The organism is Flavobacterium rhizophilum (assembly GCF_046000485.1).
Lineage (GTDB): Bacteria > Bacteroidota > Bacteroidia > Flavobacteriales > Flavobacteriaceae > Flavobacterium > Flavobacterium rhizophilum.
In genome coordinates this window covers 346,029-403,699 of record NZ_JBELQB010000002.1, presented here as the reverse complement: position 1 = coordinate 403,699, position 57,671 = coordinate 346,029, and the positions used below count along the sequence as shown (strand labels likewise).

Sequence of the window (57,671 nt, the reverse complement as noted above, 5' to 3'; positions counted from 1 at the left end):
TTGCTTAGAGCACCCATTGCAGCTTTGGTCATTCCATACGGAATCATATTGTCAGGTACATTTAAGCCCGATTCACTACTTATAAAAATTATCCTTCCCCAATTCTTTTTAAGCATTGTAGGCAATAGGGCTCGGGAAAGGCGCATCCCACTCATAACATTTATTTCAAAATAATTGTACCAATCTTCATCAGATGTTGTTTGAAAATCATCAATACCAAAAACTCCTACATTATTGATAAGTATATCAATATCTTCCAAATCATTTAACAACGCGGAAACCTCCGTTGAATTAGCAAAATTTGCCGGAATGCCAAATATTTCTGAATCAGGAAATTGTTTTTGTAATTTTTCACAAGCATGCTTTGTTTTTTCTGCATTTCTTCCATTGATTATAACGGCAGCACCTTCTTTTAGCAAATGTTCGGCTATTGAAAAACCTATGCCTTGCGTTGATCCACTAATAAATGCTTTTTTTCCTTTAAGTTGTAAATCCATCTTTTATTTTTGTAATGATTATTAAAAAAATGACTAAAATTTTTTAATCCAGTATTTTCAGGTGAAGTTCAATTTGCTCTTTTAAAATCTTTTTATCTGGATAAATTCTACGCAATGAGTTGATGCCACACCAAAACGTAATTAAATTTTTAGCTATAATATCGGCTGATAGTTTAGATGTAATCAACCCTTTATTCTGTTCTGCAGTAATGACTAAGGTATAAAGTTGTTCAGTTTCTTTAAGTATTTGAATAGCATCCCTCTGTAATTCATCATCAACTAATGCCATCTCTACAATTGTATTCGCTATAATGCAGCCCTTAAAATGATTTCTCATATCAGTATCAGCTAGACTCATAAAGAATTCTTTAATCAATATTATGGGACTGTCACAATTTTCAAGTGATTTCTTAAATGCATCCAAATCTTCTTTTCGCTGATGAAGTGCTTTCTTAAAAAGTTCCTTTTTTCCACCTTTGAATGTATTATAGAGACTGCCGGCACCTGCACCGGTTGCATTAGTTAAGTCTGTTAATGACGTTGCATTATATCCTTTTTCCCAGAAAACTTGTTGAGCTTTTAATACAAGTTGTTTGTCCAGATGAATGTTAGGTCTTCCTTTCATTTATTATTGTAATGATTGATACAAAAATAAATAAAATAAGGAAATAAGCTATAAATTATTTAATTAAATGTCTACCTGAATTCCAATGAAGTTTGATTAGTGTCTTTCAAATAATTTTGAAAATCGCATTAAGTGTTCGATTTTAATCCCTGATAGTCCATAACAAGTCGAAAACCTTCAGTGAAAACTGGAGTTTTTTTGTTTTAAGCTAATTCTTTTAACTTTACGCAAACACCAAAACCTATTATAGTGCTAAAGGGAATAAGTAAAATAATAAATCAGCGTTATCCAATATCCGAATCAAGAAAGGAAATATTCCTGTCATCATTTTTTATTGCGATAATGGGGTATCTTTTCCTTATAGTGTTTCAGCCTTTCGGAGCGCATACTTTTACTAATAACTATAAGTATCTGTTACTGGCTCCTTACCCTATTATTGCCTTTGTGGTATATAGTGGTGTAAATCTCTTCTTCCTGAAAAAGTCGTACAGATGGAACCTTAATAAAGAACTGATTAAGCTGCTTTTTGTACTTCTTATTTGTTCGGGATTCAATTATGTTTATAACATCTATTTTATAAACCATGTTTCATTTAGCATCAGTCATTTGCTGTTTATGTGTCTATACACTTTTGCAATAGCTGTGCCAATAAGTATGGTTTACGTGCTTGCACGTTACCTGTATCTAACTCAATCGTGGAATACATTTGAGGACTCAGTTGTTGAGCAGGTAGAAAAAGTAGAATCAACAAATCTGTTGCTAAGTATTATACCCGATTCCGGCCAAGAAGAATTAACTTTTAGAGAAGATGATTTTCTGTATGCTGAGTCAGACGGGAATTATGTAACGGTACATTATCTTGAAGGCGATGTTGTGGCCAATCAGCTATTAAGACTTTCATTAAAAAACCTTGAGACCCAAATTCAAAACAATACTGTTATTAGATGTCATAGGTCATTCATGGTTAATACAGGTAAGGTTATGAGGGTAAAAGGAAATGCTCAGGGTTATAAATTGTTTATTGATAAAGTAAATGATTTTGTTCCTGTTTCCAGAAATTACATCCCCAAAGTAAAAGTACTGGTTAAGGGGCTTTGATGTTCGTCACATTTTCTTGACAAACATAACATTTGCCAAGTGTTACAAAGGTTTTTTTGGATTTTTGCTTCAATGCTAAAATCAAATAACATGCTAACAAACCACCAAAAAAATCAAAATCCTTCTACTGCTCAACGTATCTTCAGGCAAAGAATCCTGTTAATTATTCTGGCTATAATTTTTAATATTGCTAATTCCAGGGCACAACTACAAGCCGATGTTTTATCAGGTAAATGGCACCTTGAAATGCAACACAATGACTTGGGGCTTTCCCAAATTATTATGGAGTTTAATGTAGCGGGTGAAAATAATTTTGAGGGCCATACCCGTAAAGATGCCTTAAAGGATATTCTTGGCGGTGCAAAATCTATGCTTGCAAAATCATTTAATAGCGGGCTAAAGGGAGGGAGTATATTACGAATTGAAAACGGAACCTATTCTTTAGTTTCTGATTCTTTGAAGTTCACAGGAATACTTACATCCCTCGTTGGTAATTATAATATTAAAGGATACGTTTTTCAGGGAAAACTTTCGGCAACACTAAGTGATATGAATAATAACTACAAAGGTATTATAGAAGGTAAGCGAAATACCCGTTTGTTGCCTTTGAGAGATTATCATGCACTTTATAAGGAAACAGTTAGCCTAACCTACAATAAAATATTTAACAGGGATATAATGCAGACTAAGGAATGGAAAAGGTTTGACAGGAAAATGAATGATGTTTCTGCAAAGGTTCAGGATGATCTCGAAATGGTATTTGCCTTTTTCTATTATGCAGGTAAATTACCCATATCCCACTATATGCTTATGAGGCCTTTTGGGGATGACGAGACTGAACAAAGTAATGATGCTGAGGTTGCAACAGAAGTATCTGAAAATTATAAGCAGAGGGTATTTCTGGAAGAAAAAGGCGCTGGTGTAGGCTATCTCAAAATCACCTCTTTTGATGGTAATGCTGCCGAAATGGATAGTGTTTTTAAAGTTATAGCTAAAAAGGATTATAAGAATCTTATAGTGGATTTGCGTAACAACCCGGGGGGTAGTGTAGATGCGGGTATGTCGTTTGCTACACACGTGGCCGATACTACTTTTTACGGCGGGGTATTTCTTACACAAAAATATTTTAATAACCATGATGAATTGCCTACGGTTGCGGAATATGAATCATTTCCGCACTTTACCGAATCCAATTATGATATGCTTATGCATGGTATTCATACTACCGAAGGATTGTGTTTAAAAGTTATTCCGCAGGAACCGGTTTTCGACGGAAAACTTTACATATTAACCAATGGTAAAACAGGAAGCACATGTGAACCTTTGGTGTATGGTTTTAAACAAAAGAAACGTGCGGTAATTGTAGGCAAGCCTACAGCTGGTGCAATGTTAGCGGCAGAGATGTTTGAACTGTCTGACGGATTCAGGATGTTTTTGCCAACAGCTGATTATTATTCTTTTGACGGACAAAGATTAGATAAAATAGGCGTTAAGCCCGATGTTGAGGTGGAAGGTGATGCATTAGAATATGTTATGAGGCTTATAGCCGAATAAAATAAAAGCCCTCATTCGAGGGCTTTTATTAAAAATAATTTTTACTCAAATCTTCCAGTAAACCTATTTGTTCAGGTTTCCAGCCAAGTATATTTTGGGTTTTTTCGCTGGAAGCATAAGCATCCATGCCGGCAAAATGTGTGAACCAGGTAAAGTGGGCTTCTGCTTCTGCTTCAGTTAGGCTTTTTAAAGGGAGTGCAGTGTTTTCGCTAATAACATGGGCAATTTCCTTAAAAGGTACACCTTCTTCCGCTATAGGGTGAAAAACGACTTGTTCCGGTTGTTTCTCTACAATCAATCGATATAAGCTGGCTGCATCTTCTCGGTGTACTGCTGGCCATCTGTTAAGTCCGTCACCTATATAGCCCGACTGTCCGTTTTCTTTATTCATTCCTATAACGATTGGAATAAAGCCATAGTCATCCTTGCCGTGTACAATAGGTAGGCGTACTATATAAGCATTAACTCCTTTTGACCTTGCTTTGAGTGCAGCTTCTTCCGATACAGCTCTGGATACCGATATCGAGCTGGCTGGTTGGTCATCTTCGATAATAGCCTTTTCACTTCGCAGTATCCCAATGGCCGATGTTATTACCAGTGGTTTTTGGGTTCCTATAAGGGCATCGGTAAAAATTTCAATGACTTTCCTGTCATCTTCACAACTCTCCTTGTATCTGGAAAAATCGTGATTAAAGGCAGTGTGGATTACAGCATCGCACGAAGTGGCTCCTTTACGGATAATTTCCGGGTCATTAATATCACCCATTAGTATTTCGGCACCTGAATTTTCTAATTTTTCTGCCGAAGCCTGAGATCGTACCAGTCCAAGTGCCTGTATGCCGGAGGCTATTAAATCGTTTACTACTGCTGAGCCTACAAATCCCGAGGCTCCTGTTACAAATACACGCATAATATTAAGTTTTTAACTGTAACAAATCACGTTAAAAACAAACTTAAAAATATGGTCATTTGACCATATTTTGGATTATCGCTGTAACTGGTTGTGGCGTATTCTTGTAAGTGTTTTAATGGAAATGCCAAGGTATGAGGCTATCATTCGTAAAGGCAATCTTGATAGTAGGTTTGGGAAACACTGTATAAAATCGTCATATTTTTCCTCGGGTGTACCGCTAAGTGTTGTTAGTATACGTTGCTTGCTGTAGTATATATTACGTGATATTACCTGTTGGGATAGTTTGGTAAGCTCTGGGACTTCGCTTAACAGTCTGTTGAAATCGTCTTTCGTCCACAGTAATACTTCGGTGGGTTCAGTGGCTCCTATGTTTGTTTCGGCTGGTATTTCTTTATCATAACTCTCTACGTCCAGAGTCCATGAATGTTCTGGTGTAAATTGCAGTATGTGCTCATTACCTTTTGCGTCAATGCTATAGGTGCGAAGCAATCCTTTAGCAATAAATACTTTGTGCCTGCAAATATCCCCTGCCTGTAACAAAAGTTCATTGCGGCGCAATGTTTTATCGAAAGCCTTGCTACTTATGTGATGTATGGCACCTTCGGTAAGACCGGTGTTTTCTTTCAGGTATTTCTCAAATTCGGGATGCATAGTATAAAGGTAAGGAATATCTTGTTTTGTTTGTTGTGTGAAAAAGCCCCATATAAACGGGGCTTTTTAAACTGTATATTTTGATTGATGTTTATACTTTTACCGGAGCAGGTACAGGTGTTTCTGTTTTTGGGTTTATTAAAATATCCACTCTTAGTATAAGCAGTATTGATAGTAGTGTTATTATACTAATCACGTACCCTAATACATCATAATTTATAAGCGGACTCATTTTGGTTTCCTGATGTACTATATACCCGGCACATACAGCGGCTATACCACCTGCAATTTGCTGCAATGATGAGGTTATTGCCATATATGCCCCGCGGTCCTGTGTTTGTGGCACGGCAGTATTTAATGTCGTTGCAGGCACCATTCGGCTCATTATGCCCATAAACAGTATCATGTTTATTACTATAATTTGCCATACCGGGATAGGAGGTAGGTTAGTGTATATTAATATCATGATTATAGATATTAGAGATCCTATTGTAAATAGTTTCAGTTTACTCATCCTGTCACTTAGTTTGCCTACCATTGGCATTATGAACAATACTGCAAGTCCTGTGAAAAAGAATATTATGGGTAATTCTTCATGGCTTACCTTTATATTGTTTACCAGATAGGCAGTGCCAAATGGCTGAAGCATAAATCCACCTACCGATAGTATGGCAATTGCAGTAAAACCTGTTTGATACCTTTTGTTAGTTAGTGTGTGTAATAAATGTATAAACGGGTTCTTATCGGATTTAATTTCAAGATGTTTGTTTACAGGTTCCAGTTTAATGATAATTAGGGCAAGTATTGCTACCGCCAGTACTACTATCATAAGGAATGACGAATGCCATCCCCAATTATTGGCAAAATATAATCCTAATGGTATGCCTAAAATTTGACTTGTGGCAAAAGCCATTTGTATAAATCCCATAACACGGCCTCGTTGTTCCAGTAGAAACAAATCTGTTACTATTGCCAGTGATACCGACCCGATAACGCCACCAAAAAGACCGGTTACAATTCTTGCTGCAACCAGGGTTAAATAACTGTTTGCCATTGCACAGCAAAATGTTCCTAATATGAACCCTGTGTAAAAGAAAATAAGGAGTTTTTTACGGTCAAACTTATCGGCAAATCCTGCTGCAAGCAGTCCTGCTATCCCTGCACTAAAGGCATAGGCCGATACGGCAAAACCAAAGTTTGCTGTAGTCATGTCCAGACTTTTCATAAGGATATCTCCCAGTGGAGATATGACCATAAAGTCGAGTATTACGGTAAACTGAGTTAGTGCTAGCATGGCAATAACCAGTTTTTGATGTGAGGTGAATTTTGCAATTCCTTTTTTAACGTCCATTTTTTTGATTGATGATTTATATTGATGATTTGTTTATAGTTCACTGCAGTAGTGCCCAGACTCTGTAACCAGTTGTACTATCTGTTGTGGTACAATGTTAGTAGTTACTACTCTTAAAACCTTATCTTTATCTTCAGTGTCTATAGACCATTCGTTGATTAATGGGTGCATGTTAAGTTTTTTGGCAACTTCGCAGTTGCCGCATAATTCTGATATGTCGGTTTTAAATACTAATATTTGGAGATTTGTTTGTTTCATTTTATCAGGGTTTTAGACCTTTTATCATTAGGTCAAAAGTTTGTTTCATTACATCTTCGGTTAGGGTGAAGGGTCTGCCTCCTATGCTTTTCCCTTCCCTGTGGAAACCAAGTAGTGTATACAGTGGTCCGTAAGCAATACTCCAAAAAACATCAAGGCATATTGGGTTAAGCTCTTTATTCTTTATTGCATGCTCAAAAAACTCTGTCATATATTGTTTAAACATGCTTAACTCTCCTGTTTTTAATATCTCATCTGCATAGGGAGAATGTTTCATAATCTCAAAGCAGGATACCTCCATGGGGTTCTCTAAAGCAAAAGCAGACCTGTTTCTCCATTGCACCCACATACCTTCTTCAAAAGGCATTTTCGGGTTAAAATCATTAATGACCACATTAAAGAATTTTTTGGCAATTTTGCTCACTATTTTTTTTATAAGGTCATCTTTGTCTTTATAATAAATGTATAGGGTGGCTACAGATATGTTACATGCCTTGGCTAGTTTATTCATGCTAAAGGTGTTGAAGCCTTTGTTTACAATCTGTTCTACAGCTTTTGTGTAAACCAGTTTTTCCTTATCTGTATCCCTTGTTCTCATGTGGTAGAATTTTGAGTGAACAAAGTTATATAAATAAATGAATATTCATTCATTTATGAATAAAATATTTTAGAATAAAAAAAACGCTTTCATTTTGAAAGCGTTGTGTTTTTAGATAATATCGAGGGTTTTTTCGAGTGCCATGCCTCGTGAGCCTTTTATTAGTATTATTTTTTCTATTGGTCTGACTTTTTCTATATGTTTTTTAAAGTCATCAAAACTCTCGTAGAAGTTTAAATGATTGCTGCTAATTTTATTAGCAAAGAAATCTTTCCCTATAAAATAGGTGGTTACAGATGGGGTGTGGGATAGTTTCTCTACCAGCTTTTTGTGTTCTTCAAGGCTTTCTTCTCCCAGTTCAAACATATCTCCCAGTATTGCTATTTTAGAATTGCCTTCAAGTTGTATCAGGTTGTTTAATGCTGCTTCCATGCTGCTAGGGTTGGCATTGTAGGCGTCCATTATTATATGATTGCCGTTTTTTTCTATAAGCTGAGATCTGTTATTATTTGGAGTATAATTTTCAATAGCATCCTTAATTTTATGGTCGCTTATTTTAAAGTTGATCCCTATGGTTATAGCAGCATTTATGTTGTTTGCATTGTAAATACCTATGAGGTTTGAATGTATTTCCAGTCCGTTATATTTTATCTTAACCATTGGGTTGGCTTCAACTTGGTCAATACGCACATCGCAGTTATATTCATCAACAGCAAAAGTAATGCGTGACATATCTTCTGTTTTCTTATTCTGAATGGGGTCGTCCAGATTCACAAAAGCAGTTTTTGTATGAGTTTTGAGGTAAGTGTATAATTCGCTTTTTCCTTCTATTACGCCCTTTACTCCTCCAAAGCCTTCCAGGTGTGCTTTGCCGAAATTGGTTATATAACCAAAGTTAGGTTCGGCTATTTCACATAGTTGCTCTATTTCTTTTTTATGGTTGGCACCCATTTCAACAATGCCTATTTCGGTATCTTTTGTAAATGAGAGTAGGGTAAGCGGTACACCTATATGGTTGTTGAGGTTGCCTATAGTTGCTGTAGTGTTATATTTTTTAGAAAGTACAGCATTTATAAGTTCTTTCGTTGTGGTTTTACCATTGCTGCCGGTTAGTGCAATGACAGGTAGGCCCAAATAATGTCTATGGTATTTTGCCAGTTGCTGTAGAGCGGTAAGCCCGTTTTCTACAAGTAGTATTTTATCGTTTGTTTTGTATTGCGGATTGTCAACTACGGCATAAGCTGCCCCTTTTTTTAAGGCTTCTTCAGCAAAAGTATTGGCATCAAACCTTTCACCTTTTAGGGCTATGAAAAGAGATCCTTTTTCTATTTTTCGGGTATCTGTAGTAACAGTTCCGCATGATAGGAAGTACTTGTGTAGTTCTTCGGTAGTTGTCATATGTGTATAAAAAAATAAAGCCCTAAGATAGGGCTTTATTTTTTTATTTATAAGATTTTAGTCTTTGATTAACCGCGGTGTCTAGCAGATTTTTTAGTAGACTTAGGACCAACTTTAGACATTGCACATCTGAATCCGATGAAGTCTGTAGCCATATCCTGTGGGTAGTATCTTCTTTGAGCAGGGTCTAACCAATAAGCTCTGTCTCTCCATGAACCACCTTTGTAAACTCTTACATTATCGTTGATAAGTGTAGTTCTCTTGTTAGATTTATCCCACTCTCTTACCATGTTGCCTAAGCTGTCAGTTTCAACTTTGTGTTGAGGTGAATCATACATTTCACCTGTAGTACTAACACCTTCTTCAGAAGAACCTCCGTAGTCATAGAAACGTGTAGACTGTCTGTCACCATCTCTAAAGTTACGGTTGTCACTTTTTGTATAGTTTTGTCTTAGGTATACATCCTCTTCAGTAATCGGAGTTCTTGCGATTTGACCAGGAAGGTTTCTGTACTGGATTCTACCGTTACTTAAAGTATCATACTCTATAGTTTCAGAAGTTACAATCTCAGCTCTACCGTCTTCGCCAATTTGGTTTTTCATGTAAACGTTACCTCTGTAGTAGTTAAAGTCGCTAGCTTCATCGTCTATAATAGGACGGTAAACGTCAGCAACCCACTCGGCTACGTTACCAGCCATGTCATAAAGACCAAAGTCGTTTGGTGGGTAAGTTTTTACAGGAGCAGTAATATCTGCATTGTCATCAGACCATCCTGCAATTCCTCCGTAGTCACCTTTACCTTGTTTAAAGTTAGCTAACTGGTCACCTCTTTTTTGTCTTTTACCAGAACGTGTGTATTGACCTTTCCACGGGTATTTTTTACTACCACGGTAAATGTTGTACTCACGGTTACCTACAAGGGCTACTGCAGCATATTCCCACTCAGCCTCTGTTGGTAGTCTGTATTCAGGTGAAATTAATCCTGAAGTTCTTTGAGCATAAACGTTTGTAGCTTCGTCGTCACCTGCTAATTTATTGTTACGACCTCTAAGAACAACTTCTTCGTTACCTCCGTAAGCTTTTGTAGGGCTTTCAAGGTAAGTTTCTGTATCAAAGTTGTTTTCGGCTGTTACATCAAGAATCTTGGCGTCTCTTTTAAGGTAGCCTTCTTTCTCAAGTATAGACTCATTTACACGGTTTGTTCTCCAGTCACAAAACTCAACTGCCTGAATCCAGTTAACTCCTACTACCGGATAATCTGCATAGGCAGGGTGTCTCAGGTAGTTGTTAGTCATAGTTTCGTTGTAACCAAGAGCGCTTCTCCATACTAATGTATCAGGAAGTGCACCTACATAAATGTTTCTGTAATTCTCTTCTGTTGGAGGGTATACTCTTTTTAACCAGTCAAGGTATTCCATGTACATAACATTGGTAACCTCGGTTTCATCCATGTAGAAAGATTGAACGTGCTGTTGGTTTGGAGTGTTATTCCAATCGTGCATTACGTCATCCTGAACTCTACCCATGGTAAAAGTTCCACCTTCTACTTCTACAAGTCCCGGAGCTGGCTCCTGTTGTTTGTAGTTAGAGTTGTGCTGGAAACCGCCCTTCTTGTCATTGATTTTCCATCCGGTTGCAGAGGAAGTGTTACCACTGCCTTTTTTGCTACAACTGGTGTAACCAACTGCTACCGTAACTGCTAATAGCAGTTTAAAAGCTGTAATCTTGTTAATTTTCATACTTTCTGCAGGTAATTAATTTCGTGGCGCAATATAATAATTAACCATTAAACCGCAACACGTTTTTAAAATTTTTAATAAAATTCCAAAATTATGTTAATAGTGTCTTTAAATAACGCGCTATTTGAAGTAATATTGCAATCGTTTATTAGAAAAAAAAGTTTTTCTGTATCGTAATATATTTTTACTATTTGCGTTGTCACAATTGATGAAAAAGAATTTACTCCTTATTATATTACTATTTTCTTTACTTTCCTTTGGTCAGCAAAGTACTGTTAGTATTAACTGGAAAGACGGTGAAAAGTATACGGTTACCGATAGGGTAGTCGTATCGATTCCTCAGTTTGACTATGTTAATATGGATTACAGGTATTTAACTAAGGAATTGTTTTTCAGGCTTAATATTCCGGTTAGCGGTTATGTTAATGCTTCTTCATTGCAGATTACGAATGTGGTATATGAGAGTGTTGCTTTAGAAAAACTGGGTGTGCTTGACTTGCAAAAAATACCTATATCCTTAAAGCCTAATATTGTATCGTCTCATGCCCGTCATGACTGGTATGCTGATTTGTATCTGTCTCCTATTATTAAAGATGGTTCAGGGTATAAAAGAGTAAAATCGTTTTCCTATTCCTTTACTACAGGAGCGCGTAGGTTTAATACTAAAGATGTTCAGGTTGTAACTAACTCGGTTTTATCTTCGGGTGAATGGCATAGGTTTTATGTGGAGCGATCTGGGGTTTATAAAATATCCAAAAGTTTTTTGCAGCAGCTTGGTGTTAATGTTAATGTTGATCCGAGACGGATTAAGATATACGGTAACGGAGGGCGAATGCTTCCGTTGCGAAACAGTATTCCTTATCCTGATGATCTGGCTGAAAATGCTATTGCTTTTATAGGGGAGGAAGATGGTAATTTTGGAGATTCTGATTATATACTTTTCTATGCTGAGGGTGTTGATAACTGGAATGCCGAAAGTCAAACCCATTCAAACCTGTTTGCTGACAGATCGTATTATTATGTTACTTCGCAGGGAGGTGAAGGGAAGCGTATAACTACTCAAATTCAGCCAACAGATCCCGTTACTACAACAGTGACTTCTTTTGATGATTACTATTATCATGAAGAGGATTTGGTCAATATAGGTAGAATAGGCAGGAAATGGCATGGTGAGCAATTTAATGTTAATAATAGTCAGGATTTTGAATTTTCTGTTCCTGATATAGACTTAAGTACGCCGGTTTCGATAACTGTTAATGCAGCGGCCTATTCAGTGGTGCCAACCTCAATGACAGTTATGGCTAATGCTCAAAATTTGGGTGTAATATCTTTTGCTGCTGCTCAGGAACATGATGCGGCAGAAGATGGTACAGGAGGGAATAACGGTTATACGGCTACATTTACTCCTGCCGGGGGTACAATAACTGTTAATCTTTCTTATAGCAATGGTGGGGTGCCGGGGTCTAATGCCTGGTTAGACTATATTATTCTAAAAGCAAAACGTTTTTTAAAAGGTAATGGTTCTCAATTTAGGTTTAGGTATAATGCAGCTTCGGGTAATCTTGGGGTTTTAGAGTATCAAATGTCTAATGCTTCCGGGATAAGTGAGGTTTGGGATATTACCGATATATATAATGTAAGTAAATATGTGAATGAAGGAGGGCAAAGTCAGTTTTCATTCAAGGCAGAGTCAGGAGAGGTGAGGCAGTATGTTACTGTGGTGTCTTCAAATTTTTATACTCCTTTAAGGGAGAGTCAGGCCAGGGTGGCCAACCAAAATATAAAAGGGACTATATTTAATGGTGGTCAGGGGCAGTTTGAGGATATAGATTATCTTATCGTTACTCCTGCATCATTGAATTCTGAAGCTGAAAGGTTGGCTAATATTCATAGGTCGCGAAATGGTCTTAATGTTAAGGTGGTTAATCTTGAAAATATCTATCAGGAATTCTCTTCAGGTAAGCAGGATGTGGCTGCGATAAGAAACCTAGTGAAATATATTTATTATAACGCATCTGGCGATGCAAATAAAATAAAATATGTTTGCCTGTTTGGTGATGCGTCGTTCGATTTTAAAAATCGCATTCCTAATAATACTAATATAGTGCCTACGCTTCACGGGTATGATCCTTCCGGTTCTATACCAAATTATAATTCAACTAATACATTTGTTTCAGATGACTTCTTTGCTCTTATGGATCCGGAGGAAGGCGCTGTGCTTTTTAATGACCCTATAGGTGCGGATGTGGCTGTTGGGCGTATGGCGGTAAGTAGTATGTCTCAGGCAAGGGAAATGGTTGATAAGGTGGAGCAGTATCTTAATGAGGAGTCTTATGGGCGATGGAGGAATGAATATGTTCTTATGTCTGATGATTTGGATGATGGTGGTGATAATTTTGTTCCTATAATGGAAGGAGCTTATGCTGATATCATCGAGCATAGGCCTTTTATTAATATTAGAAAAATATATACTGATTCTTATGTTCAGGAGTCGTCATCGGGAGGGTTTAGGTATCCGCAGGCTAAAGAACAGATAATAAGAACGGTTAATAACGGTGCTCTTGTGGTTAATTATTTGGGGCATGGCGGCGAAGATGGTATGGCTGCTGAAAGGATTTTTGAAAAATCAGATGCTCAAAATCTAAACAATCAATACAAGTATCCTTTGTTTGTTACTGTTACCTGCGAACTCACGCGTTTTGATAATCCTTACAGGCCTACCTGTGGTGAGTATTTGTATTGGAACAGTGCGGGTGGGGCTATAGGTCTTATTACTACAACACGTTCTATATTTGTAAGTGTGGCTTTTAATTTTAACGGATTGCTGCCTGAAAAGTTGTTTGCGTTTGATGGGGGTGATTATCCTTCTATGGCAGAGGCTATGAGGAGGACTAAAGTTCAGTTGGGAAATAAGAATTTAAGGGTTATCTCTTATATAGGTGATCCGGCTCTTATGTTGGCAATTCCTAAGCCTAAGGTAGTGTTAACGGCTGTTAACGATATTCCTGTTGGTCAGGCGGGAGAGGTTTTGGAGGCGCTTTCTTTTGTGAAAATGACAGGGCATGTTACTGATGAGGCGGGTAATTCATTAAATACCTATAACGGAGAGTTAGGGGTTACGGTGTTTGATAAGGAGATACAAAGGCAAACACTGGCTAATGATGAGCCTACAAATGAGAGTTTAAAATATGATTTTAATACACTGGGAGAGGCGATTTTTAGGGGAAATGCTTCGGTAACAGGAGGTCAGTTTGAATTTAATTTCGTTGTTCCCCGCGATATACGTATACCTGTTGGTAACGGCAGGGTGAGTTTTTATTCCAAAAGAGGTAATGTGCTTGAAGATCAAACCGGGTATGATAACTCCATACAGGTAGGAGGTATAAATGAAAATGCGGAGGAAGATATTACAGGTCCTACTGTTAGGTTGTATATGAATGATGAGTCGTTTATATCGGGAGGAATTACTAATGATTCGCCAATATTTCTTGCTTTTCTTGAAGATGAGCACGGTGTAAACACGGCGAGTGGTATAGGTCACGATATAATAGCTGTACTCGACGGAGATGAAACAAATCCGTTTATATTAAATGATTATTATGAAACGAATGTTGATAGTTATACTAATGGTAGTTTAAGATATCCGTTTAGTGGTTTAGAGCCCGGACTCCATACTTTAACTTTTAAAGCCTGGGATGTGTACAATAATCCTGTTACGGCAGAGTTACAGTTTGTAGTGGTGGGCGATGAAGAGTTACGATTGGAAAAGGTGCTTAATTATCCTAACCCTTTTGTAAGTTATACAGAGTTTTGGTTTACCCATAACAGACCATACGAGCCGCTTGATGTGCAGGTTCAGATTTTCACCGTAAGTGGAAAAGTGGTTAAAACCATTAATCAGTCGGTTACTACCGAAGGTTTCCTTTGCAGGGATATAAAATGGGATGGGCGCGATGATTTTGGCGATCGCATTGGTAAAGGAGTTTATGTTTATAAGCTCACTGTACGCTCGGCTTCAACAAATAAGAAAGCCGAAAAGTATGAGAAACTTGTATTGCTATAAGAAAATACTATATTTGTTACCTTAAAATTTTCAAAATAAAAAATGAAGAAAATAGTTTTATTTGCTCTTGTACTTCTAGGAGTGCAAATTGCAAAGGCTCAAACACAAACAGAGAGAGTAATTACTACAGGTGTTCCTTTTTTACTGATTGCTGCAGATGCCAGAGCAGCGGGTATGGCAGACCAGGGGGTTGCTACTTCTGCAGATGTTTATTCGCAGCAGTGGAACCCGGCAAAATATGCTTTTGCGCTTAAAGAGTATGGAGGGTCTGCGAGTTATACTCCTTATCTTACTGATATTGCAAACGATATTTCATTAGCCCAGCTAACATTTTATAACAGATTTAACGATAGGAGTGCTTTTGGTGCCAGTCTTCGTTATTTTGGATTAGGGGATATTGAGCTTAGGCAAAATCCTGATGATGTGCCTGTTGTAAGAAGTCCTAACGAACTGGCTTTAGATTTATCATATTCACTAAAGCTTAGTGAGCGATTCTCTATGGCGGTTGCAGGTCGTTTTATTAGTTCTAATTTAAGAATTCCTGAAACAGCAGGAGGTGGTGATGCCAGTGCGGCAACAACATTTGCTTTTGATGTAGCAGGTTACTACCAGTCTGAAGAGATTCCTTATTCTGATTTTGACGGTAGATGGAGAGCTGGTTTTAACTTCCAGAATATGGGGCCTAAAATCAATTATAATAATGATGATAGCGAAGAGAATGCAAACTTCCTTCCGGCTAACTTAAGGTTAGGTGGTGGATTTGACTTTATCTTTGACGAGTACAATAAAATCGGAGTGAATGTAGAGTTAACTAAACTTTTGGTTCCTACACCTCCTGCAGTGGTTGAGCCGGTAGACTCTAACGGTGACGGAGAAATTACTCAGGATGAAACTGCGGCTGCTAATGCTCAGTATGCTTCAGATCTTCAGGATTACAGAAACACAGGTTGGGTTTCGGGTATGTTTAAGTCGTTTGGAGATGCTCCCGATGGTTTTAGCGAAGAACTTAAAGAGGTTACTTACTCTATAGGTGCTGAATATAGCTATCAGGATGCCTTTATGTTTAGAGTAGGTTATTTTAATGAAAGCGAAATGAAAGGTGCGCGTAAGTTTTTATCGCTTGGTGCAGGTTTCAGGTATAATGTAGTTAAGGTAGATGTTTCTTATTTATTCTCTGCTTCGCAGGTAAGAAACCCGCTTGAGAATACACTTCGTTTTTCACTGTCATTTAACTTTGGAGACGACTACGACGAATATTAGTAGTTAATCATAACAGTAAATAAAAAAGGGATTTATTGCAAATCCCTTTTTTATTTTGTAGTGCAAAAAAAAGCCTAAAATACTTTGATTTATTTTTTTAGTTATTAACGGGATGTGTTATTTTTGCAATTCGCAAATTTGTGTGAGGAAACTTTTTGCGTCACAATCAAATTTTTTAAAGAACACATTTAGCAACATCTATTAGGAAATGAAAGAAATTACAAAAGAAGTTTATCTGAAATGGTATGAAGACATGCAGTTTTGGAGAAAGTTTGAAGACAAACTTGCTGCTTTATACATACAGCAGAAAGTTAGAGGTTTCCTTCACTTATATAATGGCCAGGAGGCAGTACTTGCCGGAGCCCTTCATGCAATGGACCTTTCAAAGGATAAAATGATTACTGCTTACCGTAACCACGTTCAGCCAATAGGTATGGGTGTAGACCCAAGAAGAGTAATGGCAGAACTTTTAGGTAAAGGTACAGGTACATCAAAAGGTCTTGGAGGATCTATGCATATCTTCTCAAAGGAGCATGGGTTTTATGGAGGTCATGGTATTGTAGGAGCTCAAATTCCTGTTGGAGCAGGTATCGCTTTTGCCGATAAATATTTTGAAACAGGAGGTGTTACCCTTACTTATTTTGGTGATGGTGCTGCACGCCAGGGATCACTTCACGAAGCTTTCAACATGGCAATGCTATGGAAACTTCCTGTAGTGTTTATTGTAGAGAATAACGGTTATGCAATGGGTACTTCTGTAGAGAGGACTGCTAACCATACAGATATCTGGAAACTTGGTCTTGGCTATGAAATGCCATGTGGGCCGGTAGACGGTATGAATCCTGTTAAAGTGGCTGAGGCAATGCATGAGGCTATGGAAAGAGCAAGAAGAGGAGAAGGGCCAACTTTCCTTGAAATGAAAACGTATCGTTACAGAGGTCACTCAATGAGTGATGCTCAACATTACAGAACTAAAGAAGAGGTAGAGGAGTACAAAAAAATTGACCCTATTACTCAGGTTCTTGATATTATCAAAGAAAACAACTACGCTACAGAAGAAGAGATTGAAACAATCGACCTGAGAGTGAAAGATCTTGTTGCTGAATGCGAGAAATTTGCAGAAGATTCTCCGTACCCGGATCTAAGCGTTATGTATGACGTTGTTTACGATCAGGAAAACTATCCTTTTATACCACATAAATTACAATAAAAATGGCAGAAATTATTACAATGCCACGATTAAGTGATACCATGACCGAAGGGGTTGTGGCTACGTGGCTAAAAAAAGTTGGAGATAAAATAGAAGAAGGAGATATACTGGCAGAGATCGAAACAGATAAAGCGACTATGGAATTTGAGTCGTTTCATGCCGGTACATTACTTCATATAGGAATACAGGAAGGGGAGTCGGCTCCGGTTGATTCACTTCTTGCAATCATCGGTAAAGAAGGTGAAGATATTTCAGGTCTTCTAAACGGTGGAAGTGCTTCTGCTGCACCTGCTGCAGAGGAGAAAAAAGAAGAAGCTGCACCAAAAGCTGAAGAGAAAAAGGCTCCTGCGGCAGAATTACCTAAAGATGTTAAGGTGGTTACTATGCCTCGTCTTAGTGATACCATGACCGAAGGTACTGTTGCTACATGGCTTAAAAAAGTGGGTGATAAAGTAGAGGAAGGTGATATCCTTGCTGAAATTGAAACCGATAAAGCTACAATGGAGTTTGAATCTTTCAATGAAGGTACACTTTTATATGTTGGAATTCAGGAAGGTAAGTCTGCTCCGGTAGACAGTGTTCTTGCAATAATAGGTCCGGAAGGTACTGATGTTAGCGGTATTGCCGAAAACTTTCAGACCGGTGGTTCTACTGAAGCAAAAGAAGAAGAAAAACCAGCTGAGTCTAAAACAGAAACTACTGAAGCTCCTAAAGCTGAGGCTTCTGCTGTAACTAATGATGGTGGTAGAATTTTTGCTTCTCCGTTAGCCCGTAAAATTGCTGAAGAAAAAGGTATAAACCTTGGTCAGGTAAAAGGTACAGGTGAAAACGGAAGAATCGTTAAGAAAGACATTGAAAACTTTACTCCTGCTGCTGCGCTGGCTGCGCCTGCTACTCAGACCACTGCTGCTCAAGCTCCTACTGCACCAGCTGCAAAACCATTTGTTCCTGCAGGTGAGGTTAGCAGAGAGGAAGTTAAAAATAACCAGATGCGTAAAACTATTGCGCGTCGTCTTGCAGAGTCTAAATTCACTGCACCTGAATACAGTCTTACTATAGAGCTTGATATGGATAATGCTATCGCAAGCCGTGCTTTAATCAATGCTGTACCAGATACTAAAGTGTCGTTTAACGATATGGTAATCAAAGCAAGTGCAATGGCACTTCGCAAACATCCACAGGTAAATACACAGTGGAAAGATGATGTTACTATATATAATAAACACATTAGTATTGGTGTTGCTGTAGCTGTAGAAGACGGACTTGTAGTTCCTGTACTTCCGTTTACAGACTTAATGAGTCTTTCTCAAATAGGTGGTAACGTGAAAGATCTTGCAGGAAAAGCAAGAAGCAAAAAACTTACGCCGGCAGAGATGGATGGTAGTACGTTTACCGTTTCTAACTTAGGTATGTTTGGTATTCAGGAGTTTACTTCTATTATTAACCAACCTAACTCGGCAATCCTTTCTGTAGGTGCTATTGTACAGAAACCGGTTGTTAAGGACGGTCAAATTGTAGTAGGTAATACTATGACAGTAACGCTTACTTGTGATCACCGTACTATTGATGGTGCTACAGGTGCTCAGTTCCTGCAAACACTTAAACAATATATTGAGAATCCTGTAACTATGCTTGCATAAATTACAGGTCATTTATTATATAAAATCCGTTCTGGTTATCAGGACGGATTTTTTTTGGCAACATAGTCAAGTATAAAAAACCCTTTAGGTATAGCAGTTGTTTTTTAGTATTTTAGCAAAACAAAACAAAAGATAATGAAAAAAGCCGTTTTTTTAAGCGCATCGTTAATAGCGCTCTTAACATCTTGTGCTGTAAAAAAAAGCAATCCTGAAAACTATCAGGTTAGTGAGGAAAGTGTAATAACTACACTTAAGTTTTTAACTTCAGATGAGCTTGAGGGGCGTGACAGTGGTAGTGAAGGTATTGAAAAAGCTGCATTGTATCTTGAAGATGTTTTTGCTAAAAACAGTATAAAACCTTACTTTGCCACATATAGGGATACATTGTCTAACTTTCCTAAACCGGCTTACAATATAGTAGGGTATCTTGAAGGGAATGATCCTAAACTTAAAAATGAGGTTGTGGTAATTGGTGCTCATTATGATCATGTGGGTATAGGGATGGCAGTAGCGGGTGACAGTATTTATAATGGTGCCGATGATAATGCATCGGGTACTACTGCGGTAGCCGAACTGGTAAACTACTATGCTAAAGAGAAAACCAATAAACGAAGTATTTTATTTTGTTTCTTTTCGGCAGAAGAGAAAGGCCTGTTAGGGTCAAAACATCTTTCGGCAAAATTAAAGCAGGCTAATATGGATGTTTATCTTATGCTTAATTATGAGATGATAGGTGTACCAATGCCTGCCGGAAAAGACATGGTTGCCTTTATGACAGGGTATGGTAAATCTAACCTTGCCAGTAAAATAAACGAGTACACTGGAAAAACTTTTATAGGCTATTATGATTTTGCAATAAAGTATCAGCTTTTCAGGGCATCAGATAACTATCCGTTTTATTCGGAGTTTAATATTCCGGCTCATACATTCAGTACTACTGATATGGAAAGTTTCCATTATTACCACCAGCCGGGTGATGAATTTGATGAAATGGATACAGCACACATGACCGATTTTATTCAGCAAATGATTCCGGTTACTGAGAAACTGATTAATGCAGATACCAGAGAAATTGTTTTAAAGAACTAAATGAAAAATATAATAATAACAGGAACAAGTAGAGGGATAGGTTATGAGCTGGCACTGCAGTTTGCAAATGCAGGTCATAAGGTATTGGCAATTTCCAGAAAAGTTCCGCAGGCTTTTATAGAGAACCAGAATATTTCCTGCCTTGCAGTTGATATTTCTGAAGAAGATAATCTGCAAAAAGTACAAGATTTTATAGCCAGCACTTGGCATAGCGTAGATGTTTTGATACACAATGCCGGTGCACTTATCAATAAGCCGTTTACACAAATTACCGCTCATGAGTTTGAATATGTATACAAAGTAAACGTGTTTGGTGTAGCTGCCTTAAACAGGGTAGTGCTTCCTTTTATGAAAAAAGGAGCCCATGTGGTTACTATAAGCAGTATTGGGGGAGTAAAAGGCACTGTTAAGTTTGCGGGTCTTGCGGCTTACAGTTCAAGTAAAGGGGCTGTGATAACCTTATCAGAGCTTTTGGCAGAGGAGTATAAAGAACAGGGAATAGCCTTTAATGTGCTTGCTCTTGGCGCGGTAAATACCGAAATGCTTCAGGAAGCATTCCCGGGTTATGAGGCACCTCTTTCGGCTGTAGAGATGGCTAACTATATTTATGATTTTGCCTTAACAGGTAATAAATACTATAACGGAAAAGTACTTGAGGTTTCTTCAAGTACACCATAAAGAAATAATTTTAAGTGAAACATGTAATTGAGCCTTATTTGCCTGAGCACGCCGTAGACAGCGTTTTTGAGCTGATTAGGGAATATGGCGTTCATCTTAAAATAGTAAACGATAGGGTTACACGGCATGGTGACTATCGCAGGGATGCAAACGGTTATCATCAGATTACAGTTAACGGGAGTCTTAATAAATACAGGTTCCTTATGACATTGATTCATGAAATAGCCCATTTGGTAGCGTTTGAAAAGTACGGACGAAATATCAAACCTCACGGCATGGAATGGAAGTTAACTTTTCAAAAACTAATGGTTCCTTTTATACGCCCCGAGATTTTTCCGGGACAGTTGCTGCCCTTGCTGGCAAGGCATTTCAGAAACCCTAAAGCCAGTAGTGATACCGATGCTACACTATCAATTGCCCTTAAGCAATTTGATGAAGTATCGGATAAAAATTATATTTTTGAAATTCCGTATGGCAGTAATTTCCGTATCCACAACGGTAAAATATTCCGTAAAGGTGCGCAAAGGGTTAAACGGTATGAATGTCTGGAGATTAGCACCGGTAAGGTTTATTTGTTTAATCCTAATGCCGAGGTTGAGCTACTGCCACATTAATAGTTAAATAGAGATAAAAGCACCTTGAAATTGATTTTAAAATTAAAAACTTTATATTAATACAAAAAACGATTACCATACAATGAACGAAAATTATTACGCTGTTTTAATGGCTGGAGGAGTAGGTTCTCGTTTTTGGCCTGTAAGTACGGTTCAGTTCCCTAAACAGTTTCATGACATGCTGGGTACTGGTGAAACACTTATTCAAAAAACTTTTTCAAGGCTATCTAAATTAATCCCTAAAGAAAATATACTTGTTTTAACAAACGATATATATAACGATCTTGTACTGGAACAGCTTCCTGATTTATCTCCGGAGCAGATGGTGCTGGAACCGGCTATGAGAAACACGGCCCCGTGTATTTTATATGCTACTTTGAAGATTAAGAAACTTAATCCTAATGCTGTTATGGTAGTAGCACCAAGCGATCACTGGATTGAGGATGAAGATGCTTTTCTGGATAATGTTCAAAAGGCTTTTGACTGCGCTTTGAAACAGGAAGTTTTAATGACCTTGGGTATTCAGCCAACTTTCCCTAATACAGGTTATGGTTATATTGAGTACAATAAACAGGATACCAATTTGATTAAAAAAGTATCTCAGTTTAGGGAGAAACCTGATTATAAAACAGCAAAAGAATTTTTAAACAGTGGTAACTTTTTATGGAATGCAGGTATTTTTATATGGACGGTAGAGTCGGTATTAAATGCCTTTGTAAAATTCCAGCCTAAAATGTACGAACTGTTTGATGCCGGTTACGAACATTATAATAACCCTGAGGAAAAAGAATTTATTGAGGAGAACTATGTTAAGGCCGATAATATATCTATTGACTATGCTTTAATGGAGAATGCAGAAAATGTATATGTCCTTCCCGCTTCGTTTGACTGGAATGACCTTGGTACATGGGGATCACTACATGAAAAACTTGGTAAGGATGAGAATAATAATGCCGTTGTTAACGCCAGGGTTTTTCTTGAAAACGCTACAAACAATATTATCCGTACTGATTCTGACAAAACTGTCGTTATTGATGGGCTGGATAATTATATAGTGGTGGATCGTGACGATATATTACTTATTTACCCTAAGGAAAAAGAGCAGGAAATAAAGAAGATTACTGCTATTGTTACCAAAAACCAATAAATTTCAAGCTAGGCTATTTTGTTAAATTTAACGTTTAATTAAGAAATTAAGCGCTAATGTTTTATATTTATTTCTGAAAACCAATAAAATAGCTTGAAAAAGATTTGTCAGTTCATAACTGTTTCATGGATTATATGATTCCTTTTTTATAAAGGCTGAATGTGCTGATTATATCTATGACCTTTTCTTTGTTTTTATTTATTGCGGGTTTAACCGAAGTTGTTTTTTAACAATTAATAGCGATAAAGGTTACAACTATTTGTACGGTGAACAGCATCTTATACAATAAGAGCTTACACTGCTGTAAATGTTTATTGTAGTAGACACTACGTGAATGCTTAATGGCATGTGCTTGCTTGGAACAACCAACAAAACCGCTATATAATGAACATAAGCCTTACTGTAAAGCGATTACTTTTTATGTTTTCGCTTCTATTGTTTAGTATGGCAACTTTTGCACAGTTACCTGATTTTACTTTAACGGTTACCCCAACTGCACAAACCTGTTTGGGTAATGGTACTTTGAGTTTTTCGGTATCGGGGGTAAACCCATCGGCAAATATGGATTATACCATATATCTTTTGCCTGATACTACCACTCCTATAGGAATTACTACTTCTTCAGGCTATAATAATCTTCAGGCCGGGGATTATATGGTAGTGGCTACACAATCATTATCAGGTCAGTCAAACACACAAACACAAAATGTTACTATTAGTGACGAGACTGTAGAGCTTACTTATCTTTTTGAATTAAAAAATGCAATATGTGGTAATGATGGGCGTATTACGGTAAATGTAACTTCGGGTACGGCGGTGTCTTATGAAATTTTTGCGGGTCCGGTAACAAGGCCGTTACAGGTCTCTAATGTTTTTAATAATTTACCCGCAGGTTTATATCAGGTAAGGGTACATGATATTTGTGGTGATGCGGTTGTGGTATCGGTACAGTTAATACAAACACCCCCGGGTTTGGTTATAAGTGATCAAACTAATTTTAGCCCCAATCCTTTGCTGGATTGTAATACTATAACAATTTTTCATTTGTTTGGCCCTCCTGCAGGCTATGCTTTAGCATCTCCCGTTTCATTTACCTATACGGTTTACCCTCCAGGCGGAGGTACTCCTGTTATAGTGACTTCTGAAATTGAGGGTTCTTCTGAAGTAAATATTCCGTTTTATAACGGACAGGAATATAGTTATGATATAACAGCGGTTGACGCCTGCGGAAATGTATATACGCTTAATGATATTGTTATATCACCTGCCTTTGCAGGGGTTGGGATACAGGAGGTGTTTGGTTGTGACGGATTTACTTTTGGTTTTCAGTTTATAAATTATATGGAGCCTTTCAGTATTGAGTTTCTCTCGGCACCTAACGGTTTTATTCCTTCTGATTTCAGTACACTTCATCCCAACTTCAATACTGTTGAAGATATTGTATATGGTTCTGAATCAAATCCTCTGCCCATAGGAGAGTATAGTGTAGCCGTTACAGATGGTTGCGGACATGTAGCTGTTATAGATTTTGAGCTCGATGTGCCGGAACTGGATGTATCAGTAGTAACCCAAAGTGTAGGATGTGACGGAGTCTCCATAGAGTTGGAAGTGCCTACAAGATTAATTACAGAAGCAACACTTCTAAGCGCTCCAGTAGGATATCCTGAAACTCTGCCGGAGGATCTTGGGCCTTATATAACGGATGAAGGAAAGGTATTAATGAACAATGTACTGTTTGGAGTTTATGTTTTTGAAATAACCGATTCTTGCGGTTTTACGTATACAAAGGAAGTTTTAGCAAGCCCTTCCTCATTTAGTGTTAGTGTAGAACAAAGGCCAGGCTGTGATGAAGGTTATGGTTCTATAAAGGTAGATGGAGTAGGCACTGATTTAACAATTGCTGTGATAGAGTCGGCCCCGGCAGCATTTACTCAGGCGACTCCTTATGATGTTACATTTAATATAAGTACAAACGGTAATTTTTATATGAATACCTTGCCGGAAGGAGATTATGTATTTACATTTTCAAATACCTGTGGCGGTACAATAAGTGTAGATGTAACAGTTGAAGGGTATCATAAATCGGTAAACAGTTATACATTAACCGAGAATTGTGGCTCTTTTGAACTTAATATTCAAAATGCCAGTAACGGTACACAAACCCAGCAGTTTTTCCTGCAAAAATATTATCCCCTAACAGGAGGTTGGGGGCATCCTCAAACAGGAGAACCATATGAGGAAGCTACACCTCCAACAGAGGCTAACTCGTTAGCGCTAATTAATAATGCAAATAATATAAACCTTGCTTTTAGCGGGCAGTTCAGGGTAGTAAAATCATTCTATACCTACAGTAATGGTATTTCAACCAACTTTAAGTGCTTTGAGGTTTTACATGAATTCTATTTTATGGGAGGCCCTAAAATTTTCGACATATACAGCTTCCCTTGTGATGATGGTCTGGCTGAAGTAGCGGTGATGGCTGAGGGAATGCCTCCTTTAACATATAGTATTATCCAGAAAGACGGAGATCCTTTTAATGCTGATAATGGGGAGTCTAATATTTTCTCAGAATTGGAAGCTGCGGTATATACTATGAGGATAACTGATGATTGTGGAAACTATAGGACTGCGCAGATTGATATAAATGAAGCAGACCCTATTGAAATTGAAGGCTCTGGCCTGTGTGATGGTCAAAACGGATTACTTTCTGTGCCACCTTTTTCTTTCCTTAGTTATGAATGGTATAAAGGAGAAGACCCTGATACTATTTTAAGTACTTCAAGTAACCTCGAATTTACTCCGTTTAGTGAAAGTAATGATATCGGAACCTATTATGTAAGGATTTCTACCTCTAATCCGGTTTCGTGTATGAATCAAACTCTTCAATATGTTGTGGAGCCTTCGTCAGGGTTAAATGCCGGTGATGATAGTACTGTTTTATATTGTAATGACGGACAGGCTGTAAATCTCGAAGCTTATTTAAGTAATCCGCATGATGAAGGCGGGGTATGGAGTGATATGAGTGGTACGGGAGCCTTAACAGATGGTATTCTTGATATTACTGATTTGCCCGAAGGCGTTTATGAGTTCAGGTACATGGTAACAGGTATGTGTAATGCTGCAGATGAAGCTGTTATAACTTTTGAATTAAGAGATATTCCCGAAGCTCCTCAGGTAGCTCCTGTAAATGGAGTATGTGAAGGAGAAATGATTCAGTTCACAGCTACAGATGTGCCAAATGCAGTTTACGAGTGGACAGGCCCTAACGGATTTACAACTTCGGTACAAAATCCTGCTATTCAAAATGCGGGTCTTACCGCAGCAGGTATTTATGAAGTAAGAGCTGTGGTTAACGGTTGTGCTTCTAACATAGCTACAGTAAATGTAAATGTGAGACCGTTGCCTCAGTTTGAGTTACAGGGAGATGGAACATTGTGCGAAGGACAGGAAGGACTCCTTAGTGTTGTTGCTGTAAATTTTGATGAAGCAATGGCAAGCTACCAATGGTATTATGATGATGCTTTATTAAGCGGAGTAAATGCAGCCGATATTACAATATATGAAACCGGAGTATATAAGGTTGAGGTAAGTAATGAGGGTTGTATGACCGAAGAGTCGTTTAATGTAACCGAGAATAATAATGCTTTTGAAGTAGTACTGGATAATGGATGTATTGATTTTGAGTATGGTGTGTGGGTAACTAACGCAGATGAGCTTGACGGTTATTTATTTAATTGGACAGGTCCCGAAGGATATAATGCAGTGGGTACACAAATTATAATATCAGAAATGCCGGTAGGTATTTATACTGTAGAAGTTACAAATCCTGATGGATGTAGTGTAACGGCATCTGTAAATATTGAAAATACCTATTGCAGGATCCCAAAAGGGATATCGCCGGGAGATGATGATTTTAATAATGAATTTGACTTGTCTAACCTTGGAGTACAAAACCTAAAAATATTTAATAGGTACGGACTTAAAGTATATGATAGAGATGGCTATCTCAACGAGTGGCATGGACAGTCTGACAAAGGAGAACTTCCTACAGGGACCTACTATTATGTAGCAACGCTCTCTGCAGGGAAACAGGTAACCGGTTGGGTTTACCTTCAAAGAAGAACAAACTAAACTACTATAAATTATGTATAAAAATTTTACTCAGCTAAAACGATGGTTATTTATAATGTCGTTATTGTTGTCCTGCACAGCAATATTTGCGCAGTTGCCTTCATTTACTGTTTCGGCAACAGCGACGCCGCAAACCTGTTTAGGTAACGGATCAATATCGCTTTCCGTTTCGGGCACAAACTCTGCAGCTACTATCGACTATGCCGTATACTTATTGCCTGATACGACTACTCCTGTAGCTACTACAACCTCAACTACAGTAAACAGTCTTGAAGATGGAGACTATCTTGTTATAGCTACTCAGTCGTTGGGAGGAGATTCAAATACAGCATCAACAAATGTTACAATAACCGATGAAACAGTCGCTCTTAGTTATACTATAACGGGAACTAATGTACATTGTGGTAATGACGGAGCATTAGTTATAAATGTTACAACCGGTAGCGGACCTTTTACTTATGAAATTATGTCGGGGCCGGTTACTTTTCCGGAACAGGCTTTAAATGAGTTTAATAACCTGCCGGCAGGAACCTATCAGGTTAGGGTACATGATACCTGTGGGGATGCTAATGTTATTACTTACCAGTTAGGAACTGTTCAGCCGGGGTTTGCCATGGACGATCCTATACTTGATTTTACTGTTCTTCCATCATGTAGTACTGTAAACATAGGGTTTTTGTATATTAACGGGGGAAGTAATACAGAAATATTTTTCCCTATTGTTTTTCAATTTACTGTGTACCCTCCTGGAGGGGGTACTCCCATTATTGTAACACAAAACGTAGCAACAGGAAATTCTTCTTCTACTAATAGTTTATCGGCTACCATCCCTTTCTATAACGATCAGGAGTATACTTATGATATCCAGATGACCGATGCCTGTGGTAATGTTTTTAATCATGACGACGTGGTGGTTAATGCAGGGTTTGATTTATATCTTACCGAAGACAATTTGGGGTGTGAGGAGTTTGTTATTACTATTTCACCATCATTATATGTAGGTCCTTACACGGTAACCTTTTTAAGTTCTCCGGCAGGTTTCGTGCCAGCCAATTTTAATGCTTCACATCCTACATTCAGTACGCCTAACGCAGTATATGGATCTATGACTAATCCATTGCCTATGGGTAATTATAGTATACAGGTTACTGATGCCTGTGGTAATAGTGTAACAAAGGATATTGAACTGAATAATGATGGAGTACCAACTTATATAACCAGTACAGATCCTACGACCTGTTTAGGACAGATAGGGGTTACTTTTGATGGCAGAGTTTTAGTAGGGGCAGAAGTAACCGATGCTCCGGATGATTATCCTAATGCCCTTCCTGATGATGTTACATCATTAATAGACCCTGATACCGGACTGTTTTTAGATAATATCCCGATAGGAACCTATACAATTGTAATTACTGATGCTTGTGGAGAAGATTATACCCTTGTAATTGAAATTATTCCTTCGGGAAATGGCTTAGGATTGTCGTTTGGCCAACGGCCGGGTTGTGCTCTTGGCGAAGGATCGGTTAATGTTTTTGTTGAAAATAATATTATTACTAGTGCCACAATTACTGCTGCTCCGGCTACTTTTACCGAAACACTGCCTTATGATGTATCTTTTAATATATCCGATGGACAGCTGTTTATGAACTCCCTCCCTGCGGGTAATTATACTTTTACAGCTATAGATAATTGTGGTGTGGAACATATAGACTCTATACTGATTGAAGGTTATGAAGATAATCTTGAAAGTATTGATGTTGTACCGTATTGTGGTTCGTTTGATTTGATATTTTCTCATACGGGAAACAGTAGCTTTGCTGTTTCTTACTGGCTTCAGAAATATGATGAAGCTACTGATACCTGGCAGCATCCGCAAACGGGTGTTACCTATGTAGAAGGAACTCAGCCAAATGCTACTAATTCAAAATTATTAGACAATGGTGATCCAAACCTTAATTTACCTTATTTAGGACACTTCAGGATAATACGGGTTTTCTTTGTTTACTCTAATGGTACGGCTGCTACGACTCGATGTGTTTCTACAATACATGAGTTTGATTTTGATGCCCAGCCTAAAATTGTTGATATATACAGCCTGCCATGCGGAAACGATGGTATGTATGTAGCTGTAGAAGCCGAAGGTATAGCGCCGCTTCAATATAGTATTACACAGCCGGTTGTTATTGATAACGGGACCGATAATGTATTTGCCAGCCTTACTCCGGGCACCTATAACTTTAGAGTTACTGATGCCTGTGGTAATTTTAGGAATGTACAGATGGATATAAGCGATCTTGAACAGGTAGAAATTGTTGGGTCAGGACTTTGTGATGGTGCCGAAGGGCAGCTTACTGTATCCCAGTTTTCATTCTTTGATTATGAATGGTACAACGGAGAAAACCCTGATACCATTTTAAGTACAACTAACTCGTTAGATTTTGCTCCATTCAATTCTGATACCGATGCAGGCACTTACTATGTGAGAATGACTTCTACCGGAGGTATAGAATGTGAACAGGTATTGGAATATGTTGTAGAGTCTGCTTCGGCAGCTAATGCAGGTGATGATGATACAATAACATATTGTAATGATGAACAGCCTGTGAACCTAAACGATTTTTTAAGTAATCCGCACGATGAAGGCGGTACATGGACCGATGTTAACGGTAGTGGTGCGCTTTCGGGTAATATCTTAACAACAGCCGGGCTAACAGCCGGTACATACCAGTTTAGGTATCGTGTAACCGATATGTGTGATAATATGGATGAGGCAATTATTATTGTTGAATTGAGGGATATTCCAGATGCTCCGGAGGCCGATCCTGTAGCCGCTGTGTGTGAAGGAGAAAACATTCAGTTATCTGCAACAACAGTTGCTAATGCGACTTATGAATGGACAGGTCCTGATAACTTTGCTTCAACAGACCAAAATCCGGTACTTACCGAAGCAGGACTTGCTGCTAATGGTACTTACCAGGTACGAGTACTGGTAGATGGATGTGCTTCATCTTTTGCTTCGGTTGATGTAGAAATAAAAGCATCTCCTGATTTTACTATTGAAGGCGATACTTCACTTTGCGAAGGTCAGTCAGGACTGCTTAACGTAGTACCGTCTAATTTTGATGAGGATACAGTGACTTACCAGTGGTATTATGAATCGGGTTTACTTGATGGTGTTGATGCTGCTACTATTGAAATATTTGAAGTAGGGCAATACCATGTTGAAGTTAATAATGATGGTTGTATTACCGAAGAGATAATTCAGGTTAACAGGAATACCAATGCTTTTGATGTGGTGCTGGATAACGGTTGTAATGATTTTGAATATGTAATAACTGTGACTAATCAGGATGAACTTGAAGGGGCTACTTATAGTTGGACAGGGCCGGAAGGATTTAATGCCAGTGGGCCTGAAGTGGTAATATCTGAAATGCCGGCAGGTACATATACTGTTGAGGTTACCAATACAGAGGGGTGTATGGCTATAGCTTCTGTAGAAATTGAAAATACTTATTGCCGAATTCCAAAAGGAGTTTCACCAGGCGATGATGGTATGAATGATACTTTTGATCTTTCCAATCTTGAAGTACAGGAGCTGCTTATATTTAACCGTTACGGGCTTAAAGTATATGAAAAAGAAGGCTACCTTAACGAATGGCACGGTCAGTCTGATAAAGGTGATTTACCTACAGGTACTTATTATTATGTGGCTACCTTATCTGCCGGGAAACAGGTAACCGGATGGGTGTACCTTAACAGACAGGAAAACTAATTAGTTATTTATATTTATAACAGCATAAAAAAAGCTTAGCAATTGCTAAGCTTTTTTTATTCTTCTTTAATGTTAAGGTCCTGTTTTCTCTCCTCTTCATCTTCTTCAAGCAGGCTTTCGCGTACTTTTTTAAACAGTTCAGACGAGTAAACAAACTCTACTATCGATTTATTTCTTGTTTCAAGTATTTGCTCATTAGTACCTTCCCATTCCTTAATGCCGTTTTTAAGGAAAACAATTTTCTCGCCAATTTGCAGTACCGAGTTCATATCGTGCGTATTGATAACTGTAGTTATATCATACTCTCGGGTAATTTCCTGTATAAGCTCATCAATAAGTATTGAGGTTTCCGGGTCAAGTCCTGAGTTAGGTTCGTCACAAAACAGGTATTTAGGGTTATTTACTATTGCCCTGGCAATAGCTACCCTTTTTTGCATACCTCCTGATATTTCGTTAGGGAATTTATAATTGGCATCAACAAGGTTTACCCTTTCAAGTACTTCGTTAACCCGGTCTTTAATTTCCCTTCCTCTTTTATTGGTAAACATTTTTAAAGGGAAAGCTACATTGTCTTCCACATTCATAGAGTCAAAAAGGGCGCTTCCCTGAAATACCATTCCTATTTCGGTTCTCAGGCTTCTTTTTTCATCTCTTGTAAGTTTAGAATATATCCTTCCGTCGAAAGAGATAGATCCCTTATCTGGCGCATGTATACCTAGCAGGGTTTTAATCATAACGGTTTTACCCGATCCACTTCGTCCAATGATAAGGTTGGTTTTTCCGGTTTCAAAAGTTGTGGAAATACCTTTAAGCACTTTTGTATCTCCAAATGACTTCTCTATGTCTTTAATCTCTATCATTAGCTTAAAAGTAATTGTGTTATAATATAGTTTACAGTAATTATAACCACACTGGTCCATACAAATGATGTGGTACTTGCTTTACCTACCTCAAGTGCGCCACCCTTCATGTAAAAACCATGAAAAGAAGGTATTGTCGCCAGCAGCATCCCGAAAACAAATGTTTTAAGGAAGGCATAAAAAACGTGGAACGGAATAAAATCTGTCTGTATACCCTCAAGGAACTGGTCGCTCCCTACAAAGCCACCATATACACCGGCAAGCCATCCGCCCATTATGCCTAAAAACATTGATATTGCAATCACAAAAGGATATAATGTGAAGGCAACAATTTTAGGGAATATAAGGTAGTTTATGGCATTTACACCCATTACCTCAAGAGCATCAATTTGTTCGGTTACCCTCATGGTACCAATACTCGATGTGATGTATGACCCTGCACGTCCTGCCATAATAATTGATATGAAGGTAGGAGCAAATTCTAATATTACCGACTGCCTTGTAGCAAAAGCAATAAGTGATTTAGGGATTAACGGGTTAGTAAGGTTAAGGGCAGTTTGTATGGCAACAACCCCGCCTATAAAGAACGATATGAATGCTACGATACCCATTGATCCTATAATAAGGTCATCTATATCTTTGAGGATTAGCGACTTCATTACCGACCATTTTGTAGGTTTATTAAAAACCTCCTTTATCATAAGGAAGTATTTGCCTATCTGGTTTAATGCTTTAATCATTTAGTTTAAAAATAAAGGCTAAAGTACCGAATTGTAGCCAGTTTTTAGTATTACTTAATAGTTTTTTAATATGTACAATTAGTTAAAATAGCTTCTGTTTTATTTTTTTCCAGCGGTACCGCCTTACAAATTTTGCCTGTTCTTTAGTTACAAGCATAGTTTTGTCTTCTTTTTTTGCTTTAAAATATCCGTTTATATAATCGATAAATAAGCCTGGGTTGCCTTTTTTCATAGCCAGTTTTACCGATGCTATTGCTGTAATAACGAATCCATAGCCCAGAGTGTAAAAAGCGGCTCCCTGTTTGTAACGTGCCGATTTATCATAATTGGCTCCGGTAGGTTTTAGATGTTTTACTTTTAGCCTTTCTACAGTAATCACTTCCCAGCCGTAAAATTTAGCAAGCAGCTCATCGGCAGTATCCCAGCCCATGGCAGTTCTTAATTTACCCATTTGCAGGAAGAGTTCTTTACGATAAGCCTTAAAAGCTCCGCGAATGTGGTCTTTATCGGTAAGGCTTTCCAGTATCCATTCGCCGTTTTTTTCTATATAGGCAAACCCGCCTACCATACCTGCTTTTGGATTGTTTTTAAAAACTTCCAGTATCGATTCAAAATAATCAGGAGGTAAAATGAGGTCGGCATCCAGTTTTACAATAATATCATATTCCTCATCAATGGTTTCATAGCCTGTGTTAAAAGCCTGTATTACCTTGCTTCCCGGTAAGTGAATAGCATCAGATGCTTTGTTTATCAATGATAACCATGAATGTTTTTGTGCAAACTCCTGTACTATTTTGGCAGTCCTGTCGGTAGAGTTATCGTTTACAACTACTGCTTTTGCCGGCAATACAGTTTGTGCTGCCAGTGACTGCAGTGTTGCAGCCATGAAAGCTTCCTCGTTATAAGCCGGAATAATAGTGTAATATCTCATGGTTTACAGAAGTTGGTGCAAATATCTTTAAAAACTTTCAGTTTATAAATTATTAGCAGACCTAACTGTAATTATGATACCGAAACTTTATAAAGATTATTTAGCCCTTTCGGCATATACGATGTAATAGCGTGGTACAAAGTGTCTTAATAACGGACGGATGCCAAGCTTTTTTGTTGGGTTAGTCCATTTTTTACGATCCTTAATTACCCATCCCGTTTTTTCAAGTAACCAGTCCAGTTGCCAGTCTTCAAACTCATGGTAATGCCTGTCCCACATATCGGTTTTACTTCTGTATGCCGGACTAAACCATAATCGTAACGGAACCGATATGATAATCTTGTCACTTTTTACCTTTTGTAAAACGGTATAAGGGTTTAGTAAGTGTTCAAAAATTTCAAAAGCAGCAAATACATCATACTCCTTTTCTGTAATTGCACTCTGGTTATTATCAATATCTTCTCCGCCAGTATTGGTTACGGTATAACCTGCCTCTTTCATAATCTTTGTAAAGGGGTTTTCAATCCCAAGGTCAAGGAGGGTATTTGTTGTTGGGATGTGCTTTTTTAAAAAAGCCAGCGTAAGGTTGTAGCGTTTGTGCGGAAAAGTCTTTTCGTACATTTTTTATGAAATTGAGTTTCAAAAATATAAAAAAAGTATATCTGTAGTCTCATAAATGAAAAGTATATTTGTTGTTACTTATATACTTTTACACTTAACTATTGGGGAATAAGGTTATACATAAACAGGCATTTTTTTACACTGTAATTAATTACCTGGGAACTGCAATAGGCATTGTTTCGGCATTGTTCATTTATCCTTTGGATTATGGCTTTTCGGGGATTATAAAATTTATCGATTATCTTACCCAGCTTTTGTATCCGGTTATGGTACTTGGTGCATCTCATGCACTCATTAAGTTTTACCCTGCGCTAGACAATCAAAAAAGAAAACAGCTGTTTAATTACAGCCTTGTTTCCATAAGTGTGGCATCACTTGTTGTGCTGATACTTATTTTTATGTTTGATAAGCTAACAGGGTATAAGGATATAATATTGGTTTATTTTTCTTTCCCTATCGCTATTTCGTTAGCCTTTATTGATTTGTTTAGGAAGCAGGCTCAACAAATGCAGCGGCTTGCTGTGCCCACACTGTTTGAAAAAATAATGCCCAAGGTAGCATTGCCTGTACTTTTTATCCTGCTGCTTAATAATGTACTTGAGGTAAATGAGTCGTTGTTTTTTTATGTACTTACCTATGTATTTATATTTCTGTTCACGGGGTTTTATCTGTTCAGGTATTTTCAGCCGGGGTATAATTACAGGTTTAAAACACTGTTTGGAGAAATATCAAGAAAGGATTATTTCAGGTACAGCCTGTTTTCTTTTGCCGGGAGTTTTGGGTCGGTACTGGCTTTTAGGATAGATGGTATAGTGGTATTCAATTTTATATCAGATGAGGCTAACGGTATATTTGGTAATGCGGTAACCATAGCTTCTGCCATGCAGGTTCCTGCTGTGGGGTTATTTGCATTGTATGCCCCAATTATTTCCGACTATCTTAAATCAGAAAACTTTAAAGACTTACATGTAAAATATAAAGAAACAGCAAGGCTGTTATTTTTTATAGGGGCATTGCTGTACAGTTGTATCTTTTTAGGAATAGACGATTTGTTTAGATTATTACCCTCTTACGATAAACTGAGCCAGATGATTCCGATAATATGTATTTCAGGCTTTAGTGTGCTTATTAATATGGCTACTGGATTCAATACCGAAATTATTACCTATTCCAAATACTACAGGTTTAATATGATTGCCATATTGTGTCTTGTTGGATTAAATGTGCCATTAAATCTATTTGTGGTGTATTACACTAACTGGGGTATAGAAGGTATAGCTTGGGCGTCATTCCTTTCGGTAACTTTATTCAATGCTTTGAAAATGATTTTTATTTACAGGAAGTTCGGACTGCTGCCTTTTGATAAGGCTTTTGTGAAGATGGGACTGATATTCGGGCTGTCACTCGCAATAATTTATCTTTTACCGGATGCTTCTAATAACCTTGTTAACCTTATTTACAAAATAGGGCTATCACTCTTGGTAAATATCATTGCTGTATATAAACTACGATTGGTTTATCAGGTTAATGTATGGATGGATAAGGCACTGTCGTTTAATAAAAAGAAATAAATAATAAATTAAAAAAGGACAGCCGTTAAGCTGTCCTTTTTTAATTTATCTAACAGATAATTACACTTTGTAAACAAAAGCATTAACATTCATACCTGCGCCTACTGATGCAAACATTACAATGTCACCTTTTTGAATTTCCTGATCTTCCAGCTGGCCTTTAATTAAAAGGTCATACAGGGTAGGAACTGTTGCTACACTACTGTTACCCAGTTTGTGGATACTCATTGGCATTACACCTTCCGGCGGAGTTTTCTTGTGCAGTTTAAAGAAACGGTGGATGATGGCTTCATCCATTTTTTCGTTAGCCTGGTGTATCAGTACTTTTTTAACATCCTCTATAGCTACACCGCTTTTGTCAAGACAGTCTTTCATGGCTAAGGGAACGTTAGTAAGTGCAAACTCATATATTTTACGTCCGTACATTTTAATGTAACGTACATCGGGATCGTGTGTAACGTTGTATGAATTTCCGAAGAAAAGGAAATAAGCCTCATCATGAGTAAAAGATGCTGTTTCGTGTGCCAGTATACCGCCTTCCTCATCGGTAGCTTCAATAATACTTGCCCCTGCACCGTCAGAATAAATCATGCTGTCACGGTCATGCGGGTCTACCACACGCGAAAGGGTTTCGGCACCAATAACAAGGCAACGTTTTGCCATGCCTGCTTTGATATAGGCTTGCGCCTGTATAACACCTTCTACCCAACCAGGGCACCCGAATAATATATCGTAAGCCACACATTTAGGGTTCTTGATTTTCAGGCTGTGTTTAACGCGTGATGCCAAACTTGGCAGTATATCTGTTTGAATGGCTCCGCTTTTTACATTACCAAAGTTATGGGCAAAAATGATGTAGTCAATAGTTTCCGGGTCTATTTTAGCATCGTCTATAGCTCTTTGCGCTGCAAAATAGGCAATGTCTGAAGTAAGTAGGTCTTCATCCACATAGCGGCGCTCTTCAATACCGGTTATCTGTTTGAATTTTTCTGCTACCTCTTCGTTAGAATAGGGAAGGGGTTTTCCGCCTTCGCCTAAAAACTCGTGTTGTGCGAACTCTAAGTTTGTTACAATCCTGGTAGGGATATAACTCCCTGATCCTGTTATTTTAATATTCATTGCTTGTTTGTTTAAAGCTAAGTTAACTATAAAAACGTTAGATTAACCTTAAAAGTACTATGCAGGCATATAAATTAAGGATATATAAAAATAAAGTCTTTAAAATAGTAAATTGATAATTTAAGTTGTATGAATTTTTATTTTCATAATTGTAGCGATACTTAATGCTCTTGTTTTTATTTTCTCGGCATTACTTCCTGAAAATAAATCATCTACCGATTGGTTAAAATGCCCTAGCCAAACGTCAAAATGTGTGTCTGTTAGCTTCTCTTTGCTGTTAAGGTCCAAATGTAATTGCATCACATTTTTTTTATAAGTGCCTGTATGAAGAACGCTTAATTCCCAAAAATCGGTTAGGTGAGGCAGGTGAGCCTCAAGGCCTATTTTAGCAACATCGGTAAATATATAGCTTATGGCAGGGTCGGCTAAAAGGCGGTTGTAAAACTCCCGCATCAGTAGTGCTATATCGTTTCGTGTTTCAATGTCTTTCATTTTACTTTGGTATTTAAGGCAAAGTTACCTACTATGGTATTGTGTTTTTATGATACAGGTCAGTATAAATAAAAAAGGCTGCCATTAGGCAGCCTTTTCAGGGAAATATATTTCTTATTCTTCCATGTAAGCTTCGATTGGAGCACATGAACAAACCAGGTTACGGTCGCCATAAGCATCATCAACCCTTCTTACGCTTGGCCAGAATTTGTTTTCTGCTAAATACTCAAGCGGGTAAGCAGCTTTCTCTCTTGTGTATGGGAAATCCCATGAATCAGAAGTAAGCATTGCTAATGTATGCGGAGAGTTTTTAAGTACGTTGTTCTTGTCGTCTGCAGAAGCCTCGTCGATTTCCTTGCGGATAGCAATCATGGCATCACAAAAACGATCTAACTCTTCAAGGTTTTCACTTTCTGTAGGTTCAACCATTAAGGTACCTGCTACAGGGAACGATACTGTTGGAGCATGGAAACCGTAGTCCATTAAACGCTTAGCGATATCAGTTACCTCGATTCCGTTTTGTTTGAACGGACGGCACTCAATAATCATTTCGTGAGCAGCACGGCCCATTTCACCTGTATAAAGTGTTTGGAAGTGACCTTTCAATCTTTCTTTAATATAGTTAGCATTCAGGATAGCGTAGTGAGTAGAGCTTGTAAGTCCTTCTGCACCTAGCATAGTGATGTAACCATAAGAGATAAGGCATACAAGAGCCGATCCCCATGGAGCTGCAGAAATTGCAGTGATGGCATTATTACCACCCGTAGCAATTACAGGGTTTGTAGGTAAGAATGGTACAAGGTGAGCAGCCACACATATTGGACCAACACCAGGACCACCACCACCGTGAGGGATAGCAAATGTTTTGTGCAGGTTAAGGTGGCAAACATCGGCACCAATTGTAGCAGGGTTAGTTAAACCTACTTGTGCGTTCATGTTAGCGCCGTCCATATAAACCTGTCCGCCGTTATCGTGAATAATTTGTGTAATCTCTTTTATAGATGCTTCGTATACACCGTGAGTAGACGGGTAAGTAACCATTAAGCAGGCAAGGTTATCCTTGTGAAGTTCTGCTTTTGCTTTTAGGTCTTCCACATCAATATTTCCGTTTTCAGAAGTTTTGGTAACAACCACTTTCATACCTGCCATGTTAGCAGTAGCCGGGTTAGTACCGTGTGCCGATGCCGGAATAAGCGCAATGTTTCTGTGTTCTTCACCTCTTGACTGGTGGTAAGCACGGATAACCATTAGTCCGGCATATTCACCCTGAGCACCAGAGTTAGGCTGTAGTGTAGTACCTGCAAAACCGGTAATAACATTAAGCTGCTCTTCCAGTTTTTTAAGCATTGTCTGGTAACCCTGAGCCTGATCTAGCGGAGCAAACGGGTGGATGTTATTCCACCTTGGGTAGCTTAACGGGATCATCTCTGCGGCAGCATTAAGTTTCATTGTGCATGAACCTAATGAAATCATAGAGTGGTTTAGCGAAAGGTCTTTACGCTCCAGTTTTTTAATGTAGCGCATTAAAGCGGTTTCACTGTGGTATTTGTTAAATACCTCGTGAGATAAGAACTCGCTTGTTCTTATTAATGTAGACGGGATGTGTACGGTTTCTGCAAGTGCAGTAACAGCCTCGGCAGTTTTACCTGTAGCTTCAGCAAATACCGCAACAATATCATTAATATCTTTTAATGAAGTGGTTTCGTTAAATGCGATAGCAACAGTTTCACCATCTATATAGTAGAAGTTAATCTCTTTGTTTTCGGCAGCAGTCTTAACTTTAGCAGCATCAGCTTTAACTACAATAGTGTCAAAGAATGATGTGTTAGTTTGGTAAACACCAAGTTTGTTAAGAGCATCGGCAGTTGTAACAGCGCTTGCATGTACTTTGTTTGCAATGTACTGTAAGCCTTTTGGCCCGTGGTATACGGCATACATACCTGCCATAACCGCAAGAAGTACCTGCGCAGTACAAATGTTTGAAGTCGCTTTTTCACGCTTAATATGCTGTTCCCTCGTTTGAAGGGCCATACGAAGCGCACGGTTTCCGTTTGCATCTATGGTAACACCAATAATCCTTCCCGGCATACTTCTTTTGTACTCTTCTTTAGTAGCAAAGTAAGCAGCGTGAGGTCCACCATATCCCATTGGGATACCAAAACGTTGTGTAGTACCTACAACAACATCGGCTCCAAGTTCACCCGGAGAAGTTAATTTAACTAAGCTTAATATATCGGCAGCAACAGCTGTTTTGATTTCATTTTCTTTAGCTTTAGCGATAAATCCGGTATAATCGTAAACCTGACCGTATTTGCCAGGGTATTGCAGGATAGCACCAAAGAACTCTTCAGAGAAGTCAAACTCTTCGTGGTTACCAATTACAAGCTCAACACCAATTGGGGTAGAACGTGTTTGAAGTACCGAAAGGGTTTGTGGTAATATCTCTTCGGAAACGAAGAATTTATTTACGTTGTTTTTCTTTTGGTCGCGGGTACGAACATCAAATAAAAGTGCCATAGCCTCGGCAGCTGCGGTACCTTCATCAAGAAGAGAAGCATTTGCGATTTCCATACCGGTAAGTTCTATTACAGTGGTTTGGAAGTTCAATAAAGCCTCTAAACGTCCCTGAGCAATCTCAGCCTGGTACGGAGTATAGGCAGTATACCATCCCGGATTTTCAAAAATGTTCCTTTGGACAGCAGCAGGTACAATAGCAGGGTGGTAACCCAAACCAATGTATGACCTGAATATTTTATTTTTTGCTCCTAACTGGTGTATGTGGTTTAGATACTCATATTCCGTCATGGCAGGATCCAGGTTTAGCGGAGCCTTTAAACGTATATCATCCGGTAAAGTTTCATAGATCAGCTGGTCTATAGATTCGACACCAATGGTCTTAAACATGTGCTGCAGATCATTCTCCCTCGGGCCAATGTGTCTTAAAGCAAAAGCATCTGTTCTCATATGATATTGTTGCGTGTTTTTTAGAGGACACAAAATTAGTTAATTATATCCAAATTTTAATGTCTTTTTTATCGTGATTTTTAAGATTTTTTTAACCTAAACTAAAACCTGTTGAGAGATTGTTTATTTTTGTAAGTATGAAAGTATTAAAACGGATATTTGACCTGTATTTACACGGTAGTATGCACGTGGCAATGTCGGTATTGGCACTGGTGCTAATGACGAACCATATGTTTAACCTTCCGTTTAATTTTCACATGGCGGGTTTTGCCTATTGCGGTACCATGTTTAGCTACAACTTTATGAAGTATGAAAGCTGGTACAGGTTTAAAAGGCCTATTAGTACTAACCTGAAAATCATTACTGCTTTAAGTGCTGTGGCTTTTGTGGCAGCAGGTGTTTTCTTCCTGATGCTGAAGCGGCAAACCCAAATCACGGGGATTATTTTTTTCGGCTTAACTGCCTTATATACGGTTCCTGTATTCCCTAAGCGTCCTAATCTGCGAAATCTTAGTGGGATAAAAGTTTATATAGTTGCCCTTTGCTGGGCGGGTGTTACTACGCTTATGCCTATTGTTGAGGTGGGTAATGAAATTGTAACCGATGTTATACTTAAATTTTGCCAGCGATTCCTTTTGGTGCTTATCCTTATCCTGATATTTGAGATAATTGATTTGAGTGAAGACGATCCAATGCTGCGCACCATACCACAAATAATAGGGGTAAAGATGACTAAACTACTTAACCTTATACTGTTGCTCCCGTTTTATTTTCTGGAATTTTTTAAAAGCACTGTAGACAATATGCAGCTTATGGTAAATGTCGTACTAGTGGTAGCAACAGCCCTGTTTACCATTTATGCCACACCAAACCGTAGTAAATACTATACTTTGTTTTGGGTAGAGAGTATCCCTATTTTCTGGCTTGGACTCGTGGTATTGGTTAGTTATTTATAAATTCTGCAAAGCAGTACTCAATTCAGGGTAGGTAAATGTAAAACCGTTTTCCTGTAATCGTTTCGGGATTACATTTCTGCTTTTTAAAATCAGTTCGGTTTCAGTGCCTATTATTTTTGCTCCGATTTCCAGCATTGTTTTGCTAACAGGAATAGCAAAAGGAGCTTTAACCTGTTTTACAATTGACTTCATAAAGTTATTATTACGAATAGGAGTGGGGCTTACAATGTTTATTACGCCTTTTGTTTGGGTATTGATTACAAATTCAATGGCGCGCGCAAAATCATGCTCATGAATCCAGCTTACATACTGCCTGCCATTGCCCTGTTTACCACCCATTCCGAGTTTTGCTAATTTCCTTAGCATGGGGTATGCACCTCCGTTTTTACCCAAAACGATAGAAGTGCGCAGCGCTGTTTTGAGTGTTTGCGGAGTTTCGGTCCTGAAAAATACTTTCTCCCAAGCGCGAGCCACTTTCATTGAAAAGTCAAATCCTTTATCGCCGTTTACCTCATCCATCTGTTTATAATATGAACCTTTGTAAATAGTAGCGGTAGATGAATTAAGCCAGTGTTTAGGCGGGTTTTTACATTGTAATACTGCCTTGTTGAGTATGGCAGTGCTGTTGAGTCGTGATGCCATGATCTCATTTTTATTACGTTCGTTATACCTGCAGTTTACAGATTTACCTGCCAGGTTAATAAGTACGTCGCTGTTTTCCAGTTCGGTTTCCCAACCGCCAAAGGTACGGGCATTCCAGTGTACATATTTTATATTACCCGTGGTGCGTGATTTACCACGGGTAAGGATAATAATCTCATCAACTTTGTTTTTAAAGTATTCCATAAGGATGCTGCCGAGAAAGCCTGTCCCGGCAGCGATAACAATCTTTTTCATAACATTTTGTAATTAAGATAAGGTGTGGTTTATTGTCTATATGCTACGAATTCTTGCGTTTGGTTTCCTTTTGCTTTTCTCTTTCCTCTAAAAAAGAAATACAGATTTAAAAACAGCATTACTCCTAAATAAATAGAGAAACCACCTATTTTATAACTGAGAGCTTCTACTAAGTCCTGATAAGAATCTTTATAAAGACTTATTTCTAATATCATTAATGCATAACCAAGGTTTAAAAGGTAAAACCCGGTTTCAAAAAGTTTGTTAGTGGCATTGGCTATTTCCTCACGGCCTTTAAATATGTCCAGCATAAAAATCTTACTGTTTTTGAACAGGGTGCGAGATACGGTAAATGTTAGTGCTATTGCAACAGGAAGGTAAATGGCATAACCGATTAATATTTTTGTAGTTTCCATGATGATAAAATTTAGTCGTTAATAATTTTTTGAACGTATTTGGTTAATATGAATATGTTTAGATAATGCAGTATGCAAAGTATGCTGATTATTATGGCCGACTTAACTGCTATGGTTTCTATTAGGCGTTTAAAAGTAATTACGGTTTCCCAGTTTAGTAAAGTCATTGCTGCATAGCCTATGTTTACCAGATAGTAGCCTACCAGTAGTATCTTGTTGATACGCAGGCATAATTCCTTATCGCCATGCAGCAATTCCAATACATAAATGTTTCCGTTTTTATAGCAAATTTTTCCCACCACTACGATGATGTAAACAATTATGAGCAGGAAAATGACGTATGTAAGAATATTAAGGTTCATTTTTTTTCTCTCTTTTATATAATGTGCGAATGATATTAAAGTGGTATATAGACAGTGCTGGGGGAAGAAAGAATATTGCCTCGTTGTTAGGGTACAGTTTCCATAATAAAAAGAATAGTATGGTAAGTGTACTATATATGTATAGATGTACTTCTTTTGGGTTTTTATAAAAGGAAATTATAGCAAGAAGAACCTGTAGTCCGCCTGTAACCATTGTTGAGAGCAAGGCAAATATCAAAAAATCCTGATTAAATACTCCTAACGTGGCTATTGCAAACGGGAGTGTTACGGCAAAAATGTTTATTCTGTAAATATATTTCATGATTTATTATTTATTTTAAACTTTCAGAAAAAAATGAAAGTTTTGGTTAAAAAAAATGATGTTATTTCATCATCTTCATTAAAAGTTTAGTAAGCCAGTTATCTTTATACTCAGTAGCTTTTTCAATTATATTGTCGGTTTTTAAAACAAATTCATAGAGCTTGTCGGTTTGTTCGGCAAAATACTTTCCTTCAGTTGTTTTGGTGTCCACATCGGTAGATACTTCTTTTAAAACCTTTAGTGCCGGTTTAATTTCACGTTTACTGCGCTCTTTGGCAATTTTGATGGCAAGGTCATCAAGGTCTTTCTCAGCTGTAAAAAACTCCCTGCGTTCCCCGTGCTTAAATTCTTTGTATACAATTCCCCAGTCAATAAGAGCACGAATGTTCATGCTGGCATTACCACGTGAAATTTGCAGTTCCTCCATAATGTCTTCCATAGAAAGCGGTTCGTTACTTACCATAAGTAGGGCATGTATTTGAGCCATAGTTTTGTTTATGCCCCATTGAGAGCCTAATGCTCCCCAGGTTTGTACGAATTTATTTTTTGCTTCTGTGAATTCCATGAACCAAAGATATAAACTTATTTTTAAACTTTCAAAAATATTTGAAAGTTTATTTTAGGGCAATAAAAAAGCTGCTAATATTATTAGCAGCCTCTATCTTGAATTATAACTTCTTAAGAAAGCAGTCCGGCTCTTTTTAGTAAAGCTTCCGGCTTAGGCTCCTGCCCGCGGAAACGTTTGTAAAGTAGCATAGGATGTTCTGTACCTCCTTTAGATAATATGTTATTCTTAAACTTATCGGCAGTTTCTTTATCAAAAATGCCTTTCTCTTTAAAGAATTCAAAAGCATCGGCATCCAGTACCTCAGCCCATTTGTAGCTGTAGTAGCCGGAAGAATATCCGCCTTGGAAAATATGAGAGAATGCAGTACTCATAGCGTTTTCCTGTACATCAGGGTAAAGCTGGGTAGGGGAGAACTGTTCGATTTCAAAACTCTTAACATCGCCTATCGCAGCAGGGTCCTGTGCATGCCAACCCATATCAAGCAGTCCGAAGCTTAACTGACGCATAGTTGCCATACCTTCCTGGAAAGCGGCACTGTCCTTAATTTTCTCAATATACTCCATAGGGATAACTTCCCCTGTTTTATAATGATGTGCAAAAAGCTCTAATGCTTCCGGCTCGTAGCACCAGTTTTCCATTATCTGGCTAGGTAGCTCTACAAAATCCCAGTATACACTCGTACCCGAAAGGTTAGGGTAAGTAGTGTTTGCAAGCATACCGTGAAGGGCATGTCCAAACTCATGGAATAATGTAGTTACCTCGTTAAATGTAAGCAGTGATGGCTTGGTTTCGGTTGGCTTTGTAAAGTTGCATACAATCGAAACATGCGGCCTTTCGTTAATACCGTTTTTAATATATTGTGATTTAAACGATGTCATCCACGCTCCGTTACGTTTTCCTTTTCTAGGGAAAAAGTCGGCGTAAAAAATAGCTACAAGATTACCGTTCGTATCTTTTACTTCATAAGTTCTTACATCTTTATGGTATTTGTCTATATCCTGAACCTCATTGAAAGAAATGCCATATAGTTTTCCTGCAATGGTAAAGGCTCCGTTAAGCACTTTGTCCAGTTCGAAATATGGTTTCAGTTTTTCGTCGTCCAGGTTAAACAGTTTTTGTTTTAGTTTCTCGGCATAGTAGGCACCATCCCATTTTTCAAGATGATCCAGTCCGTCCAGTTCTTTGGCGAAAGCAGTAAGCTCAGCAAATTCTTTTTGTGCGGCCGGTTTGGCTTTTACCAACAGGTCGTTTAGAAAAGAGCGTACTTTTTCAGGGCTTTCGGCCATGCGCTCTTCCAGTACAAAATTGGCATGCGATTTATAACCTAAAAGATTAGCGCGCTCGTGGCGAAGCTTAACTATTTGCAGTACGGTTTCCTGATTGTCGAACTCATTATTCTGGAAACCTTTTGCTCCAAATGCAAGAGCCATTTTTTTACGTAGTTCCCTGTTATCGGCATAGGTCATAAACGGCATGTAGCTAGGGAAGTCAAGAGTAAATACCCATCCTTCTTTTTCCATGCCCATAGCTATTTCGCGGGCTGCCTCTATAGCGCCTTCCGGTAAACCGGAAAGGTCTTTTTCATCCGTAATGTGAAGTGTAAAGGCATTGGTTTCTGCCAATACATTTTCTCCAAACCTAAGGCTAAGTTGTGAAAGTTCTTTATCTATTTCGCGAAGTCTTGTCTTTTTGTCTTCCGGCAGGTTAGCACCGTTGCGTGCAAAACTCTTGTATTTTTTATCTAATAGAGTGGCTTGTTCAGCAGTAAGGTTAAGGTTGTCTTTGCTGTCATATACTGCTTTTACTCTTGCAAACAGTTCTTTGTTTAAACGAATGTCATTACTGAATTCCGAAAGCAGAGGCGAAACTTCCATGGCAATTTTCTGGATATCGTCATTGGTTTCTGCCGAATGCAGGTTGAAAAAGATGCCCGATGTTCTATCCAGCATGTCGCCACTAAAGGAAAGAGCTTCGATAGTATTTTCAAAAGTGGCCTCTTCAGGATTAGAGATGATTTCGTCAATCTCTTTTTTTGCCGCTGCAATCCCTTCGGTAAAAGCAGGAAGGAAATCTTCTGTTTTTATGGAGTTAAAGGGAGCTGTATCGTGTTTTGTATTAAATTTTTGGGTAAGTGAATTCATAGTTCTGTTTAAGATTTTTTAATCATAACTGTGTTGAAACGGTCAACAACTATACCAAAGGTATACTTTTTACCCTCTGCGTAAAAGGTATAAAAAAAGCTGCCCAATTGGCAGCTTTTTGTTATTTCTGTATACCTTCGGCAGCTTTAAGTACAGCCTCCTTTAGTTTTTGTTTGTAAGCGATAATTTTATCTAAAACAGCTTTGTCATGGCTACCTACAATTTGTGCTGCAAGTATACCTGCGTTTTTCGCTCCGTTAAGCGCTACGGTAGCAACCGGTACACCTCCCGGCATTTGCAGGATAGAAAGTACACTGTCCCAACCGTCAATAGAGTTGCTTGATTTAACAGGTACACCAATTACAGGAAGCGGAGACATAGAAGCTACCATTCCCGGTAAGTGTGCTGCACCGCCGGCACCTGCAATAATTACAGATATACCGTTGTTGTGTGCGTTAGAACTGAAATCTACCAGTTTTTCAGGGGTACGGTGTGCCGATACAATATCTACGTGTGTTTCTATACCAAACTCCTTTAAAATGTCTATGGCGTCCTGCATTACCGGCATATCCGATATGCTGCCCATTACTACTGCTACTTTCATGTTTTATATTGTTTAGGCCTTACTGGCTTATTACTTTAATTGTGTTTTTTACTTCTTCGGCAATTTTTCTGGCAACGGCAATATCTTCGTTTACTATGGTAACGTGTCCCATTTTCCTGAAAGGCCTTGTTTGCTTTTTACCGTAAATGTGTGGTGTTACACCGTCTTTATCCAAAATGGTCTCAATGTTTTGGTACAGTACGTTGCCTGAGTGTCCTTCGGCTCCTACTAGGTTAACCATAATTCCTGCAACTTTACTGTCAGTATTACCTAATGGTAAATTTAATATAGCACGAAGGTGTTGTTCAAACTGAGAAGTGTAACTTGCCTCAATAGAGTAGTGACCGCTGTTGTGTGGTCTTGGTGCTACCTCGTTTACAAGAATTTGGTCGTCTTCCGTCTGGAACATTTCTACGGCAAGAAGCCCAACATGGTTAAACGATTCAGACACCTTTAAGGCAACTGCCCTTGCTTTTTCTGCCACAGCATCATCAATACGTGCAGGGCAAATAACATACTCTACCTGGTTGGCTTCGGGGTGGAATTCCATTTCAACCACAGGGTATGTTTTTATCTGTCCGTCAGGATTACGTGAAACTATAACTGCCAGTTCGTTTTTAAACGGAATCATAGTCTCGGCAATACACTGTACATTGGCAACACCTTCAAAGCTTTCCATAGTACGGATAACCTTTACACCGTTTCCGTCATAGCCACCTTCGGTACTTTTCCATACAAACGGAAGTGTTATCTCGTTGTTTTTTACCGCTGTTTTAAGGTCGGTAAGGCTTTCAAACCTTTTATAATCTGCAGTTGGTATCCCGTTAGCGGTATAAAAGTCTTTTTGTGTGCCTTTATTCTGTATCTGTTTTAAAGTTTTTGGAGAAGGGTAAACCTTAATGCCTTCGCTTTCCAGTTTTTCCAGTGCGGCTACGTTTACATGCTCAATCTCAAAAGTAAGCACGTCTACCTGTTTTCCAAAGTTGTATACGGTTTCAAAATCCATAAGGTCGCCCTTAAAGAATTTGTTGCTCCCTATTTTGCACGGAGCCTCATCGCTTGGGTCAAGTACATACGTTTGTATGTCAAACTTCCTTGTGTCGTTAAGCATCATTTTACCCAGCTGGCCCCCGCCTAAAATCCCTAATTTAAAATCAGAAGAAAAATAATTCATTTATCGTGTTTCTTTTTTGCTGTGCAAAGATACTTAAAGCGTTAAAATTATTAGGCACCAAAAAACACTTTTATATAAGGAGACTTTTGTGATAAGGTTTTTCTGGTGTTTTTTGGTTAATTTTAGCAAATGGTCCTCAGTATCATCAAAATAATATTCGTAATTTAGAATTTGCTTTCCCCAAAAAAAATTGATTTATGAGATTGAAAATTGACAGAAAACCTGAAAAAGTACTTCCGGATACAAGACGCGTAATAGCACGCTTTTTTTTTAACGGTGAAGAGAGGGCGATAGCGCTTATTAAAAGAATACTGGCTTTGGAAAAGGATGAGGTATTTGCCATTATTTCGCCACTACTTCAGGATTTTTCCAAGAGGCACAGGAGTATTACCCAAAAACTGATGCGTCACTGCGAACGCGTTAGGCACTATATAGAACTTGCAGGTGCTCATTTTAATGAGCTTGACGAAAATTGTAAACTTCTTATAGGTTCTTATTTTACACATGAATATTCTATAGAGTCGGCGGCATTTTTTAATCCGTCTATAGTGCCCGATCCCGATCAGACCAACCTCGAGGAAGGACAGCTTCGTGTTATTATTAGCTTTAGAGCTGTAGGTGAGGGGCATGTTTCATCGGTAGTTTTCAGGAGGGCGATTATAGACAGAGATGGTTCCATCACTGTAATACGTGCCGGAAAATATATTGATGAGGCCGAAAAAATACATAACCTTGTATATCATAAAAGACAGTTTTTAAGGAAAGCGATAGAGGCAGATATAAGTGAGTTTTTTATTCAGGTGGTAGCTGATAAGCTGGAAGATCGCTTTGATTACAACCAGTTAAAAGGACTGGTGTATGAAGCCCGCGATAAGACCAGCGACCCTAAAGAGATTGCTCAGTATAAAATGATACTGGCACTGAGTGACAGTTACAGGCGTATAACTTTCTCTAAGGATACCGATATTAGTGACAGGGTTATTTTTCCTATATCCGACTTTGAAAGTAAAGGGATTGAGGATGCCCGTTTTGTAAAGTTTACTGATGATAACGGGCGTACTATCTATTATGCGACCTATACGGCTTATGACGGAGTACATATTATGCCGAAACTTTTAAAAACTACCGATTTTTATGAATTCAGGACGAGTCCGCTTCATGGTAGCGGAGCACGTAATAAAAACCTGGCTCTGTTCCCCAGAAAAATAAACGGTAAATATGTTATGCTGGCCCGTATTGACGGTTGGAATAACTATCTAATGTATTCCGACAATATAAACGAATGGGAAGATCCCGTTAAAATACAGGGACCGGAATATTCGTGGGAATTTGTACAAATGGGAAATTGTGGTTCGCCTATTGAAACCGAATGCGGATGGCTGGTTATTACCCATGCGGTAGGGCCTATGCGTCGTTATACCATTGGAGCATCATTACTTGATATAGATGATCCGTCTAAAGAGATAGGTAGGCTAAAGGATCCGCTTATTATGCCTAACCCGGATGAAAGGGAAGGGTATGTTCCAAACGTAGTGTATTCCTGCGGTTCGATAATTCATAACGGGGAGCTTATTATCCCGTACGGGCATTCTGATCACAGTTCGGGGTTTGCTTCGGTAAACCTTAAAACCTTACTGGACAGGCTGAAAAGCGGAGGTTAAATAATTGTGTAATCTGCAATCGAATAATGTACTGTCGTATATTTGCATAAAATTACGCATCTCAACTTTTTATGGAAAATAGCAGTGCCGGTAACGAGTCCGGTTTCTTTAAGAAAAATCCAGTACTTAAAATAAAAGAATTCCGTTCATTTTTGTGTATTCGCTTTGGGCTCATTTTTGCCCTGAACATGCAAATCACCATTATCTTTTATTGGATATATCATCTTACCTCAAATAAACTTGCCCTTGGAGGGGTAGGACTATCAGAAGTTATACCCGCAATTACATTTTCTTTTTTTGCAGGGCATTTTGTTGATCTCAACGAGAAAAGAAAAATGGTATTGCTGTGTCTATCGGCATATATACTGTTAGGGTTAAGCCTGTTTATGCTAACCACTCCCTATGCATTGGAAAGACTAGGTATTCAATATACCCTGTATAGTGTATATGCACTTGTGTTTTGTGGTGGGGCTATCCGTTCCTTTATGGGGCCTTCGGTATTTTCACTTTTCGGTCTAGTGGTTCCTCGAAAGAACTATGCCAATGCAACAAGCTGGAGTAGTATGGCGTGGCAAACCGGTTCGGTATTAGGGCCTTTGGCAGCAGGTGTACTTATTGCCTTTAACGGTATTACTATGGGTATGGGGGCAGTGGTCTTTATAGAACTGTTACTGCTAACCCCAATGTTGAGCATTGGGGTTAAACCAATACTTAAAAAAGAACGAGAGCCTATAATGCAAAGCCTTACACAGGGTATTCGCTTTGTAGTGAAAACCCCTGAGCTTTTAGGAGCACAACTGCTTGATATGTTTTCGGTTTTATTTGGTGGTGCGGTTGCACTATTACCGGTTTACCAAAAAGAAATACTTATGGTAGATGAGGTGGGTTACGGTATACTGCGTGCGGCTCCCGGGATAGGGGCATTGATTACGCTGGGTATACTGGCGTTTTTGCCGTTGCGCACGAATCCCGGTAAAAAACTGTTTGTTGCCGTGGGTGGATTTGCCATTTCGATAATCATTTTCGGTATCTCTAAAAACTTTTATCTGTCGTTTTTCATGTTAATGTTCTCGGGTATGTTCGATGCAGTGAGTGTGGTAATACGAAGCACGATATTACAACTTGTTACGCCCGATCATATGCGGGGCAGGGTAGCATCGGTAAATACCATGTTTGTGAGTTCTTCTAACGAGTTAGGAGATTTTGAAAGTGGGGTTATGGCACACTGGCTGGGTACGGTTAGGGCTGTAGTTGTAGGCGGATGCCTTACACTGGGTGTTGTAGCTGTTACCTTTTTCTCAGCACCACAACTGCGGAGGTTCGGTTTCCATGAGGAAGAAAAAACGGAGTAGCGAAGTCTATTTCTTTTTAGCTTTTTCTATCTGCTTTAAAATATCTTTTGCTGCGGCTTTGTAGGCAGCTGTGTGTTGCGGGAATCCTTGTGGGAGTATATGTTCCAGTTCGGGATATATCCAGTCTTCCTTCTTTCCTATCAGTAAAAGTGTTCGCATGGCATAGGCTTTATTGGCAACTTTGCCTTCGGGGTTTATAAGCCAGTCAAAACACGATTCGGTTATCTGGCTAATGTGTTTTCCGTTTAGGAAACCCGACTTGCTTTTTTGATGTTCCTTTATGGCAAACAAACATATTTTTGATATGGAACGTATTGCACTATCACTGGTGAAGTTTGACAGGGTATTGCAAAACACATCCAGATACTCTTTTAGCCATTCAATTTTTTCTTCAAAAACAAGTTCGCTTATCCAGCACGCTTTATGATGATTTTTGTCTGATATGTTAAGGGCTGTTGCCATGAGTTCCGGTAACAGGCTCGTGTCATTAAGTACCATGCTGCTAAGTTCGTCCCTTATGGCACGATGTGCGGTACTTTTTTCTATTTTTAGGTAATAATCAGTTTTCAACGTACAAGCCAGCTTAGTGGCGGGAAATTACAAAAAATACCCTTACATAAAAAAACTAAAGGCAAAACATTACGTTTTGCCTTTAGCGCACAAAATCAGGAAATATGGCTTATTTCCTAATGAACATATGGGCTGTTTGGCTGTTTCCTCCCGTAAGTTTTAAAATGTATGTTCCGTTAGAAAGTGAGCTAACATCAATACTGTTGCTGTTAGGGAACGCACCTTTTAAAAGTGTTTTTCCGGTAACATCTAAGATCCAGTACTCACTAACTGTATTATTGTCCGGAAGTGTTATGTTAAGAATGTTTGATGTAGGGTTTGGATAAAGTGCAACCTGATTGTTTGCTATAGGATCGTTAATGCCAAGTGAGCAATCAGGGTTTATAGTAACCACCACAGAAGTTCCAGATGTGTTTGAAACGGCATTAGAACAATATTCAGGAGCTGCTTCAACATAGTAGCTTCCAGGTTCGGTAATTACATAGGTGATCTCGTTAGCACCTTCAATTGCTTCGCCATCCCTATACCATTGTATGTTACTATCGTATGGACTGCTTAGTTCGCATGTAATTGTAGATTCGTCACAAATCATCCATGTGAAATTTTCGTCGTTTGGTACTACATCATCACTAAAGGTCATACTAAAAGAAATACCTGCCCAGTTGTAACTGTCAATTTGTATTGTGTTTGATTCGTAAGTTTCTCCGTCAAGAGTCACCACAACTTTAAATAATGCCTGATCGTAAGTGTACCAGTCGTAAGTGAAAGATGCTTCTGTAGCCCCGTCGATAGCAACAAACTCATCGTCTGTAAACCAATACTTGTAATACCACTGGTAAGTGTCATACTCCATATCGTTAGTAATTGTAGCAGTACCGTTTGTATCTGGGCAAAGCATAATATCTCCGGCTATAACAGGGGTTGGGTCGGGAGTAGTACATTCAGGATTGTTCATTACCACTATAGGTAATGAAGGGCTTGTGCTGTTAGGGCAAAAATCAGGAGCTGCAACTACATAGTATGTTCCTGCTTCAGTAATGGTATAGCTCGTGTCTGTAGCACCATCAATCGCTACGTCGTTTTTATACCATTGTACAATATTGTATGGTGATTGTACTGTACTTGTAATAGTGCTCTCATCACATATGTAATAAGCCTGATTGTCCGGATTAAACGTTACATCTTCACTGGTTTGTGTAGAAACAAGAAGTCCTGCCCATGCATAACTGTCAATTTGGATTGTGTCAGATTCATAGGTCTCTCCGTCAAGAGTTACTACAACTTTAAATAAGGCCTGGTCATAAGTATACCAGTCATAAGTAAAAGATGCTTGTGTAGCACCTTCAATAGCAACAAAGTCATCATTAAGAAACCAGTATTTGTAATACCACTGGTAAGTATCATACTCCATGTCGTTCGTAATCGTAACTGTGCCGTTTGTATTAGGGCAAAGCATGGTGTCACCTTCAATAGAGGGTGCTTGTGCAACCGATAAAAGCGGTATAAAGCACAGGAAAAATAGTAATAGCTTTTTCATAGATACATTAGTTTTTAGTTTGAATAGTAAAATTACCCTTCAGTACATATTTAACTAGTGTTAAAGCCCGGACAAAGTGTGACACTTTTATTTATTAGTGTGACGTGTAAAGTTTATTGTTTTGATAATCAGTTTTTTTTAGTTTTTAACTAAATTTAAGGGAACCAAAAAACAGTTAAAATTTAAATATGCTTAAATTACTAATGCTACTATGTGTTACAGGGGCTTTTGCTCAGGAAGTGCCCAAAAATCAGCAGTTTTATGTAGGAGGTTGTTATGGTTTCGGTAATGAATTTGCCAACAGCAATTATACCCTTAGTAATAGCTATGTGCAAATCCAGTTTTATTATTCTTTTAACCCTTCAAAAAAATGGGAGTACCTTGTGGCTTTTCAGCCCGAACTTAATTTTGCTAAACACCAACTGCTTAATCCTTATTTTGTAACACCGGATGAACCGGATTATGAACAGAAACGAAGAGCGTTTACACAGTTGAAAGACTTAAATCAGTATGCTTTTAATGTAGCTTTCTTTGCGAATTATAATTTTTCTAAAAGCATATCGGCTTATGCAATGTTAAATGTAGGGCCAACAATTAGTACTAAAGAGACCGAAAGGCTTACCAGAGGGTTTGCGTTTAATGATGTGTTTGGGTTAGGAGTAGCTTATAATACGGGTAGTATAATATTTGACGTAAGGCCTAATGTAAGGCATGTGTCAAACGCAGGACTAAACGATGCTAATGCAGGGTTTAATACGTTAAATATATCATTTGGGTTTATTGTCCCAATAAAATAAGGCGGAATTAAATTCCGCCTTATTTTCTAAGCTTTTTTACTTTTTAATAAACAGTTTGGAAATATAGTTTCCGTTGCCTGCAATTTTTATGATATAAGTTCCGGGAGTAAGCTCGGTTGTGCTGATATTGTTGTTTTGAGAAATTGTACCGTTGAGTAATGTTTTCCCGGTAAGATCGGTAATAGAATATTCTTCCAGTCCTGAATCCTTAGGTAAATTTACGTTTAGGTAGTTTGTACTCGGGTTTGGATAAATATTAATAGAATTGATATCGATTTTTGAAGCAGTACTTTTAAGTTCTATTCCCGGTTTGCGCCCACATTTTGTTAGGGTTACATTGATTCCTACACCCGGTTCTTCTATGTGGTTAGGACACATAGTTGGTGCGGCCTGAACACTATAGGTTCCTGATTGTGTAATAGCATAAGATGGATTGTTAGCCCCGAGAATAGGCTGTCCGTTTCTAAACCACTGAATATTTTCAGTAAAAGGCGGACTGTTTATCTCTAAAACAAAACTACTGCCGGCACATAAATAATAAGTGCCTTTACTGCCATCATAATAAACATCTTTTGAAGGTTCGTAAGTTAAATACATAGGAGTCCACATATGACCGGCAATAAAAAGAGTATTTGATTCATAGTGTACTCCGTTTACTTTTGTTTCCAGTTTGATTTCGGACAAGTCGTAAGAATACCATTCATAAGTAAAAGATGCCTGTGTAGCACCAGGGATAGCCTCAAAAGTGTCACTGTAATATCCTTTTTTGTACCATTGATAAGCATCATAAACGGTTGTGTTTGCTACCTGTGCGGTACCATTAGTGTTGGGGCATAACATAGTGTCACCTTCAATAGTGAGTTCCTGTCCTGATAGTAATCCGCATATCAGGAACAGAGAAAAAAGTAATAGTTTTTTCATAATGAATAATTGGTATTTAATTGGTTTAGCTTTTAAGATAATAAAGCGATGTGGGCTAACAGGTAGTTTTAAGATTTTTTTCACTAAAAAACTACGGGTTAATTAAATCTTAAATTTTTGATATTCAGTATGTAGATTGAAAAAGTACTTTTGTGATTAATTCTATAAACTGAATCAAAAACGATTTTTATAATTTATTACAAAATAATACAGTATATAAATGAGGCAAATTCCTAATTAGTATATTTGCAAATTATATCAAACCTATTAGTAAGCGTGATACAGCTTCATGATAAGCAATTTGTACCCTTTATATCTGCTGCCGAAATTGATAAAACAATAGCCGGAATAGCACAGCAGATAGAGGCTGATACCAATAATGAGGTTCCTGTTTTTGTAGGGGTGCTTAACGGCGCCTTTATGTTTTTAAGCGACCTTATGAAACAGTATAAAAAAACTTGTGAGGTGAGTTTTGTAAAGCTGGCATCTTACGAGGGTACTCAGTCTACAAATACGGTTAAACAACTTGTGGGGCTGGATAAAAATGTGGAAGGGCGTACGGTTATAATAGTGGAAGATATAGTAGATACAGGTAATACAGTAGTAGAACTTGTAAAAATGTTTGAAGACAGGGGAGTAAAGCAATTAAAAATTGCGAGCCTGTTTTTTAAGCCCGAAGCCTATAAAAAAGATATAAAGCTGGATTATACAGGCTTTTCAATCCCTAATAAGTTTATTGTAGGCTATGGCCTGGATTATGACGGACTGGGGAGAAATTTACCGGAAATTTATCAACTTAAATAAATATATTAATAACATACAATGGTTAATATCGTACTATTTGGAAAACCGGGTGCCGGTAAGGGTACTCAGGCAGAATTTTTAAAAGAAAAATACAACCTAACTCATATCTCTACCGGAGACGTTTTCCGTTACAATCTTAAAAACGGAACTGAGCTTGGAAAACAGGCGCAGGTTTTTATTGATAAAGGAGAACTTGTTCCGGATGCATTAACAATCAAAATGCTTCAGGATGAGGTAGAGAAAAACCCTGATACTAAAGGTTTTCTTTTTGACGGTTTCCCAAGAACAGTTGCACAGGCTGATGCCTTAGATGAGTTTCTTAAAACAAAAGGATGGGAAGTAACTGCTACAGTTGCACTTGAGGCAGATGATGAAGTGCTTGTACAACGTTTGCTTGAGCGTGGTAAAACCAGCGGAAGAGCTGATGATCGGGACGAGAATCTTATAAGAAACCGTTATCAGGAATACAACGAAAAAACGGCTCCGCTTATTGAGTACTATAAAGGTCAGGGTAAATTCTTTGCTGTAAACGGTATAGGTGAAATCTCTGAGGTTACTCAAAGGTTAAGCCTTATAATAGATAAGCTGTAACTAAAAGCCTAGCGATTGGAAATAGCCATAATATTATTTTTAATACTGCTTAATGGTGTTTTTTCCATGTCGGAAATTGCACTCATATCAGCACGTAAAAACCGACTGGAAACAGCGGCAAAAAAAGGTAACTCCAGTGCACAAACCGCGCTGGATCTTGCCAATTCGCCTAATAAGTTCCTTTCAACGGTACAAATTGGTATTACCCTTATTGGTATTCTTACCGGTATATATAGTGGTGATAAAGTTACCGATGATGTAGAGGTGTTTATTGTTAAGTTTGAAGCTCTTGCCCCTTATGCCGACAGTATAGCTGTTGGGGTAGTGGTGGTAATACTGACATTTTTCTCTCTTATACTGGGGGAGCTGTTGCCTAAAAGGATAGGTCTTACCTACCCGGAAAGTATAGCAAGGATGGTAGCCCTACCAATGAAGTTTATCTCCATAATCACGGCTCCGTTTATATGGCTGCTTACTTCCTCTACCGACTTTCTTATGAAAGTGTTTAATATCCGCCCTACGGCAGATGGAAAGGTAACAGAGGAAGAGATCAAGGCAATTATTAAAGAAGGAACCGAAGGAGGAGAGGTACAGGAGATAGAACAGGATATTATGGAGCGTGTGTTTCATATTGGGGACAGGAAAGTAAACTCCCTAATGACACACAGAAAATCGGTAGCCTACCTGTCTACTCAGTCCAATAAGGAAAAAATAAAAGGGATTATGCTGGAAGAACTGCATTCGGTATATCCGGTATGTGAAGATAATCTGGACGATGTAGTTGGTATAGTATTGCTAAAAGATATTTTTGCCAATTACGAAAAGCCGCAGTTCAACCTCCAGGAAATAACCAAAGAGCCTGTATACCTAATAGAGCATACATCGGCTTATAAGGCACTTGAGATATTTAAGAAAACAAAAGTGCATTATGCTTTGGTAACCGATGAGTATGGAGTGTTTCAGGGGATAATAACCCTGAATGATATTTTGGAAGCGCTTGTGGGTGATGCGTCTGATTTTTACCACGACGAGTTCCAGTTGGTTGAAAATCCCGACGGGACCTGGACGGTTGACGGACATTATCCATTGCATGACTTCCTTACTTATTTTGATCTTGATGAGCTTACTACCGATTATGAGGTAACAACCGTAAGCGGACTTATAATGACTGAGCTTTCTTATATTCCTAAACAGGGTGAGAAGCTGGCGTGGAACCATTTTGAGTTGGAAGTACTTAAAATGGATGGTGTTAAGATTGATAAGGTAAAAGTAAGGTCTATTAGTAAAGAAGAATAGTCTGCGTAAATTTGCAGGCAACAAACAATAATTGGTGATGGATGGGGTATACCCAGCGCCTGAAACCTGAAACATAAAGAAATGACAGAAGGGAATTTTGTAGATTACGTAAAAATATATGTTGCCTCAGGTAAAGGAGGTAAAGGGTCTACTCACCTACACAGGGAAAAGTTTATTGAAAAAGGCGGACCCGATGGTGGAGATGGTGGTCGTGGCGGTCACGTTTACCTTGTAGGTAATAAAGGGCTGTGGACACTTTTTCACTTAAAGTTTGCCAGGCATATTAAAGCCGGGCACGGAGGAGATGGCGGTAGCGCCAGAAGTACCGGTGCCGATGGTGAAGATAAGTTTATAGAAGTACCTCTGGGTACGGTTATTCGTGATAAGGAAACTAATGAGATTTTGTTTGAAATAACCGAAGACGGAGAAAAAAAAATATTAGCTAAAGGAGGTAAGGGAGGTTTAGGTAACTGGCATTTCCGTAGTTCTACAAACCAAACACCGCGTTATGCACAACCGGGGCTTACGGGCGAGGAGCTTGATGTTATCCTTGAGCTTAAAGTACTGGCCGATGTAGGTTTGGTAGGGTTCCCTAATGCAGGCAAGTCTACATTATTATCAGTACTTACATCTGCAAAACCAAAAATTGCCGATTATCCTTTTACCACATTAAAACCTAATTTAGGTATTGTGGCTTACAGGGATTATCAGTCGTTTGTAATAGCCGATATTCCTGGGATTATAGAAGGTGCTGCCGAAGGTAAAGGTCTAGGGCATTACTTTTTAAGGCATATTGAGCGTAACTCTACACTGCTTTTCTTAGTTCCGGCGGATACCGAAGATATAAAGAAGGAGTATGATATACTTGTAGATGAGCTTAGAAGGTATAATCCGGAGATGTTGGATAAAGACAGGCTGGTAGCCATATCAAAATGCGATATGCTTGATGATGAACTAAAAGCCGAGCTTAAAGAACAGCTTGACGAAGAGCTTAAAGATATACCATATATATTTATCTCATCGGTAGCCCAACAGGGACTGGTCGAATTAAAAGATAAACTATGGCAAATGCTTAATAGTTAAAATAAAAGAGGGATGTATTTTGCATCCCTCTTTTA

At 38.3% G+C, this 57,671-nt stretch carries 49 protein-coding genes (2 of these 49 cut by a window edge); 21 read left to right on the top strand and 28 right to left on the bottom strand.

Going from position 1 to position 57,671, the window contains the following annotated elements; all coding sequences use genetic code 11:
* Both ABS768_RS04000 and ABS768_RS03995 read right to left on the bottom strand, forming a co-directional pair.
* On the bottom strand, positions 1-497 hold the 5' portion of the coding sequence (locus ABS768_RS04000) for an SDR family NAD(P)-dependent oxidoreductase (protein WP_408073674.1). It extends 292 nt beyond the left edge of the window; only the first 497 of its 789 coding nucleotides appear in the window; it begins with the start codon at positions 495-497; its stop codon lies beyond the left edge, outside the window.
* A 43-nt stretch (positions 498-540) separates the two neighbouring features.
* Entirely contained in the window at positions 541-1,122 is a 582-nt protein-coding gene (locus ABS768_RS03995) for a TetR/AcrR family transcriptional regulator (protein WP_408073673.1), read from the bottom strand.
* 249 nt (positions 1,123-1,371) lie between these two features.
* Here ABS768_RS03995 and ABS768_RS03990 point away from each other — a divergent pair, with 249 nt between their 5' ends.
* Together ABS768_RS03990 and ABS768_RS03985 are read left to right on the top strand one after the other, a co-directional pair.
* Positions 1,372-2,220, top strand: coding sequence for a LytTR family DNA-binding domain-containing protein (locus ABS768_RS03990; RefSeq protein WP_408073672.1), 849 nt, complete (start codon positions 1,372-1,374; stop codon positions 2,218-2,220).
* Between the two features lie 90 nt (positions 2,221-2,310).
* On the top strand, positions 2,311-3,774 hold the full coding sequence (locus ABS768_RS03985) for a S41 family peptidase (protein ID WP_408073671.1): 1,464 nt from the start codon (positions 2,311-2,313) through the stop codon (positions 3,772-3,774).
* Between the two features lie 28 nt (positions 3,775-3,802).
* Here ABS768_RS03985 and ABS768_RS03980 read toward each other — a convergent pair whose 3' ends face one another.
* The 7 genes from ABS768_RS03980 to gldJ form a co-directional block, all read right to left on the bottom strand.
* Entirely contained in the window at positions 3,803-4,684 is an 882-nt protein-coding gene (locus ABS768_RS03980; protein WP_408073670.1) for an SDR family oxidoreductase, read from the bottom strand.
* Between the two features lie 75 nt (positions 4,685-4,759).
* On the bottom strand, positions 4,760-5,338 hold the full coding sequence (locus ABS768_RS03975) for a Crp/Fnr family transcriptional regulator (RefSeq protein ID WP_408073669.1): 579 nt from the start codon (positions 5,336-5,338) through the stop codon (positions 4,760-4,762).
* 91 nt (positions 5,339-5,429) lie between these two features.
* Positions 5,430-6,689, bottom strand: a complete 1,260-nt coding sequence (locus ABS768_RS03970; protein ID WP_408073668.1) for an MFS transporter — start codon at positions 6,687-6,689, stop codon at positions 5,430-5,432.
* Between the two features lie 33 nt (positions 6,690-6,722).
* The gene (locus ABS768_RS03965; protein ID WP_408073667.1) at positions 6,723-6,947 is read right to left on the bottom strand and encodes a hypothetical protein; all 225 of its coding nucleotides are present in this window, start codon (positions 6,945-6,947) and stop codon (positions 6,723-6,725) included.
* 4 nt (positions 6,948-6,951) lie between these two features.
* A complete protein-coding gene (locus tag ABS768_RS03960; RefSeq protein WP_408073666.1) occupies positions 6,952-7,545 on the bottom strand; it encodes a TetR/AcrR family transcriptional regulator in 594 nt (197 codons plus the stop codon).
* Positions 7,546-7,656: 111 nt separating this feature from the next.
* On the bottom strand, positions 7,657-8,943 hold the full coding sequence (locus ABS768_RS03955; protein ID WP_408073665.1) for a UDP-N-acetylmuramoyl-tripeptide--D-alanyl-D-alanine ligase: 1,287 nt from the start codon (positions 8,941-8,943) through the stop codon (positions 7,657-7,659).
* Positions 8,944-9,011: 68 nt separating this feature from the next.
* Positions 9,012-10,682, bottom strand: coding sequence for a gliding motility lipoprotein GldJ (gene gldJ / locus ABS768_RS03950; protein WP_408073664.1), 1,671 nt, complete (start codon positions 10,680-10,682; stop codon positions 9,012-9,014).
* A 208-nt stretch (positions 10,683-10,890) separates the two neighbouring features.
* On the opposite strand from gldJ, the gene porU reads away from it, so the two are divergent.
* The 10 genes from porU to ABS768_RS03900 all read left to right on the top strand — a co-directional run bounded on the left by porU (position 10,891) and on the right by ABS768_RS03900 (position 30,286).
* On the top strand, positions 10,891-14,745 hold the full coding sequence (gene porU, locus ABS768_RS03945; RefSeq protein ID WP_408073663.1) for a type IX secretion system sortase PorU: 3,855 nt from the start codon (positions 10,891-10,893) through the stop codon (positions 14,743-14,745).
* A 42-nt stretch (positions 14,746-14,787) separates the two neighbouring features.
* Positions 14,788-16,005, top strand: coding sequence for a type IX secretion system outer membrane channel protein PorV (gene porV / locus ABS768_RS03940; protein WP_408073662.1), 1,218 nt, complete (start codon positions 14,788-14,790; stop codon positions 16,003-16,005).
* Positions 16,006-16,213: 208 nt separating this feature from the next.
* Entirely contained in the window at positions 16,214-17,215 is a 1,002-nt protein-coding gene (pdhA, locus tag ABS768_RS03935; RefSeq protein ID WP_408073661.1) for a pyruvate dehydrogenase (acetyl-transferring) E1 component subunit alpha, read from the top strand.
* Between the two features lie 2 nt (positions 17,216-17,217).
* Positions 17,218-18,855: a pyruvate dehydrogenase complex dihydrolipoamide acetyltransferase gene (locus ABS768_RS03930; protein WP_408073660.1), complete on the top strand. Its 1,638-nt coding sequence runs from the start codon at positions 17,218-17,220 to the stop codon at positions 18,853-18,855.
* A gap of 135 nt (positions 18,856-18,990) precedes the next feature.
* The gene (locus tag ABS768_RS03925) at positions 18,991-19,944 is read left to right on the top strand and encodes a M28 family metallopeptidase (protein ID WP_408073659.1); all 954 of its coding nucleotides are present in this window, start codon (positions 18,991-18,993) and stop codon (positions 19,942-19,944) included.
* The gene (locus tag ABS768_RS03920) at positions 19,945-20,622 is read left to right on the top strand and encodes an SDR family NAD(P)-dependent oxidoreductase (RefSeq protein WP_408073658.1); all 678 of its coding nucleotides are present in this window, start codon (positions 19,945-19,947) and stop codon (positions 20,620-20,622) included. It begins immediately after the preceding gene.
* 14 nt (positions 20,623-20,636) lie between these two features.
* Positions 20,637-21,236, top strand: a complete 600-nt coding sequence (locus tag ABS768_RS03915; RefSeq protein ID WP_408073657.1) for a SprT-like domain-containing protein — start codon at positions 20,637-20,639, stop codon at positions 21,234-21,236.
* Between the two features lie 82 nt (positions 21,237-21,318).
* Complete coding sequence (locus tag ABS768_RS03910; RefSeq protein ID WP_408073656.1) at positions 21,319-22,383, top strand: mannose-1-phosphate guanylyltransferase; 1,065 nt, start codon at positions 21,319-21,321, stop codon at positions 22,381-22,383.
* A 384-nt stretch (positions 22,384-22,767) separates the two neighbouring features.
* Entirely contained in the window at positions 22,768-26,514 is a 3,747-nt protein-coding gene (locus tag ABS768_RS03905) for a T9SS type B sorting domain-containing protein (protein WP_408073655.1), read from the top strand.
* Between the two features lie 13 nt (positions 26,515-26,527).
* Positions 26,528-30,286: a gliding motility-associated C-terminal domain-containing protein gene (locus tag ABS768_RS03900; protein WP_408073654.1), complete on the top strand. Its 3,759-nt coding sequence runs from the start codon at positions 26,528-26,530 to the stop codon at positions 30,284-30,286.
* Positions 30,287-30,342: 56 nt separating this feature from the next.
* Here ABS768_RS03900 and ABS768_RS03895 read toward each other — a convergent pair whose 3' ends face one another.
* The 4 genes from ABS768_RS03895 to ABS768_RS03880 form a co-directional block, all read right to left on the bottom strand.
* A complete protein-coding gene (locus ABS768_RS03895; RefSeq protein ID WP_408073653.1) occupies positions 30,343-31,146 on the bottom strand; it encodes an ABC transporter ATP-binding protein in 804 nt (267 codons plus the stop codon).
* Complete coding sequence (locus ABS768_RS03890; RefSeq protein ID WP_408073652.1) at positions 31,146-31,886, bottom strand: MlaE family ABC transporter permease; 741 nt, start codon at positions 31,884-31,886, stop codon at positions 31,146-31,148. Before ABS768_RS03890 ends, ABS768_RS03895 begins: the two co-directional genes overlap by 1 nt.
* Positions 31,887-31,968: 82 nt before the next feature.
* The gene (locus ABS768_RS03885; RefSeq protein WP_408073651.1) at positions 31,969-32,817 is read right to left on the bottom strand and encodes a glycosyltransferase family 2 protein; all 849 of its coding nucleotides are present in this window, start codon (positions 32,815-32,817) and stop codon (positions 31,969-31,971) included.
* A gap of 96 nt (positions 32,818-32,913) precedes the next feature.
* Positions 32,914-33,438 carry a methyltransferase domain-containing protein gene (locus ABS768_RS03880; RefSeq protein ID WP_408073650.1) on the bottom strand — a complete coding sequence of 175 codons (525 nt, stop codon included), beginning with the start codon at positions 33,436-33,438 and terminating at the stop codon, positions 32,914-32,916.
* 101 nt (positions 33,439-33,539) lie between these two features.
* Between ABS768_RS03880 and ABS768_RS03875 the strand changes: the two genes are divergently transcribed.
* On the top strand, positions 33,540-35,009 hold the full coding sequence (locus tag ABS768_RS03875) for a lipopolysaccharide biosynthesis protein (protein ID WP_408073649.1): 1,470 nt from the start codon (positions 33,540-33,542) through the stop codon (positions 35,007-35,009).
* Between the two features lie 60 nt (positions 35,010-35,069).
* Here ABS768_RS03875 and ABS768_RS03870 read toward each other — a convergent pair whose 3' ends face one another.
* The 3 genes from ABS768_RS03870 to gcvP form a co-directional block, all read right to left on the bottom strand.
* Positions 35,070-36,128 (bottom strand): 3-oxoacyl-ACP synthase III family protein, encoded by a 1,059-nt coding sequence (locus ABS768_RS03870; RefSeq protein WP_408073648.1) that lies wholly within the window; start codon positions 36,126-36,128, stop codon positions 35,070-35,072.
* Between the two features lie 120 nt (positions 36,129-36,248).
* The gene (locus ABS768_RS03865; RefSeq protein WP_408073647.1) at positions 36,249-36,620 is read right to left on the bottom strand and encodes a group III truncated hemoglobin; all 372 of its coding nucleotides are present in this window, start codon (positions 36,618-36,620) and stop codon (positions 36,249-36,251) included.
* Positions 36,621-36,734: 114 nt separating this feature from the next.
* Positions 36,735-39,584 carry an aminomethyl-transferring glycine dehydrogenase gene (gene gcvP / locus ABS768_RS03860; protein WP_408073646.1) on the bottom strand — a complete coding sequence of 950 codons (2,850 nt, stop codon included), beginning with the start codon at positions 39,582-39,584 and terminating at the stop codon, positions 36,735-36,737.
* A gap of 137 nt (positions 39,585-39,721) precedes the next feature.
* On the opposite strand from gcvP, the gene ABS768_RS03855 reads away from it, so the two are divergent.
* Positions 39,722-40,540 carry a hypothetical protein gene (locus tag ABS768_RS03855; RefSeq protein ID WP_408073645.1) on the top strand — a complete coding sequence of 273 codons (819 nt, stop codon included), beginning with the start codon at positions 39,722-39,724 and terminating at the stop codon, positions 40,538-40,540.
* Here the strand turns inward: ABS768_RS03855 and ABS768_RS03850 are convergent.
* From ABS768_RS03850 to ABS768_RS03815, 8 genes are all read right to left on the bottom strand, one after another.
* Positions 40,535-41,437, bottom strand: coding sequence for a TIGR01777 family oxidoreductase (locus ABS768_RS03850; protein WP_408073644.1), 903 nt, complete (start codon positions 41,435-41,437; stop codon positions 40,535-40,537). The two genes, ABS768_RS03855 and ABS768_RS03850, sit on opposite strands and share 6 nt — an antisense overlap.
* Before the next feature lie 29 nt (positions 41,438-41,466).
* The gene (locus ABS768_RS03845) at positions 41,467-41,853 is read right to left on the bottom strand and encodes a hypothetical protein (RefSeq protein WP_408073643.1); all 387 of its coding nucleotides are present in this window, start codon (positions 41,851-41,853) and stop codon (positions 41,467-41,469) included.
* 11 nt (positions 41,854-41,864) lie between these two features.
* Entirely contained in the window at positions 41,865-42,215 is a 351-nt protein-coding gene (locus ABS768_RS03840) for a hypothetical protein (RefSeq protein ID WP_408073642.1), read from the bottom strand.
* Positions 42,205-42,537 carry a hypothetical protein gene (locus tag ABS768_RS03835; RefSeq protein WP_408073641.1) on the bottom strand — a complete coding sequence of 111 codons (333 nt, stop codon included), beginning with the start codon at positions 42,535-42,537 and terminating at the stop codon, positions 42,205-42,207. The genes ABS768_RS03840 and ABS768_RS03835 overlap by 11 nt, the downstream gene beginning before the upstream one ends.
* A gap of 61 nt (positions 42,538-42,598) precedes the next feature.
* A complete protein-coding gene (locus ABS768_RS03830; protein ID WP_408073640.1) occupies positions 42,599-43,102 on the bottom strand; it encodes a GbsR/MarR family transcriptional regulator in 504 nt (167 codons plus the stop codon).
* A 113-nt stretch (positions 43,103-43,215) separates the two neighbouring features.
* On the bottom strand, positions 43,216-45,246 hold the full coding sequence (locus tag ABS768_RS03825) for a M3 family metallopeptidase (protein WP_408073639.1): 2,031 nt from the start codon (positions 45,244-45,246) through the stop codon (positions 43,216-43,218).
* A 121-nt stretch (positions 45,247-45,367) separates the two neighbouring features.
* Positions 45,368-45,850, bottom strand: a complete 483-nt coding sequence (purE, locus tag ABS768_RS03820; protein ID WP_408073638.1) for a 5-(carboxyamino)imidazole ribonucleotide mutase — start codon at positions 45,848-45,850, stop codon at positions 45,368-45,370.
* A 19-nt stretch (positions 45,851-45,869) separates the two neighbouring features.
* Positions 45,870-47,024 (bottom strand): 5-(carboxyamino)imidazole ribonucleotide synthase, encoded by a 1,155-nt coding sequence (locus tag ABS768_RS03815; protein WP_408073637.1) that lies wholly within the window; start codon positions 47,022-47,024, stop codon positions 45,870-45,872.
* Between the two features lie 197 nt (positions 47,025-47,221).
* Between ABS768_RS03815 and ABS768_RS03810 the strand changes: the two genes are divergently transcribed.
* Entirely contained in the window at positions 47,222-48,685 is a 1,464-nt protein-coding gene (locus ABS768_RS03810; protein ID WP_408073636.1) for a glycoside hydrolase family 130 protein, read from the top strand.
* Positions 48,686-48,756: 71 nt separating this feature from the next.
* On the top strand, positions 48,757-50,037 hold the full coding sequence (locus tag ABS768_RS03805; RefSeq protein WP_408073635.1) for an MFS transporter: 1,281 nt from the start codon (positions 48,757-48,759) through the stop codon (positions 50,035-50,037).
* Positions 50,038-50,043: 6 nt separating this feature from the next.
* Here ABS768_RS03805 and ABS768_RS03800 read toward each other — a convergent pair whose 3' ends face one another.
* Complete coding sequence (locus ABS768_RS03800) at positions 50,044-50,607, bottom strand: hypothetical protein (protein ID WP_408073634.1); 564 nt, start codon at positions 50,605-50,607, stop codon at positions 50,044-50,046.
* Between the two features lie 109 nt (positions 50,608-50,716).
* The gene (locus tag ABS768_RS03795; protein ID WP_408073633.1) at positions 50,717-52,144 is read right to left on the bottom strand and encodes a T9SS type A sorting domain-containing protein; all 1,428 of its coding nucleotides are present in this window, start codon (positions 52,142-52,144) and stop codon (positions 50,717-50,719) included.
* A gap of 188 nt (positions 52,145-52,332) precedes the next feature.
* Between ABS768_RS03795 and ABS768_RS03790 the strand changes: the two genes are divergently transcribed.
* A complete protein-coding gene (locus ABS768_RS03790) occupies positions 52,333-52,941 on the top strand; it encodes an acyloxyacyl hydrolase (RefSeq protein WP_408073632.1) in 609 nt (202 codons plus the stop codon).
* Positions 52,942-52,977: 36 nt separating this feature from the next.
* Here ABS768_RS03790 and ABS768_RS03785 read toward each other — a convergent pair whose 3' ends face one another.
* Positions 52,978-53,862 carry a T9SS type A sorting domain-containing protein gene (locus ABS768_RS03785; RefSeq protein WP_408073631.1) on the bottom strand — a complete coding sequence of 295 codons (885 nt, stop codon included), beginning with the start codon at positions 53,860-53,862 and terminating at the stop codon, positions 52,978-52,980.
* 276 nt (positions 53,863-54,138) lie between these two features.
* Here ABS768_RS03785 and hpt point away from each other — a divergent pair, with 276 nt between their 5' ends.
* The 4 genes from hpt (at position 54,139) to obgE (ending at position 57,636) form a co-directional block, all read left to right on the top strand.
* Entirely contained in the window at positions 54,139-54,666 is a 528-nt protein-coding gene (hpt, locus tag ABS768_RS03780) for a hypoxanthine phosphoribosyltransferase (RefSeq protein ID WP_408073630.1), read from the top strand.
* Positions 54,667-54,684: 18 nt separating this feature from the next.
* The gene (locus ABS768_RS03775) at positions 54,685-55,257 is read left to right on the top strand and encodes an adenylate kinase (protein ID WP_408073629.1); all 573 of its coding nucleotides are present in this window, start codon (positions 54,685-54,687) and stop codon (positions 55,255-55,257) included.
* A 15-nt stretch (positions 55,258-55,272) separates the two neighbouring features.
* Positions 55,273-56,553 carry a hemolysin family protein gene (locus tag ABS768_RS03770; protein WP_408073628.1) on the top strand — a complete coding sequence of 427 codons (1,281 nt, stop codon included), beginning with the start codon at positions 55,273-55,275 and terminating at the stop codon, positions 56,551-56,553.
* An 81-nt stretch (positions 56,554-56,634) separates the two neighbouring features.
* The gene (gene obgE / locus ABS768_RS03765) at positions 56,635-57,636 is read left to right on the top strand and encodes a GTPase ObgE (protein ID WP_408073627.1); all 1,002 of its coding nucleotides are present in this window, start codon (positions 56,635-56,637) and stop codon (positions 57,634-57,636) included.
* A gap of 32 nt (positions 57,637-57,668) precedes the next feature.
* Here the strand turns inward: obgE and ABS768_RS03760 are convergent, their stop codons facing one another.
* Positions 57,669-57,671 carry the 3' portion of a nucleotidyltransferase domain-containing protein gene (locus tag ABS768_RS03760; protein ID WP_408073626.1) on the bottom strand. The gene runs 1,056 nt beyond the window's last position, so the window shows 3 of its 1,059 coding nt (coding positions 1,057-1,059); its start codon lies beyond the right edge, outside the window; it ends in the stop codon at positions 57,669-57,671.

What these genes read in the sequence shown, in the direction of transcription:
- ABS768_RS03995 (WP_408073673.1), bottom strand. Translation starts at nt 1,122, where the DNA reads ATGAAAGGAAGACCTAACATTCATCTGGACAAACAACTTGTATTAAAA.
- ABS768_RS03985 (WP_408073671.1), top strand. Translation starts at nt 2,311, where the DNA reads ATGCTAACAAACCACCAAAAAAATCAAAATCCTTCTACTGCTCAACGT.
- ABS768_RS03980 (WP_408073670.1), bottom strand. Translation starts at nt 4,684, where the DNA reads ATGCGTGTATTTGTAACAGGAGCCTCGGGATTTGTAGGCTCAGCAGTA.
- ABS768_RS03975 (WP_408073669.1), bottom strand. Translation starts at nt 5,338, where the DNA reads ATGCATCCCGAATTTGAGAAATACCTGAAAGAAAACACCGGTCTTACC.
- ABS768_RS03970 (WP_408073668.1), bottom strand. Translation starts at nt 6,689, where the DNA reads ATGGACGTTAAAAAAGGAATTGCAAAATTCACCTCACATCAAAAACTG.
- ABS768_RS03965 (WP_408073667.1), bottom strand. Translation starts at nt 6,947, where the DNA reads ATGAAACAAACAAATCTCCAAATATTAGTATTTAAAACCGACATATCA.
- ABS768_RS03960 (WP_408073666.1), bottom strand. Translation starts at nt 7,545, where the DNA reads ATGAGAACAAGGGATACAGATAAGGAAAAACTGGTTTACACAAAAGCT.
- ABS768_RS03955 (WP_408073665.1), bottom strand. Translation starts at nt 8,943, where the DNA reads ATGACAACTACCGAAGAACTACACAAGTACTTCCTATCATGCGGAACT.
- gldJ (WP_408073664.1), bottom strand. Translation starts at nt 10,682, where the DNA reads ATGAAAATTAACAAGATTACAGCTTTTAAACTGCTATTAGCAGTTACG.
- porU (WP_408073663.1), top strand. Translation starts at nt 10,891, where the DNA reads ATGAAAAAGAATTTACTCCTTATTATATTACTATTTTCTTTACTTTCC.
- porV (WP_408073662.1), top strand. Translation starts at nt 14,788, where the DNA reads ATGAAGAAAATAGTTTTATTTGCTCTTGTACTTCTAGGAGTGCAAATT.
- pdhA (WP_408073661.1), top strand. Translation starts at nt 16,214, where the DNA reads ATGAAAGAAATTACAAAAGAAGTTTATCTGAAATGGTATGAAGACATG.
- ABS768_RS03930 (WP_408073660.1), top strand. Translation starts at nt 17,218, where the DNA reads ATGGCAGAAATTATTACAATGCCACGATTAAGTGATACCATGACCGAA.
- ABS768_RS03925 (WP_408073659.1), top strand. Translation starts at nt 18,991, where the DNA reads ATGAAAAAAGCCGTTTTTTTAAGCGCATCGTTAATAGCGCTCTTAACA.
- ABS768_RS03920 (WP_408073658.1), top strand. Translation starts at nt 19,945, where the DNA reads ATGAAAAATATAATAATAACAGGAACAAGTAGAGGGATAGGTTATGAG.
- ABS768_RS03910 (WP_408073656.1), top strand. Translation starts at nt 21,319, where the DNA reads ATGAACGAAAATTATTACGCTGTTTTAATGGCTGGAGGAGTAGGTTCT.
- ABS768_RS03905 (WP_408073655.1), top strand. Translation starts at nt 22,768, where the DNA reads ATGAACATAAGCCTTACTGTAAAGCGATTACTTTTTATGTTTTCGCTT.
- ABS768_RS03900 (WP_408073654.1), top strand. Translation starts at nt 26,528, where the DNA reads ATGTATAAAAATTTTACTCAGCTAAAACGATGGTTATTTATAATGTCG.
- ABS768_RS03895 (WP_408073653.1), bottom strand. Translation starts at nt 31,146, where the DNA reads ATGATAGAGATTAAAGACATAGAGAAGTCATTTGGAGATACAAAAGTG.
- ABS768_RS03890 (WP_408073652.1), bottom strand. Translation starts at nt 31,886, where the DNA reads ATGATTAAAGCATTAAACCAGATAGGCAAATACTTCCTTATGATAAAG.
- ABS768_RS03885 (WP_408073651.1), bottom strand. Translation starts at nt 32,817, where the DNA reads ATGAGATATTACACTATTATTCCGGCTTATAACGAGGAAGCTTTCATG.
- ABS768_RS03880 (WP_408073650.1), bottom strand. Translation starts at nt 33,438, where the DNA reads ATGTACGAAAAGACTTTTCCGCACAAACGCTACAACCTTACGCTGGCT.
- ABS768_RS03870 (WP_408073648.1), bottom strand. Translation starts at nt 36,128, where the DNA reads ATGAATATTAAAATAACAGGATCAGGGAGTTATATCCCTACCAGGATT.
- ABS768_RS03865 (WP_408073647.1), bottom strand. Translation starts at nt 36,620, where the DNA reads ATGAAAGACATTGAAACACGAAACGATATAGCACTACTGATGCGGGAG.
- gcvP (WP_408073646.1), bottom strand. Translation starts at nt 39,584, where the DNA reads ATGAGAACAGATGCTTTTGCTTTAAGACACATTGGCCCGAGGGAGAAT.
- ABS768_RS03855 (WP_408073645.1), top strand. Translation starts at nt 39,722, where the DNA reads ATGAAAGTATTAAAACGGATATTTGACCTGTATTTACACGGTAGTATG.
- ABS768_RS03850 (WP_408073644.1), bottom strand. Translation starts at nt 41,437, where the DNA reads ATGAAAAAGATTGTTATCGCTGCCGGGACAGGCTTTCTCGGCAGCATC.
- ABS768_RS03845 (WP_408073643.1), bottom strand. Translation starts at nt 41,853, where the DNA reads ATGGAAACTACAAAAATATTAATCGGTTATGCCATTTACCTTCCTGTT.
- ABS768_RS03840 (WP_408073642.1), bottom strand. Translation starts at nt 42,215, where the DNA reads ATGAACCTTAATATTCTTACATACGTCATTTTCCTGCTCATAATTGTT.
- ABS768_RS03835 (WP_408073641.1), bottom strand. Translation starts at nt 42,537, where the DNA reads ATGAAATATATTTACAGAATAAACATTTTTGCCGTAACACTCCCGTTT.
- ABS768_RS03830 (WP_408073640.1), bottom strand. Translation starts at nt 43,102, where the DNA reads ATGGAATTCACAGAAGCAAAAAATAAATTCGTACAAACCTGGGGAGCA.
- ABS768_RS03825 (WP_408073639.1), bottom strand. Translation starts at nt 45,246, where the DNA reads ATGAATTCACTTACCCAAAAATTTAATACAAAACACGATACAGCTCCC.
- purE (WP_408073638.1), bottom strand. Translation starts at nt 45,850, where the DNA reads ATGAAAGTAGCAGTAGTAATGGGCAGCATATCGGATATGCCGGTAATG.
- ABS768_RS03815 (WP_408073637.1), bottom strand. Translation starts at nt 47,024, where the DNA reads ATGAATTATTTTTCTTCTGATTTTAAATTAGGGATTTTAGGCGGGGGC.
- ABS768_RS03810 (WP_408073636.1), top strand. Translation starts at nt 47,222, where the DNA reads ATGAGATTGAAAATTGACAGAAAACCTGAAAAAGTACTTCCGGATACA.
- ABS768_RS03805 (WP_408073635.1), top strand. Translation starts at nt 48,757, where the DNA reads ATGGAAAATAGCAGTGCCGGTAACGAGTCCGGTTTCTTTAAGAAAAAT.
- ABS768_RS03795 (WP_408073633.1), bottom strand. Translation starts at nt 52,144, where the DNA reads ATGAAAAAGCTATTACTATTTTTCCTGTGCTTTATACCGCTTTTATCG.
- ABS768_RS03790 (WP_408073632.1), top strand. Translation starts at nt 52,333, where the DNA reads ATGCTTAAATTACTAATGCTACTATGTGTTACAGGGGCTTTTGCTCAG.
- ABS768_RS03785 (WP_408073631.1), bottom strand. Translation starts at nt 53,862, where the DNA reads ATGAAAAAACTATTACTTTTTTCTCTGTTCCTGATATGCGGATTACTA.
- ABS768_RS03775 (WP_408073629.1), top strand. Translation starts at nt 54,685, where the DNA reads ATGGTTAATATCGTACTATTTGGAAAACCGGGTGCCGGTAAGGGTACT.
- obgE (WP_408073627.1), top strand. Translation starts at nt 56,635, where the DNA reads ATGACAGAAGGGAATTTTGTAGATTACGTAAAAATATATGTTGCCTCA.